The sequence below is a fragment of the Streptomyces sp. NPDC051567 genome (genome assembly GCF_044454165.1).
Lineage (GTDB): Bacteria > Actinomycetota > Actinomycetes > Streptomycetales > Streptomycetaceae > Streptomyces.
Genome location: NZ_JBITDK010000013.1, coordinates 112,774 through 170,444 on the forward strand (window position 1 = coordinate 112,774; position 57,671 = coordinate 170,444).

General features: G+C 72.3%; 47 protein-coding genes (2 of these 47 only partly in view). 27 read left to right on the forward strand and 20 right to left on the reverse strand.

Annotation, left to right across the window (positions count from 1 at the left end):
* Together ACIA5F_RS16965 and ACIA5F_RS16970 are read left to right on the forward strand one after the other, a co-directional pair.
* Positions 1-197: the end of an MFS transporter gene (locus ACIA5F_RS16965; protein WP_399353578.1), read on the forward strand. 1,003 nt of this gene lie to the left of the window's left edge; the window shows 197 of its 1,200 coding nt (coding positions 1,004-1,200); its start codon lies beyond the left edge, outside the window; the stop codon is at positions 195-197.
* Positions 198-291: 94 nt separating this feature from the next.
* Positions 292-1,014, forward strand: a complete 723-nt coding sequence (locus ACIA5F_RS16970; RefSeq protein WP_399353580.1) for a CDP-alcohol phosphatidyltransferase family protein — start codon at positions 292-294, stop codon at positions 1,012-1,014.
* Here ACIA5F_RS16970 and ACIA5F_RS16975 read toward each other — a convergent pair.
* Positions 995-1,492, reverse strand: coding sequence for an adenylyltransferase/cytidyltransferase family protein (locus tag ACIA5F_RS16975; RefSeq protein ID WP_399353582.1), 498 nt, complete (start codon positions 1,490-1,492; stop codon positions 995-997). The two genes, ACIA5F_RS16970 and ACIA5F_RS16975, sit on opposite strands and share 20 nt — an antisense overlap.
* Positions 1,493-1,663: 171 nt before the next feature.
* On the opposite strand from ACIA5F_RS16975, the gene ACIA5F_RS16980 reads away from it, so the two are divergent.
* Genes ACIA5F_RS16980 through ACIA5F_RS16990 form a run of 3 tightly spaced genes read left to right on the forward strand, consistent with a single transcriptional unit; the run spans position 1,664 to position 5,867 of the window.
* Positions 1,664-2,869: a glycosyltransferase gene (locus ACIA5F_RS16980; RefSeq protein ID WP_399353718.1), complete on the forward strand. Its 1,206-nt coding sequence runs from the start codon at positions 1,664-1,666 to the stop codon at positions 2,867-2,869.
* The gene (locus ACIA5F_RS16985; protein WP_399353584.1) at positions 2,866-4,608 is read left to right on the forward strand and encodes a lipopolysaccharide biosynthesis protein; all 1,743 of its coding nucleotides are present in this window, start codon (positions 2,866-2,868) and stop codon (positions 4,606-4,608) included. Before ACIA5F_RS16980 ends, ACIA5F_RS16985 begins: the two co-directional genes overlap by 4 nt.
* Complete coding sequence (locus tag ACIA5F_RS16990) at positions 4,605-5,867, forward strand: hypothetical protein (RefSeq protein ID WP_399353586.1); 1,263 nt, start codon at positions 4,605-4,607, stop codon at positions 5,865-5,867. Before ACIA5F_RS16985 ends, ACIA5F_RS16990 begins: the two co-directional genes overlap by 4 nt.
* Positions 5,868-5,903: 36 nt before the next feature.
* Here the strand turns inward: ACIA5F_RS16990 and ACIA5F_RS16995 are convergent, their stop codons facing one another.
* Positions 5,904-7,427, reverse strand: coding sequence for a hypothetical protein (locus ACIA5F_RS16995; RefSeq protein ID WP_399353587.1), 1,524 nt, complete (start codon positions 7,425-7,427; stop codon positions 5,904-5,906).
* A 124-nt stretch (positions 7,428-7,551) separates the two neighbouring features.
* On the opposite strand from ACIA5F_RS16995, the gene ACIA5F_RS17000 reads away from it, so the two are divergent.
* Together ACIA5F_RS17000 and ACIA5F_RS17005 are read left to right on the forward strand one after the other, a co-directional pair.
* The gene (locus ACIA5F_RS17000) at positions 7,552-8,091 is read left to right on the forward strand and encodes a WcaF family extracellular polysaccharide biosynthesis acetyltransferase (RefSeq protein ID WP_399353589.1); all 540 of its coding nucleotides are present in this window, start codon (positions 7,552-7,554) and stop codon (positions 8,089-8,091) included.
* On the forward strand, positions 8,088-9,209 hold the full coding sequence (locus ACIA5F_RS17005) for a glycosyltransferase (RefSeq protein ID WP_399353591.1): 1,122 nt from the start codon (positions 8,088-8,090) through the stop codon (positions 9,207-9,209). Before ACIA5F_RS17000 ends, ACIA5F_RS17005 begins: the two co-directional genes overlap by 4 nt.
* A gap of 48 nt (positions 9,210-9,257) precedes the next feature.
* Here the strand turns inward: ACIA5F_RS17005 and ACIA5F_RS17010 are convergent, their stop codons facing one another.
* Positions 9,258-10,586, reverse strand: a complete 1,329-nt coding sequence (locus ACIA5F_RS17010; RefSeq protein ID WP_399353593.1) for a tetratricopeptide repeat protein — start codon at positions 10,584-10,586, stop codon at positions 9,258-9,260.
* A 185-nt stretch (positions 10,587-10,771) separates the two neighbouring features.
* Between ACIA5F_RS17010 and ACIA5F_RS17015 the strand changes: the two genes are divergently transcribed.
* The gene (locus ACIA5F_RS17015; protein ID WP_399353595.1) at positions 10,772-10,954 is read left to right on the forward strand and encodes a hypothetical protein; all 183 of its coding nucleotides are present in this window, start codon (positions 10,772-10,774) and stop codon (positions 10,952-10,954) included.
* A 417-nt stretch (positions 10,955-11,371) separates the two neighbouring features.
* Here the strand turns inward: ACIA5F_RS17015 and ACIA5F_RS17020 are convergent, their stop codons facing one another.
* From ACIA5F_RS17020 to gmd, 3 genes are all read right to left on the reverse strand, one after another.
* Positions 11,372-12,061, reverse strand: a complete 690-nt coding sequence (locus tag ACIA5F_RS17020) for a hypothetical protein (protein WP_399353597.1) — start codon at positions 12,059-12,061, stop codon at positions 11,372-11,374.
* 149 nt (positions 12,062-12,210) lie between these two features.
* Complete coding sequence (locus ACIA5F_RS17025; RefSeq protein ID WP_399353599.1) at positions 12,211-14,991, reverse strand: DNRLRE domain-containing protein; 2,781 nt, start codon at positions 14,989-14,991, stop codon at positions 12,211-12,213.
* A 246-nt stretch (positions 14,992-15,237) separates the two neighbouring features.
* The gene (gene gmd, locus ACIA5F_RS17030) at positions 15,238-16,251 is read right to left on the reverse strand and encodes a GDP-mannose 4,6-dehydratase (protein WP_399353601.1); all 1,014 of its coding nucleotides are present in this window, start codon (positions 16,249-16,251) and stop codon (positions 15,238-15,240) included.
* Positions 16,252-16,529: 278 nt separating this feature from the next.
* Between gmd and ACIA5F_RS17035 the strand changes: the two genes are divergently transcribed.
* The gene (locus tag ACIA5F_RS17035; protein ID WP_399353603.1) at positions 16,530-17,471 is read left to right on the forward strand and encodes a GDP-L-fucose synthase family protein; all 942 of its coding nucleotides are present in this window, start codon (positions 16,530-16,532) and stop codon (positions 17,469-17,471) included.
* A gap of 16 nt (positions 17,472-17,487) precedes the next feature.
* On the opposite strand, the gene ACIA5F_RS17040 is transcribed toward ACIA5F_RS17035, so the two are convergent.
* Positions 17,488-18,963, reverse strand: coding sequence for a sugar transferase (locus tag ACIA5F_RS17040; RefSeq protein ID WP_399353605.1), 1,476 nt, complete (start codon positions 18,961-18,963; stop codon positions 17,488-17,490).
* A gap of 384 nt (positions 18,964-19,347) precedes the next feature.
* Here ACIA5F_RS17040 and ACIA5F_RS17045 point away from each other — a divergent pair, with 384 nt between their 5' ends.
* On the forward strand, positions 19,348-21,618 hold the full coding sequence (locus tag ACIA5F_RS17045; protein ID WP_399353607.1) for a M4 family metallopeptidase: 2,271 nt from the start codon (positions 19,348-19,350) through the stop codon (positions 21,616-21,618).
* Positions 21,619-21,891: 273 nt separating this feature from the next.
* Here ACIA5F_RS17045 and glgP read toward each other — a convergent pair whose 3' ends face one another.
* On the reverse strand, positions 21,892-24,534 hold the full coding sequence (gene glgP / locus ACIA5F_RS17050; RefSeq protein WP_399353609.1) for an alpha-glucan family phosphorylase: 2,643 nt from the start codon (positions 24,532-24,534) through the stop codon (positions 21,892-21,894).
* A gap of 546 nt (positions 24,535-25,080) precedes the next feature.
* Between glgP and ACIA5F_RS17055 the strand changes: the two genes are divergently transcribed.
* The 5 genes from ACIA5F_RS17055 (at position 25,081) to ACIA5F_RS17075 (ending at position 33,950) form a co-directional block, all read left to right on the forward strand.
* A complete protein-coding gene (locus ACIA5F_RS17055; RefSeq protein ID WP_399353611.1) occupies positions 25,081-27,075 on the forward strand; it encodes an alpha-1,4-glucan--maltose-1-phosphate maltosyltransferase in 1,995 nt (664 codons plus the stop codon).
* Positions 27,072-28,766: a maltose alpha-D-glucosyltransferase gene (gene treS, locus ACIA5F_RS17060; protein WP_399353613.1), complete on the forward strand. Its 1,695-nt coding sequence runs from the start codon at positions 27,072-27,074 to the stop codon at positions 28,764-28,766. The genes ACIA5F_RS17055 and treS overlap by 4 nt, the downstream gene beginning before the upstream one ends.
* A 473-nt stretch (positions 28,767-29,239) precedes the next feature.
* Positions 29,240-30,697: a phosphotransferase gene (locus tag ACIA5F_RS17065; protein ID WP_399353615.1), complete on the forward strand. Its 1,458-nt coding sequence runs from the start codon at positions 29,240-29,242 to the stop codon at positions 30,695-30,697.
* Positions 30,694-32,985 (forward strand): 1,4-alpha-glucan branching enzyme, encoded by a 2,292-nt coding sequence (gene glgB / locus ACIA5F_RS17070; RefSeq protein ID WP_399353617.1) that lies wholly within the window; start codon positions 30,694-30,696, stop codon positions 32,983-32,985. The genes ACIA5F_RS17065 and glgB overlap by 4 nt, the downstream gene beginning before the upstream one ends.
* 293 nt (positions 32,986-33,278) lie before the next feature.
* Positions 33,279-33,950 carry a helix-turn-helix domain-containing protein gene (locus ACIA5F_RS17075; protein WP_399353619.1) on the forward strand — a complete coding sequence of 224 codons (672 nt, stop codon included), beginning with the start codon at positions 33,279-33,281 and terminating at the stop codon, positions 33,948-33,950.
* Between the two features lie 200 nt (positions 33,951-34,150).
* Here the strand turns inward: ACIA5F_RS17075 and ACIA5F_RS17080 are convergent, their stop codons facing one another.
* Positions 34,151-35,176 carry an ATP-dependent 6-phosphofructokinase gene (locus ACIA5F_RS17080; protein WP_399353621.1) on the reverse strand — a complete coding sequence of 342 codons (1,026 nt, stop codon included), beginning with the start codon at positions 35,174-35,176 and terminating at the stop codon, positions 34,151-34,153.
* A gap of 311 nt (positions 35,177-35,487) precedes the next feature.
* Here ACIA5F_RS17080 and pta point away from each other — a divergent pair, with 311 nt between their 5' ends.
* The 3 genes from pta to pyk all read left to right on the forward strand — a co-directional run bounded on the left by pta (position 35,488) and on the right by pyk (position 40,351).
* Positions 35,488-37,572: a phosphate acetyltransferase gene (gene pta, locus ACIA5F_RS17085; protein WP_399353623.1), complete on the forward strand. Its 2,085-nt coding sequence runs from the start codon at positions 35,488-35,490 to the stop codon at positions 37,570-37,572.
* A 70-nt stretch (positions 37,573-37,642) separates the two neighbouring features.
* Positions 37,643-38,857 carry an acetate kinase gene (locus ACIA5F_RS17090; RefSeq protein ID WP_399353625.1) on the forward strand — a complete coding sequence of 405 codons (1,215 nt, stop codon included), beginning with the start codon at positions 37,643-37,645 and terminating at the stop codon, positions 38,855-38,857.
* Between the two features lie 63 nt (positions 38,858-38,920).
* Positions 38,921-40,351: a pyruvate kinase gene (gene pyk, locus ACIA5F_RS17095; protein ID WP_399353627.1), complete on the forward strand. Its 1,431-nt coding sequence runs from the start codon at positions 38,921-38,923 to the stop codon at positions 40,349-40,351.
* A 123-nt stretch (positions 40,352-40,474) separates the two neighbouring features.
* Here the strand turns inward: pyk and ACIA5F_RS17100 are convergent, their stop codons facing one another.
* From ACIA5F_RS17100 to ACIA5F_RS17115, 4 genes are all read right to left on the reverse strand, one after another.
* Positions 40,475-41,932 carry a hypothetical protein gene (locus ACIA5F_RS17100; RefSeq protein WP_399353629.1) on the reverse strand — a complete coding sequence of 486 codons (1,458 nt, stop codon included), beginning with the start codon at positions 41,930-41,932 and terminating at the stop codon, positions 40,475-40,477.
* Positions 41,922-42,476 carry a DUF6114 domain-containing protein gene (locus tag ACIA5F_RS17105; RefSeq protein ID WP_399353631.1) on the reverse strand — a complete coding sequence of 185 codons (555 nt, stop codon included), beginning with the start codon at positions 42,474-42,476 and terminating at the stop codon, positions 41,922-41,924. The genes ACIA5F_RS17100 and ACIA5F_RS17105 overlap by 11 nt, the downstream gene beginning before the upstream one ends.
* Before the next feature lie 249 nt (positions 42,477-42,725).
* Positions 42,726-43,364, reverse strand: coding sequence for a DUF6230 family protein (locus ACIA5F_RS17110; RefSeq protein WP_399353633.1), 639 nt, complete (start codon positions 43,362-43,364; stop codon positions 42,726-42,728).
* Positions 43,365-43,947: 583 nt separating this feature from the next.
* The gene (locus tag ACIA5F_RS17115; RefSeq protein ID WP_399353635.1) at positions 43,948-44,961 is read right to left on the reverse strand and encodes a tetratricopeptide repeat protein; all 1,014 of its coding nucleotides are present in this window, start codon (positions 44,959-44,961) and stop codon (positions 43,948-43,950) included.
* A gap of 254 nt (positions 44,962-45,215) precedes the next feature.
* Here ACIA5F_RS17115 and ACIA5F_RS17120 point away from each other — a divergent pair, with 254 nt between their 5' ends.
* Positions 45,216-45,845, forward strand: a complete 630-nt coding sequence (locus ACIA5F_RS17120; protein ID WP_399353637.1) for a TetR/AcrR family transcriptional regulator — start codon at positions 45,216-45,218, stop codon at positions 45,843-45,845.
* A gap of 171 nt (positions 45,846-46,016) precedes the next feature.
* On the opposite strand, the gene ACIA5F_RS17125 is transcribed toward ACIA5F_RS17120, so the two are convergent.
* The 3 genes from ACIA5F_RS17125 to ACIA5F_RS17135 form a co-directional block, all read right to left on the reverse strand.
* Positions 46,017-47,729, reverse strand: coding sequence for a methylmalonyl-CoA mutase (locus ACIA5F_RS17125; protein ID WP_399353639.1), 1,713 nt, complete (start codon positions 47,727-47,729; stop codon positions 46,017-46,019).
* 121 nt (positions 47,730-47,850) lie between these two features.
* On the reverse strand, positions 47,851-48,180 hold the full coding sequence (locus ACIA5F_RS17130) for a DUF3817 domain-containing protein (RefSeq protein ID WP_399353641.1): 330 nt from the start codon (positions 48,178-48,180) through the stop codon (positions 47,851-47,853).
* Between the two features lie 125 nt (positions 48,181-48,305).
* The gene (locus ACIA5F_RS17135; RefSeq protein WP_399353642.1) at positions 48,306-48,815 is read right to left on the reverse strand and encodes a MarR family winged helix-turn-helix transcriptional regulator; all 510 of its coding nucleotides are present in this window, start codon (positions 48,813-48,815) and stop codon (positions 48,306-48,308) included.
* Between the two features lie 235 nt (positions 48,816-49,050).
* On the opposite strand from ACIA5F_RS17135, the gene ACIA5F_RS17140 reads away from it, so the two are divergent.
* The 4 genes from ACIA5F_RS17140 (at position 49,051) to ACIA5F_RS17155 (ending at position 52,138) form a co-directional block, all read left to right on the forward strand.
* Complete coding sequence (locus ACIA5F_RS17140) at positions 49,051-50,082, forward strand: alpha/beta hydrolase (protein ID WP_399353644.1); 1,032 nt, start codon at positions 49,051-49,053, stop codon at positions 50,080-50,082.
* Positions 50,083-50,277: 195 nt separating this feature from the next.
* Positions 50,278-51,492 (forward strand): helix-turn-helix domain-containing protein, encoded by a 1,215-nt coding sequence (locus ACIA5F_RS17145; protein ID WP_399353646.1) that lies wholly within the window; start codon positions 50,278-50,280, stop codon positions 51,490-51,492.
* 62 nt (positions 51,493-51,554) lie between these two features.
* Positions 51,555-51,764, forward strand: a complete 210-nt coding sequence (locus ACIA5F_RS17150; RefSeq protein ID WP_399353648.1) for a hypothetical protein — start codon at positions 51,555-51,557, stop codon at positions 51,762-51,764.
* Complete coding sequence (locus ACIA5F_RS17155; RefSeq protein WP_399353650.1) at positions 51,761-52,138, forward strand: hypothetical protein; 378 nt, start codon at positions 51,761-51,763, stop codon at positions 52,136-52,138. The genes ACIA5F_RS17150 and ACIA5F_RS17155 overlap by 4 nt, the downstream gene beginning before the upstream one ends.
* Positions 52,139-52,240: 102 nt before the next feature.
* Here the strand turns inward: ACIA5F_RS17155 and ACIA5F_RS17160 are convergent, their stop codons facing one another.
* Together ACIA5F_RS17160 and ACIA5F_RS17165 are read right to left on the reverse strand one after the other, a co-directional pair.
* Complete coding sequence (locus ACIA5F_RS17160) at positions 52,241-52,537, reverse strand: MTH1187 family thiamine-binding protein (protein WP_399353652.1); 297 nt, start codon at positions 52,535-52,537, stop codon at positions 52,241-52,243.
* Positions 52,534-52,878 carry a DUF3817 domain-containing protein gene (locus ACIA5F_RS17165; protein ID WP_399353654.1) on the reverse strand — a complete coding sequence of 115 codons (345 nt, stop codon included), beginning with the start codon at positions 52,876-52,878 and terminating at the stop codon, positions 52,534-52,536. Before ACIA5F_RS17165 ends, ACIA5F_RS17160 begins: the two co-directional genes overlap by 4 nt.
* Before the next feature lie 229 nt (positions 52,879-53,107).
* Between ACIA5F_RS17165 and ACIA5F_RS17170 the strand changes: the two genes are divergently transcribed.
* From ACIA5F_RS17170 to ACIA5F_RS17185, 4 genes are all read left to right on the forward strand, one after another.
* On the forward strand, positions 53,108-53,746 hold the full coding sequence (locus tag ACIA5F_RS17170) for an AIM24 family protein (RefSeq protein WP_399353656.1): 639 nt from the start codon (positions 53,108-53,110) through the stop codon (positions 53,744-53,746).
* Complete coding sequence (locus tag ACIA5F_RS17175) at positions 53,746-54,396, forward strand: AIM24 family protein (RefSeq protein WP_399353658.1); 651 nt, start codon at positions 53,746-53,748, stop codon at positions 54,394-54,396. The genes ACIA5F_RS17170 and ACIA5F_RS17175 overlap by 1 nt, the downstream gene beginning before the upstream one ends.
* The gene (locus ACIA5F_RS17180; protein ID WP_399353660.1) at positions 54,393-55,220 is read left to right on the forward strand and encodes an AIM24 family protein; all 828 of its coding nucleotides are present in this window, start codon (positions 54,393-54,395) and stop codon (positions 55,218-55,220) included. The genes ACIA5F_RS17175 and ACIA5F_RS17180 overlap by 4 nt, the downstream gene beginning before the upstream one ends.
* 107 nt (positions 55,221-55,327) lie before the next feature.
* Positions 55,328-55,831: a MarR family winged helix-turn-helix transcriptional regulator gene (locus ACIA5F_RS17185; RefSeq protein WP_399353719.1), complete on the forward strand. Its 504-nt coding sequence runs from the start codon at positions 55,328-55,330 to the stop codon at positions 55,829-55,831.
* Positions 55,832-55,928: 97 nt separating this feature from the next.
* Here ACIA5F_RS17185 and meaB read toward each other — a convergent pair whose 3' ends face one another.
* Entirely contained in the window at positions 55,929-56,891 is a 963-nt protein-coding gene (gene meaB / locus ACIA5F_RS17190) for a methylmalonyl Co-A mutase-associated GTPase MeaB (protein WP_399353662.1), read from the reverse strand.
* Positions 56,892-56,927: 36 nt separating this feature from the next.
* Positions 56,928-57,671, reverse strand: partial view of an acetyl-CoA C-acetyltransferase gene (locus tag ACIA5F_RS17195; protein WP_399353664.1) — the 3' portion only. The gene runs 453 nt beyond the window's last position; the window shows 744 of its 1,197 coding nt (coding positions 454-1,197); its start codon lies beyond the right edge, outside the window; the stop codon is at positions 56,928-56,930.

A 57,671-nucleotide genomic window follows, 5' to 3' on the forward strand; every position in this document is an offset into this window, starting at 1 on the left:
GCTCCTTCGACACCCTGATCTCCTTCGCCGCCCGCCCGCTGGGCCTGGTGGCCGCGGCCCCGCTCGCCGCCCTCACCGGGACCGCCGTCCCGCTGCTGGCCGCCGCGGTGCTCGTGGCCGTCGCGAACCTGGCCGTCCTGCTGGTCGCGGACGTACGGGCGCATCCGGAGCGGGAGCCCTCGTACGCCCTGCGATGATGTGCCCTTCGTACGGATCGTACGAACATGCGGCCGATCGGGTGGCCCGGGCCACCGGGTCGGTCCAGGTGTTTCCAAGGTGGGGGTTGTACGGATGGCGAGTGTCGGAGCCGCGCTGCGGGAGTTGCGCGGGGCGCAGAAGTCGGCCAAGGGGGTGTCGCTCTACTCACGGTTCGTCAACCGGCCCGCCGGGCGGTACCTGGCCGCCGGGTCGTACGTGATCGGGCTCACCCCGAACCAGGTGACCCTGATCAGCGCCGCCTTCAGCTTCGCGGCCGTCGCGTCCGTCGCGCTGGTGGCGCCCTCGTGGGGGCTGGGGCCGGCCGTGTGGGCCGCGCTCGCCGTCGGGTTCGCCTTCGACTCCGCCGACGGGCAGCTCGCCCGGTTGCGCGGGGGCGGCAGCGCGGCGGGCGAGTGGCTCGACCACGTCGTGGACTGCGCCAAGATCACGGCGTTGCACAGCTGTGTGCTGATCGCCTTCTACCGCTTCCCCGAGGAGTACGGGACGGGCCCGGACGGCTGGCTGCTGGTGCCGCTGGCCTTCCAGTTCGCCTCGGTCGTCACCTTCTTCGGCGGACTCCTGACGGAGAAGCTGAAGCCGAAGGCGGCGCCGGGAACCCCCGCCGCCGCGCCCTCGACGCTGCGCGCGGTAGCGCTGCTGCCCGTGGACTACGGGGTGTTCGCCCTGGTCTTCCTGCTGCTCGGCGGCGGCGAGGTGTTCCGCTGGGCGTACACCGGGTTCGGCGTGGTCGCCGGGCTGTTCCTGCTGGCGTTCCTCGCGAAGTGGTTCCGGGAGCTCAGCGCGGTTCGGCGGTGAGCGGGGCCTGCTGAGCCCGGTCGGCCGAGGGCTGGGCGAGCACGTCCAGCGCCCGGCGCAGCTGGGTGCTGGACGTGTGCACGGTGTAGGGGAAGTAGACGACGTCGACCCCGTGCTCCGCGAAGTCCTTCTCCAGCCGGTCGCCCTTGGGCGTCCCCCGCCAGTCGTCGCCCTTGAAGATGACGTCGAAGCGGACCTGCTTCCAGGTCTCGACCTTCTCGGGGACGGTCTCGACGAAGGCGGCGTCCACGTACTTGACGCTGCGGACGATCTCCAGCCGTTCGACGAGCGGGATCATCGGGCGGCGGCCCTTGGCGAGTTCGGCCATCTCGTCGGAGACCACTCCGGCCACCAGGTAGTCGCACTGGCTCCGCGCGTGGCGAAGGATATTGAGATGTCCGATATGGAACAGATCGTAGGCGCCCGGCGCGTAGCCGACCCGGTACGGTCTGCGCGCGGGCGCGCCAAGTCCGGTCATGTCCCGCTCCGTCATCTGTACCCCCAGAAGCCACACCCCCCGGTGTGGCGGATGAGCTGACAATAGCGTGCACGTTCTACGTCACGTCGGTGAACGCATAGGGTGACGAGCGCATCATTCAGGGGAGAAGGGGACGTTACAGTGTCCAGATCCGGTCACCGGCGCCTGCTGCTGGTTTCCACCAATTACGCCCCCGAGCACGCGGGGATAGGCCCGTACGCCACTCAGATCGCGGAACACTGGGCGGATCTCGGCCACGAGACGCATGTCCTCGCCGGCATGCCGCACTATCCGTCGTGGTCGCTCGAACCGGAGTACAAGGGGGCGCTCAGGCGCACGGAACAGCGCGCGGGAGTGACGGTGCACCGGCGTGCGCACACCGTCCCGGAGCGCCAGACCGCCGTGAAGCGGGCCCTGTTCGAAGGGTCGATCCTGCTGCACGGCGCCGTGGCCCCGCCCCGGATGGCGAAGCCGGACGCGGTACTGGCCCAGATGCCCAGCCTGGCCGGCGGGGTGCTGGCCGCCCGGCTCGCGGCGCGGTGGAAGGTCCCGTACGTCCCGGTCGTCCAGGACCTGATGGGGGCCGCCGCCGCGCAGAGCGGGATCAGCGGCGGCGACAAGGCCGCCGCGCTCGCGGGCCGCGCCGAGGCGTACGCCCTGACCCGGGGCACCCTCGTCGGGGTCATCCACGAGACCTTCGTGGACCGGGTCGTCGCCATGGGCGTGGACCCGCGCCGCATCCGTCTGGTGCCCAACTGGTCGCACGTGCCGGTGCCCACCGCCGAGCGCTCCGGGACCCGTGCGCGCCTCGGCTGGGCGCCCGGCCGCACCGTCGTCCTGCACTCCGGGAACATGGGCCTCAAGCAGGGGCTGGAAGTCCTCGTCGACGCCGCCCGGATCGACCCCGACGTCCTCTTCGTCCTGATGGGCGACGGCAGTCAGCGCGCGGCCCTCGCCGCGCTCGCGGCGGACGTACCCAACCTGGTCATCATCCCCCCTGCCGCCGACGGCGAGTTCCCGGATATCCTCGCGGCGGCGGACATCCTCGTGGTCACGCAGCACGCCGCCGTGCTGGACATGAGCGTGCCGTCGAAGCTCACCTCCTACTTCCAGGCCGGCCGGCCCGTCCTCGCCTCCGTGGCGGCGGGCGGCGGCACCGCCCAGGAGGTGGAACGTTCCGGCGCGGGGGTGCTCGTACCGCCGGAGGACCCCGGCGCCCTGCTGAAGGCCGTCCAGGCCCTCACGGAGGACCCCGCGGGCGCGGACGCGCTGGGCGCGGCCGGGCCCCGCCACGTGGCGGCTCACCTGAGCCGCGAAGCGGGCCTCGCCCGTATCGACGCACTGATCGACGAAGCACTCGGGGGCATCCAGTCGTGATCGAGACGAACCGCCCGGCGGCGGCCCCTGCCGAGGACGAGCCGGATCTCCTCAGGGACCAGTTCCGGCAGCTGCTGCGCTACCGCCGGCTCATCGGCGCGGGCATCGGGATCGGTCTGCTGGGCGGCGTCTACCTGGGCATATCCACGGCGGACACCTATGTCGCGACCGCGGACGTCGTGCTGCGCGCGCCCACCGACGACCCGTTCAACCCGAGCCTCGCCCCCGACAAGGCGATCAACATCGGCTCCGAGCGGCAGGTGGCGCTCAGCTCCTCCATCGCCGCCGAGGCCGCGAAGAAGCTCAAGGTCTCCGCCGCCGCCTTCCCCGCGCTGCGCGCCGGTCTCCAGGTGACCAACCCGCCGCAGTCGATGGTGCTCCGCTTCACCTACACCGCCTCCTCGCCCAAGGAGGCCGCCACCCGCGCCAACGCGATGACCGAGGCCTACCTGTTCAAGCGGCAGGAGGCCCTGGACGTGACCCGCGACCAGATGGTCAAGGGGTACAAGGACCAGCGCGACCCGGTGAGCAAGCAGCTCGACGAGCTGGTCAAGGAGATCAACCGGATGCCCGCGGGCTCCGCACGCGACGCCGCGACCTCCGCCAAGACCGACCTCCAGAGCGAGGTCGGCCGCTACAACGGCAACATCACCAAGCTCGAAGCCCTCGACATGACCCCGGGCCGGGTCACCAGCGTCGCCGTCCCGCCCACCGGGCCGGACGGCCCGGGGCTGCCCATGTCGCTCGCGCTCGGCGCCGCCGTGGGCCTGGCCCTCGGCCTGCTGGCCGCCTGGGTCCGGCTCGTCTTCGACCCGGCGCCGCGCTCCGAGGGCGACGTCGCCCGCGCCCTGCGCGCCCCCGTACTGGGCTCCCTGCCCCGGGACAAGACCGGCGGCGGGCCGCTGCTGGCCGCCGGGGAGGCCGACCCGCGGCTCGCCGAGGAGTACCGTTCGGTGGCCTTCCGGCTCGCCTACGACTCCCGGTTCGCCGACCGGCGCCGGCTGCTCGTCGTCGCCCCGCGCGGCTCCAGCGAGACCGCCGCCGCGGTGGCCGTGAACCTCGCCGCCTCCTTCGCGGAGACCGGCAAGGACGTGCTGCTGATCGAGGCCGACCTGCGCACCCCCGTCCTGGCCAGCCAGCTGCCGACCGACGCGGGCGGCCGGCCGCGCTGGAGCCAGATGCCGGGCGGCCCGGCCGCGGGCGGGCACCCCGGTCAGCCCGGGGACTCCGACTGGCCCGACGGACGCCAGCTCGTCGTGGACGCCGGGGAGTCCGGCGCCTTCGACCTGATCCCGGGCGAGCGGGTCCGCAACGTGGCCCGCGCGCTGACCTCCCCGCGCGCCACCCGGCTGGTCTCCGAGGCCGACTCCCCCAACTCCACCGTCGTCGTCCTCGCCCCGCCGGTGCTCTCGTACGCCGACGCCCTCGCCCTCGTCGACCGCGTCGACGGCGTCCTGGTCGTCTGCGACCCGCGCGCCGTCCACCGCAGCGACCTGTCCCGCATCCGCGAGCTGATCAGCGGCGCGGGCGGCACCGTCCTCGGGGCCGTGCTGCACGCGCCGGTCCCCGTCGACAAGCGCGCCGCCAAGCAGAAGCCGCGGGCCGGTCGCGGGTCCGCCGCCGGGGCGCCGCCCGCCCCGCGTCCGGACGCGCGGCAGACGGCCGGGCCGGAGCAGCACGTCCCCGGCGACGGCAGCGACACCGTCGCCCTGCGTACGGTCCGCACGGGCCGCAGATGAGCCGGCGCGGCCTCGCGGCGGTCGCCTCGGTCCTGGACCAGGCGGCCTCCAGCGCCACCAACATCCTGGTGCTGGTGCTGGCCGCCCGGCTCTCCTCGGCCTCCGGCTTCGCCGACTTCTCGATGGTGTACGTGACGTTCAGCGTGCTCCTCGGGCTGAACATGGCCTACGTCGGCCAGAGCGTCGTCCTGGAGAAGGGCGAGCGGCTGGCCCCGGTGTGCCGCTCGGCCGTGGGCTTCACGGGGGTGGCCTCGACGGCCGTGGGCGCGGTGCTCGCGGTGACGGGGCTGCTGCTGCCCGGGGCCGCCGGGGACGCCTTCCTCGCGCTGGGCCTGGTCCTGCCGCTGGTCCTGCTCCAGGACGGGCTGCGGTACTGCTTCTCCGCGCTGCGCGCCCCCGGGCGGGCGCTGGCCGCCGACACGCTGCGGCTGGTGTGCGTGACCGGGGCCCTCGCCGTCCAGCCCGAAGGGGCCACGGCGCAGCGGCTGGTGCTGGTGTGGGGGCTGTCGGCGCTGCCCGCGCTGGCCCTCGGGCTCTGGCTGCTGCGGCCGTCGGTGCGCGGGGCCCGCGCCGATCTGCGCCCGTACCTGCGCCGGGGCCACCTGGGGCAGCGGTTCGTGGTCGAGTTCGCCGTGGGCAACGGCTCCAGCCAGCTCGCGGTGCTCGGTCTCGGCGTCTTCGCGACGCCGCTGGCCGTGGGCGCGCTGCGCGGGGCGACCACGCTCTTCGGGCCGCTGAACGTGCTGTTCAACTCCGCCGGTGCCTTCGGGCCGCCGGTGGTGGGCCGGGCCTCCGGCAAGCGCGGCGTGGTCCGGCTGACCGCCCTGCTGGGCGGGGCCCTGGCCCTGCTGGGCGCCGGGTGGGCGGCCGTGCTGTACGCGCTCCCGGACCGGGTGGGCCGTGAGCTGCTCGGGGACACCTGGGCCGCCGCCTCCGCGCTGCTGCCCGCCACGGGCGCCCAGTACGCGGTCATGGGCCTGGGCACCTGTGCGCTGCTGACCCTGCGGGTGCTCAACCCGAGGGCGACGCTCTCCCTCCAGGTCGTCTTCTCGCTGCTCTCGGTGGGGCTGTTGCTCGGCGGGTACGCGCTCTGGGGCGTGGCGGGGGCCGCGTGGGGTCTGGCGGTGGGTTCCGCCGCGAAGGCCGGGGCGGGCTGGCTGCGGGTGGCCCGGCTGGAGGTTCCGGCTCCGGCCGGGGCGGAGCCCGCCGCGGCTCCGGCCGGTGCGGCAGGCCAGGGCCCCTCGTCGCCCGCCGCCTGAACGCCCCCGCGCGCCGGCCCGGGGCCGGGCCCCGGGTCAGCGCAGGGTGGTGTCCTTGTCCTGGCGGTAGGTGGCCACCAGCGCCAGGCACAGGGCCGCGATGGCGACCCGGCCGGACGCCTGGAGCAGCGGCCCGCGCAGCAGGATGAAGGAGTACCCCGCGACCAGCGGGACCACCACCGAGATCAGGCTCCCCGGCGGTGCGCTGCGGGTGGCGCGCTTGGCGTAGCGGCGGTCGACGCGGGCAGCCGCGTACCCCATGGTCAGCAGCCCGCCGCACATGCCCAGCGGGCCGAAGTCGATCCACAGCTCCGCCCAGATCGGGGAGGAGAGGTTGGTGTTGACGGTGCCCATCCACTGGCCGACCATCACGCCCGTGTCGCGCGGCTTGCCGGGCCAGAGCGCGCGCGGCACCGCGAAGAAGACCGACCCGGCGAGCTGGCGCCCGTAGAAATGGCCGGGGCCGGACTCCGAGAAGGTGATGGTGTTCGCGAACATGCCGATCTGGTCGTAGTCCTTGAGGGCCATCGGCTCCAGGAACGAGGTCGTCTCGACCGGCTTGTAGTTCTTCTCGTCGTAGCGGAAGCGGTCCGCGAACGGGAAGACGAGCAGGGCGATGACCACGGCCATCGACAGGGCCACCCGGTACATCGCCGCGCTCACCGGGAACACCGTGAAGAGCAGCGCGAACATGACGGTGAGGAACCAGTACCGGGGGTTGGAGATCGGGTTGTTGACCACCAGGTTCAGCGCGGCCAGCGCCGCCCAGGTGACGATGACGGAGACCTTGCGGCGGGCGAACTTCGAGGTGATCAGCCAGCGCGTGTAGAGGAGCAGCGCGAGGAGCGCGGGGACCGTGCCGAAGCCGCGCAGCAGGGCCTGGCCGGCCTGGCCGTCGCCGTTGGAGACGCCCGCCTCCTCGATGCCCGCGATGATCTCCTGGCGGCTGGAGAAGAAGACGGCCGGGCCGCCGAGCTTCATGACGAAGGCCGCGCTGCACCCGAAGGCGAGGACCGTCAGGAGCTGGAGCCTGCGCCGGTGGGCCATGACCGGGCGGGCCTCCTTCTGGGAGCCTCCCGCGCGGCCCGCCGGCCGGTGCCGGGCGAGCAGGACGCCGACGTCGAAGGCGGTGCAGCCGAGCAGCACCAGGCCGATCGCGAGGGTGAGGTCCGAGCGGGGTCCGACGACGGGGGTCGGCACCTGGCCCAGGACGGCCTGGGCGAGCGGGGCCACGCCCATCGCCATGTAGACGAAGAGCCAGAACGAGCCCTGGAGGAGCTTGCGGCGGCTGGTGAGCACCATCGCGGAGAGCCGGGCGCCCGCGTACATGGTGAGCAGCAACTGCACCCAGAAGACCGCGTCGTGGGCGCCCGCGCCGGACTGGACGGCGACGAAGAGCGGCAGGAAGACGGTGAACCCGAGGGCCAGGGGGACCGACAGCGCCCGGGAGAGCAGGGTGCGCGGGGTGGTGACCCGGCCCCACCGGCTCTCGTCCTCGGGGGGCCTTCTCCCCGGTGGTCTGCGGGGGGTGGCGGAGGGTTTGCGTATGTCCGTTGCCACTGCTGCCCCCACCCCATGTGCCTGGTCCGGGCGCAGTCTAGTCTGAGCGGGCGGCGCCCGGGGAGGCGCCTGCGGGAGGGGGTCCTCCGGGCCCGGCCCGGGGGGAGACGAGGGGGAGGTTTCGGTGCGTGATCTTCCTGCCTTCACGCTGGCCGGATACGACAAGGGGCGCGGGCTGCTGACGCAGGCGCTCTGGTTCGCCGTGATGAACACGCTGTTCATGGCCTGGTTCTGCCCGGCACGGCTGCGGGTCGCGCTGCTGCGGGCGTTCGGGGCGAAGATCGGCGAAGGGGTGCTGATCCGGCACAGGGTGCGGGTGCTGTGGCCGTGGAAGCTGACGGTCGGGGACCACACCTGGATCGGTGAGGGGGCCTGGCTGCTGAACCTGGAGCCGGTGACCATCGGCGCGCAGGTGTGCGTCTCGCAGGAGGCGCTGCTGTGCACCGGCTCGCACGACCACCGGGCCGCCGACTTCCGTTACCGCAACGCGCCGATCGTGGTCGAGGACGGCGCGTGGGTGGCGGTACGGGCCACCGTGCTGGCCGGGGTGACCGTGGGCCGCTGCGCGGTCGCGGGCGCGGGCTCGGTCGTCCACAAGGACCTGCCCGCCCTGACCCTGCAGACCCAGGACGGGCGCAGGCGCCCGGTCGAGGAGCCCAAGTGAGAGTCCTGCACGCCGTCACCCTGCACTCCCCCTCGCACGCCTTCGGCGGGCCGGTCCGGGTCGCGCTCAACCTGGCGAAGGGGCTCGGGGCGCGGGGCCACGAGGCGCGGCTGCTGGCCCTCGGCGAGGGTTTCCCCGAACCGTGGCCGACCTCCGTGGAGGGGGTCGCGGCGCGGCTGTTCCCGGCGCGGCGACTGCTCCCGCTGGGCTTCAGCGGGATGACCTCGCCCGCCCTGCTGGCCTCGGCGGGCGCTCTGGTGCGGGACGCGGACGTGGTCCACGTCCACCTGGCGCGGGACCTGGTGACGCTGCCCGTGGCCCTGGCGGCGCTGCGGGCCGGCAAGCCGCTGGTGCTCCAGACCCACGGGATGGTCGACCCGAGCGAGAAGCTGCTGGCCAAGGTGCTCGACGCGGTGGCGGTGCGGCGGCTGCTGCGCGGCGCGGACGCGGTGCTGTACCTGACCCCGCACGAGCGCGAGGGCCTGGACGCGGTGGTGGGCGGTCCGCTGGCGCGGGCGGTCCGGCTGGTCAACGGCACCCCGGCGCAGGAGGAGCGGCCCGCCCTGTCCGGGCCGCCGCGCATCCTGTACTCGGCGCGCCTACAGGCCCGCAAGCGGCCGGTGGACTTCGTGGACGCGGCCCCGGCGGTCCTGGCGGCGCACCCGGACGCGGAGTTCGTGGTGGCGGGCCCCGACGAGGGCGAGCTGGCCGCGGTCCGCGCCCGGATCGGCGCGCTGGGCCTGTCGGACCGGTTCACGGTCCCGGGGGCCCTCTCCAGCGCGGAGGTCCTGACGGAGCTGCGCCGGGCCCACGTCTACGTGCTGCCCTCGGTGGACGAGCCGTTCCCGATGTCGGTGCTGGAGGCGCTCTCGGTGGGCGTCCCCACGGTGGTGACCCACTCCAACGGCCTGGCCCGCGACATCGCCGCGGCGGGTGCGGGCCGGGCGGTCGACCCCGGTCCGGCGGGCGTCTCGGCGGCGGTCCTGGCCCTGCTGGACCCCACGGCCAACGCCGGGGCCGCACGGGCGGCCCGTACGCTCGCCGCGGACTCCTTCTCGATGGACGCGGTCCTGGACACCCTCCTCCCGGTCTACACCTCCGCCCTGACCCGCCGCTGACCGGCGGGGGCGGGTGCGTTCCGGTGCGGGGAGGCAGGTCCCAGGGGTTCAGGCCGCCCGGATACCCGCCTTCACCCGCTCATGCACCAGCCGTGCGTACGCGTTCGCACGGTAGGGGGTGAGGAGGGAACCGACCTTCCTCACCTGCTGGTCGACATATCCGGAATGGACGTGGGGATACGCGTCCAGCGCCTTGCCCCAGGTGTCGCAGGCGGCTTCGAGGTGTCCCATCCCGAGCTGCCTCTCAGCCAGCAGGAAGGTGAACTTGATTCCCGACCTCCGGCTGTCGCTCGCGTCACGCAAGCGGAAGTGATCCTGGAGTGATTCCACGCTCCCTTTCGCGTCGCCGAAAGCGTGCCTGACTTCGGAGAGCATGAACGCCAGCGTGGCGGAGGTGAATCCACCGAAAGTGCCGATCTGGCTTTCCGCTTGATCTACGGCACGTTCTGTCTCACGGATGCTGCGCAATGCGTTTGCACGCTCTCCCGCCAGCGCGTAAGCATGAGCCTGCTGCCCTGCGAGAAATGCGCGCATGCGAGGACTCGACTCGGTGGAGACTTCCGCCGCAGAATTCGCCAGGCGGACCGCCGGAACACCGTGACCGAGATGGGCAGCTTGCACAGACATCCCTCGCAGGATGTGACAGTACGTCGGCTTGTCCGCTCCAGCCGCCGCCAGCTCCAACCCCTTGACGTAGTACTGCTGAGCAAGACCGTGGTTCCCTTCATCCACCGCCATCCAGCCCGTCAGATAGCAGAGCATCGCGGCGGCAGAAAGCATCGATTTCCTGGTTTCGGCCGACGCGTCTGCTTTCAAATAGGGAGCCACCGTATGGCTCAAGAAAGCCGCAGCCATGGGGCGGGCGTAACGACCACCGAACTTTCCGTCCAGGCCGCTCAGATGTTCGGTCATCGCCGAGACGGCGGCGACTTCCTCAGGCCCGACCCTCAGGTGCGGGTCGGCTTTCACGGCCTGCATGCGCTCGGTGAGGTCCTCCCACCCCGGGATGGTCAGCGCGGCGGAGAAGAGCCCGGCACCTAATACGCCTCTGCGCGAGGGGTCAGACAATTCGATCAGCCCTTCCACGATGTGACGGAAATCGGTGCTGGACGGTGACGTCTCGGAGGGGAAACCCACCTCCGCGACAGTGACCGGACGGCGCAGGCGGCGGGACAGCGCTTCGGCGATGAAGTGCCGCACGCGCTCCCGCTGGGGCACCGTCCCGCCGAGCCAGTGGTTCACCGACGCGCGGCCGTACCGGAGGGGGGTCCCGTTCTCGGCGCCGACCCGGTTCACCGCCCGCGCCAACCGGTCCTGACTCCAGCCGCTCTCCGCCAGCAGGGCGGCCAGTGCGGTGTTGGGTGCGCGTACAGCCATAGTGGTCAACTCCCGATGTCCTGACGGCCATTAAACGTTCTCAACACAGCAGCGTGTCACAACGGTACCGCGCAGAGTCACAGGACGGTTTGGTTACCGCTGGAAGGAAGACGAGGCAGAACACGGGAGGTCTGATGGACGAGTACAGGCGCGGGTACGGGCACAGGCGCGGACGGAGCGGGGCGGTGCTGTTGACACCCCGGTCCCCGGAGAACCAGTCGGCGGACGCCCTGCTGGCACGTCTCGCGGTGCTCTTCTCCTCCGGGCACCGGCGGGCCGTCGGTGTCTTCGGCGAGGGGTACGAGGCACGGTTGCCCATCCTCACCGGGCCGGTGCCGGAGGGCGGTGTGCCGGATGGGATTCGGTAGGAGCACCCCGAACTCGCGCCCCGGCTGCGCGGCCTGCCGTGAGCACCGGTGGAAGGTACAGAGGGCACGGGCCGGCCGGGACCCCGAGCGGTACGCGTCCGCCGCGGGCGACCACCGCGCGCACATCCGGGCGGCGCACCACCCCTCCGGGGAGCCGACCGGGGAATCGGCCGACCGCCGGGCCGCCGGATGACCGGCACCGAGCACCGGGACCGCGCATGCACCAGCAGGGCCAGTGCCGTCGCGGTGACCCTCGGGGCGGTCGCGTGGATCGCCTGGCCGGCGAGCCACATCAAGAAGGCTTCGGCATCACGGTCTCACCCGCCCGCCAGCGCGTATGGATCGGCACCGAGGACGGGCCGGGCTGGAACCTGCCGGTCTGACCCCCGTCTCCAAGACCGCTCCCCCGGCCGGGGGTCAGGCCGGAATCCAGGCGTAGCAGCCCGTCGAGGTGAACTCGGTCGTGCCCGGGGGGACGGTGGCCTTCGTCTTGTCGGGCTGGGCGGGGCGGGTCTCGGGGCCCGAGGCGAGGACGGAGCCGTCCTTGGCCCTGGCCTCCCAGGAGCAGGTGGTGCTCACGGTCAGGGAGCGGTAGGCGCCCGGCGCGGGCGAGGTGCGGGGGCCGTCGCCGAAGCCCTTCTCCGCCGCGGCCAGGATCGGCTTCTGCTCGGGGCACAGGAGGGTGATCGCGTCCTTCGCGCCCGGGATCTCCCCGGCGATGACGGCCGCGGTCGCCGCGTCCTTGTCGCGCTTGGCGGTGCGTTCCACGCGCTGGCAGGACTCCTGGCCGGTCTGGAGGACGGCCGCCGGGTCCATCTTCTCGGGGACCCGCCCGCTCAGGTACGTCTTCTCCTTCTCCGTGAAGCTGCCCGTCCTGGGGACGAGCTTCGCGTCGGGAAGGACGGGTCCGGTCGGCTTGGCCTCGGGCGGGACGGCGGCGGACGGCGCGGTGGGCGGGGCGTCCGCCGGGTCGGGGGCGGCCGAGGCGGCCGGAGGCTTCGCCTGCGCCGGCGCGCCGGCCGCGGCCTTCTCCCCGCCCGCACCGCAGGCGGTCAGGGTCAGGGCGGCGGCCAGCAGAGCGGCGGCCACCGCGGGGCGTCGGTACATCGGGGCTCCTGTGCTCACGGGGTCGGACAAGGGTACGGGGGCCCGGCTTCGTGGCCGGGCCCCCGTACTCCTGTGATCACTGCGGGTGCGGTGGCCCTGGGGTCACCGCGGCGTTCCATTCACGGCCGGTTACGGCCGCTTACTGCTGGTTACGGCCGGCCGAAGGTGAGGACCAGCTGCGGGGTGGACTCGGCCGCCGTGGACTCCGAGGACCAGAGCCACAGCGGGTCGGTGCCCGCGCTCGTCAGGGCCAGGCTGTAGCTGGTGCCCAGGACCTGGGAGAGCGCGGCGGTGTCCAGCTCGACGTTGTGGATCGCCGAGCCGTCCGGCACGCCGCCCGCGATCGAGCCGAGCGGGGTGGTGCCGAGGGCGGGCTTGGTGTTGAAGGTGGTGTCCGTACCGTTCCAGGTGCCGGTGACCGGGACCACGGAGATGGTGTCGGTGGTGCCGGCGCCCGCCTGGGTGCCGGTCTTGACCTGGAGCGAGGCGGCCTTGAGGACCTGGCCCGCCGGGGCGGCCGGGAGGGTGAACCGCAGGTAGCTCTCGTACGCCGAGGTGCCGCGCACCGCGAGCGAGGAGGACGTGCCGTAGGCGGCGCTCGGGGCGCCCTGGTTGATGTAGGTGTCCTCGGTCGCGTTGACCTCGGCGACCGTGTCGGTGGGGGCCTTGGCCAGGTCGAAGTGGTTGCGGACCTGGGCCTGGGTCAGCACCTTCGGGTAGACGGCCGTCTCGTCGATCTGGCCGGCGAAGAAGTTGCTGCTGGGGCGGGTCGGCCAGCTGGCGAGGCTGTCGCCGCCGATGTGCCAGTAACCCGCGTAGGGGGTGGAGCTCCAGGTGTTCAGCGTGCCCTTGTTCTGGCCGTCGACGTAGAGGGCCATGCCGTTCGGGCCCTGGGTGGCGACCACGTGGTGCCACTGGTTGTCGTTGAAGGTGTCGAAGAAACCGGTGGAGATGGTGCGGGTCGAGCCGTTGTAGACGCCGAAGACCAGCCGGCCGCTGTTGGTCAGGTAGACCTGCTTGTCGTACGTGGTGCTGCTGCTGCTCGTGTTGTTGCCGAAGCCGATGAGCTTGCCGCCGCGGCTGCTGCCCGTCTTGAACCAGGTCTCGATGGTGTACGAGGTCCCGACGGACTGGCGGTGGTCGCTGTGGATCTTCTGGCTGGTGCCGTTGAAGCCCATCGCGGTGCTGGTGCCGGAGACGGCGGCCGGGCTCTGGCGCAGGGCCGGGGCGTTGACCTGGACGCCGCTGGTGTTGCCGCCGTTGGAGGAGTCGGCGACGTAGGGGCCGACGGTGTCGTCGTAGCGCCAGTACAGCTCGGCGCCGTCCGCGCGGACCTGGTCCGGGTAGGCCTGGACCGAGGCCGGGACCGTCACCTGGGCGGTGGCGGACAGGGCGCTGGTGTTGCCCGCTCCGTCGGTCGCGCTCACGCGGTAGGTGTACGCCTGGCCGGCCTTGACGGTGGTGTCGGTCCAGGACGCCTGGGGCCGCTCGAACTCCAGGGAGTCGGCGGTCATGGTGTGGACCGGGGTGGCCGCGCCGTTGCGGTAGATCCGGTAGGTCAGGGCGCTGTCGTCCGTGTCGTAGCTGGTGCGCCAGCGGACCTGGGCCTCGCCGGGCCTGACGGCGGCGGCGCTGGCCACCGGCGTGGTGGGCGCGCCGGTGTCCCCGGTGGAGGAGAAGCGGGTCAGGGCCTGCTGCGGGGCGCCGTTGACGGTGGTGAACTCACCGCCGACCCACATGTACGTGGCGGCGGCCTTGTCCGCGACGGTCATGACGCGCGGGCCGATGCCCTCGCCGAGGCCGTCGTTGGTGTCGGGGAACCAGCCGAGCTTGCGCGGGCCGCGCACGAAGCCGTCCACGGGCGCGGGGGCGGCGCCGGTGTGGTTCGTGGGCTGGGCCAGCAGGTGGCGGCGGCGGCCGTCGGGGAACTCCTGCTCCAGCGAGCAGTCGTGCGCGTGCGAGGCGCTGTAGAGCACGCCGTCGTAGGGCAGGACGTACTGGGTGGCGCCGAGGCAGCGGTCGCGCCACTTCTCGCTGAAGTCCGGGTTCAGACCGAGGCGGCCGTCGAAGACGCCGCCGCCGGAGCCCTCGTTGGCGGTGTAGTAGCCGGTCGCGTCGGCGGAGATGTGCTTGACGACGGAGTTCGACGGGATGTTGGTGTAGCGCTTGACGACGGCGCCCGTGGTGGCGTCCACGACGGCCAGCGCGTGGCTGTTGGTCCCGTTGACGGAGAAGAAGTCGCCGCCGAGCAGGACGTTCTTGCCGTCGCTGCTCATCTCCACGGCGCGGCCGGGCTCGTCGGCGTTGGCGACGAAGGGCTTGAGCGCACCGGAGGTGGCGTCGACCGCGGCGAACCGCTCGCGGATCTCGCCCTCGACGGTGTTGAAGTCGCCGGCCGCGTAGAGGGTGTCGTCGGTGACGGTGAGCGCGCGCACGGTGGCGGTGAAGCCGGGGTGGAAGGCCGCCCTGGGCTTGCAGGTCGCGATGTCGATGGCCGCGAGGCTGGAGACCGGGGTGCCGTTGACGGCGCCGAAGTAGCCGCCCGCGTAGAGGGTCTTCTTGTCCTTCGAGACCGTCAGGGCCCGCACGGTGGCGGTGCCGTCGCCGACGGTGAAGGAGAGCGTGCAGGCGGTGGGTTCGCCCGTCGCGGCGTCGAGGGCCACGAAGTTCACGGCCTCCTGCTCGCTGCCGCTGCCCGCGCTCTCGGGCGGGCGGACGGTGGAGAAGGTGCCGCCCGCGAAGACGGTGCCCTCGCTCTGGGCGAGTGCCCAGACGATGCCGTTCGGCTGCCAGGTGGGCAGTTCGTCGGCGGTGAAGTTCACGGGCGCGGTGAGCGCCGACGCCGACGGCGTCAGCACCAGGCCCAGACCGGTGCCGGTACCGGCCAGTGACAGGACGAGGGCAGCAGTCAGCCCTCTGGATCTACGCATGAGCCCCCCAGGGCAATCGCCCGGTTTGATGGCTGAAAATATCCGAACAGCCGTATGTACTGGCGCAGACTAGGGCTCGTGCGAGGCCCGGTCACCTCACTTGACCCATTCCATACCAACGTGGAATCAGCGGGGTTCAGCATCGAGGGCACGCTACGGACATACGACAGATTTGCCCCGGTCACGCCCGCGCAGAGCGGCGGGACATGACCGGGACACGGCGAATCGTAGGCGAAATATAGACGCTCAGCGGTCGATGCGGACCGTTGCGCCCGCCAGTTGGTCCTCGACCTGCCGGATGTCGGCGTCGACCATGATCTTGGCCAGTTCCGATACCAGGACCGTCGGCTTCCAGCCGAGCAGGTCATGGGCCTTGGAGGCGTCGCCGATGAGGGCGTCGACCTCGCTGGGGCGCTCGTACTTGGGGTCGTAACGGACGTAGTCGTTCCAGTCGAGACCCGCGTGCCCGAAGGACGACTCGACGAACTCGCGGACCGTCGCGGCGACGCCGGTGGCCACCACGTAGTCGGTCGCCTCGTCCTGCTGGAGCATCCGCCACATGGCGTCCACGTACTCCGGGGCGTAGCCCCAGTCGCGGACGGCGCCCAGGTTGCCGAGGTAGAGCTTCTCCTGGAGCCCGGCCTTGATCCGGGCGACCGCGCGGGTGATCTTGCGGGTCACGAAGGTCTCGCCGCGGCGCGGGGACTCGTGGTTGAAGAGGATGCCGTTGACCGCGAACATCCCGTAGGCCTCGCGGTAGTTCACCGTGGTCCAGTACGCGAAGACCTTGGCGGCGCCGTACGGGCTGCGCGGGTGGAAGGGGGTCCCCTCGTTCTGCGGGGGCGGGGTGGCCCCGTACATCTCGGAGGACGACGCCTGGTAGATCCGGGTCTCGACACCGCTGGCCCGGATGGCCTCCAGCAGCCGCAGCGCGCCGAGGCCGGTCACGTCACCGGTGTAGAGGGGGGCGTCGAAGGAGACGCGGACATGGGACTGGGCGCCGAGGTTGTAGACCTCGTCGGGCCGTATGTCGCGCAGCAGGTTCACCAGGGCCACGCCGTCGGAGAGGTCGGCGTGGTGCAGGACGAAGGAGCGTTCGGGCGCCTGCGGGTCCTGGTAGATGTGGTCGATCCGCTCCGTGTTGAAGCTGGAGGACCGTCGCACGAGCCCGTGCACCGTGTAGCCCTTGGAGAGCAGGAGCTCGGCGAGGTACGAGCCGTCCTGCCCGGTGACGCCGGTGATCAGCGCGGTCTTGCCCATGTGGGGTCCCCCTGGGATTCGTTGTGGTTCGTGGTGGTGAAAGAGGTGGGCCCCGCCCGGCCCGAGCCGGGGCCGAAGCCGTGGTCCGAGCCGTCGCCGGAGCCCTGGCCGGGGCCTTCGCCCGAGCCGTGGCCGGGGCGGCGGGCGCGTCCCGCGGGCCGGTCGCGGCCCGGGACCCGGGGGCCGGATGCGTACCGTACACGCCCGGTCCGGACTGCTTTGCGCGGGATTCGGGGCCGCGCCGCGTCCGGTGTCGGCAAACTGGCATCATCGGCGGTATGACAAGTTCGCCGCTCCTGCCCCCGAACGCCCGCGTCTTCGTCGCGGGCCACCGCGGCCTCGTCGGGTCCGCCGTGGCCCGGCGGCTCACCGCCGACGGCCACCAGGTGCTCACCCGGGGCCGCGCCGACCTCGATCTGTGCGATGCCGCCGCGACCGGGGCGTACCTGAAGGACGTCCGCCCCGACGCCGTGGTCCTGGCCGCCGCCAAGGTCGGCGGGATCATGGCCAACAGCACCTACCCGGTGCAGTTCCTGGAGGACAACCTCAAGATCCAGCTCAGCGTGATCGCCGGCGCGCACACCGCCGGCGTGGGCCGCCTGCTGTTCCTCGGCTCCTCCTGCATCTACCCCAAGCTGGCCCCGCAGCCGATCCACGAGGACGCGCTGCTGACCGGCCCGCTGGAGCCGACCAACGAGGCGTACGCCCTCGCGAAGATTGCCGGCATCGTCCAGGTCCAGTCGTACCGCAAGCAGTACGGGGCCTCGTACATCTCGGCCATGCCGACCAATCTGTACGGGCCGGGCGACAACTTCGACCTGGAGTCCTCGCACGTGCTGCCCGCCCTGATCCGGCGCTTCCACGAGGCCGCGGCCGAGGGGAAGGACGAGGTCACCCTGTGGGGCTCCGGCACCCCGCGCCGGGAGTTCCTGCACGTGGACGACCTGGCGGCGGCCTGCGCGGTGCTGCTGGAGCGCTACGACGGCGACGAGCCCGTCAACATCGGCTGCGGCGAGGACCTGACGATCAGGGAGCTGGCGGAGACCGTCGCCGAGGTGACCGGCTTCACGGGCCGGCTCGCCTGGGACACCTCCAAGCCGGACGGGACCCCGCGCAAGCTGCTGGACGTCGGCCGCCTGACGGGGCTCGGCTGGAAGCCGGGCATCGGGCTGCGGGACGGCATCGCCTCCACCTACCGGTGGTGGCGCGAGCAGAGCTGACCTCACCCACGGCCTCTCAGTACGCTCCGCGACCGTCGACGACGGCGCGGAGTGTGCGGCCCATCACGTCGACGTCACTGGTGAAGGACCAGTTGTCGACGTACTGGAGGTCGAGCTGGACCGTCTCGTCCCAGGACAGGTCGGACCTGCCGCTTATCTGCCACAGCCCGGTCATCCCCGGCCGCACGGTGAGCCGGCGCAGCTCGACCTCGTCGTAGCGCGCCACCTCCTCCGGCAGCGGCGGGCGCGGGCCGACCAGCGACATGTGGCCGGTCAGGACGTTGAAGAGCTGCGGCAGCTCGTCCATCGAGGTGCGGCGCAGCAGCCGTCCTATCCGGGTCACCCGCGGGTCGCGGCGCATCTTGAACATGAGGCCGTCGTTCTCGTTGGCCCCGGACAGCTCGGCCTTGCGGGCGTCGGCGTCCACGACCATCGTGCGGAACTTCCACATCACGAACGGCGCCCCGTCACGGCCCACGCGCCGCTGCCGGTAGAAGGCCGGGCCGCGCGAGCCGAAGCGGATCATCAGGACGATGCCGAGGAAGAACGGCGCGAGCAGCAGCAGTCCGAACCCGGCCCCGATCCGGTCCAGCACCGACTTGAGCAGGGTCTGCACGCCCCGGCTCACCGGCGGCACGACCCGCAGCACGGCGAGCCCGCCCGCGGAGAGGGTCTCCAGCCGCTTGACGGAGACCTCCACGATCCCGGGGAAGACGGCGAGTTCCAGCCCGGCGTCGTGCAGGGCCCAGGCGACCTTGCGCAGCCGGTCCCCGGCGAACCGCGCGCCCGGCGCGACCAGCACCAGGTCGGCGTGGTGGCTGCGGACGGCGCCGAGCACGGCGTCGGAGTCGTCGTTCGGGGCCTGCGCGGCCTCGGCGTCGAGCCGGGACGCGATCGGGACGCCGCTGCCCGGCGCCCCGGCGCCGACCGGCACCACGCCGACGACGACATAGGGGTGGTCGGTGCGCGCGGCGAGGTGGTCGATGACGGCCTCGGCCGCCTCGGCCTCGCCCACGACGAGGACCCGGCTGACGGCGTGGGCCTCGCGCCGGGCGGCGAAGAGGTGGCGGTAGGTCAGTTTGTGGCAGGCGACGGTGACGAGCAGGGCGGGCAGCAGGGCGCCGAGCGCGGAGAGCCGCGGGGTGCTCTCCTCGGTCACCACGCGGGCGACGGCGAGGACCCCGATGAGAATCAGCCAGTCGTGCACGACGGGCAGCACACCGCGGGACTCCCCGAGCGCGCGGGCCGCGTACCGGCGCCGCACCGCCTGCACCCCGGTCCAGGCCAGCGCGGCGCCCAGAGCGCAGTACACGGGCCGGACCTGCTGCGCGGCCTCGAAGACGAGTCCTACGGGAACGGCGGCGCCGAGGAAGTCGGCGGTGACGGCCGCCGGCAGGTACCAACCGGCCTTGTCGCCGAGTCGGCGGGCCGGAGCGGCTGGTTCGGCTCCCGTCCTTGCCACTCTTTGCGCAGGAAAATGGACATGCCTCATGGGCCCCCCTGGCACGTGGTCATATGACAGTGGCGCGTGTCCACGGCTTCCCCTCACAGCGGACAACTCACGCACCGGGAAACAGTACGACAAACACCCGTACGTTAAATGCCGTTCTTCCGAACAGGGCCTCTTGTTGTCCAAGCGTTAGCAACCGGTAGATCCGACTCCGGTTCCTGGGCCCCTCTTCCCTGCCACACAAAGGCGAATGGTCCGGATACCGGATGCGCCTCTTCGGACAACGGACCGTTTCCGGCCAACCTTTTGACGCGGCCCTGACAGCAAGCTCCACAGGTGGCACTGTTCGACCGTTCATCGCACCAGCCCTGATCTGCCCGGAGGCCCACCCAGCCGTCCGGAACCCCCTTGCAGAAGGAGTATGCGTTGAGTCCCACCCCCCAGCGGCGCGCCACCGCGGCCGGCGCGCTCGTCGCCGCGGCGGCCCTGCTCGCCGTAGGTATACCGGCCACCACCGCGACCGCCGACGCCACCGCGTCACAGGCCCGCACGGCCGCCCAGCCCGACCCCGGCGCGGCCAACCGTGTACTCAGCGCCTCGGAGCGGGCCACGCTCCTCGCCGACGCCAACTCGACCACCGTTCAGGCGGCGCGGGCGCTCGGTCTCGGCGGCCAGGAGAAGCTGGTCGTCCGCGACGTGGTCAAGGACGCGGACGGCACCACGCACACCACGTACGAACGGACCTACGCCGGCCTGCCCGTGCTCGGCGGCGACCTCACGGTCCACGCCAAGGGCGGTGTCACCAAGAGCGTCACCAAGGCCACCCACCACGAGATCAAGGTCGCGGACACCACCGCGACGGTCACCCCGGCCGCGGCCGAGGGCCAGGCGGTCTCCGCCGCCGGGGAGCAGGGCTCCAAGGAGGCCAAGGCCTCCAAGAACGCCCGCAAGGTGATCTGGGCGGCCGAGGGCGCTCCCGTCCTCGCCTTCGAGACCGTCGTCGGGGGCCTGCAGCACGACGGCACCCCCAACGAGCTGCACGTGGTCACCGACGCCAGGACCGGCGCGAAGATCACCGAGTGGCAGGCCATCGAGACCGGCACCGGCAACACCCAGTACAGCGGCCAGGTCACCATCGGCACCGCGCCCTCGGGCAGCAACTTCACGCTGGCCGACCCCACCCGCGGCAACCACCGGACCTACAACCTGAACCGGGGCACCTCCGGCACCGGCACCCTGTTCTCCGGCCCGGACGACATCTGGGGCAACGGCCTCGCCTCCAACCTGGAGACGGCCGGCGCGGACGCCCACTACGGCGCCCAGGTGACCTGGGACTACTTCAAGAACGTGCACGGCCGCAACGGCCTGCGCAACGACGGCGTGGCCCCCTACAGCCGGGTCCACTACGGCAACGCGTACATCAACGCGTTCTGGGACGACTCCTGCTTCTGCATGACCTACGGCGACGGCGCCGGCAACAACAAGCCGCTGACCTCGCTCGACGTGGCCGCGCACGAGATGACCCACGGCCTGACCTCGGTCACCGGCAACATGACCTACTCCGGTGAGCCCGGCGGTCTGAACGAGGCCACCTCCGACATCATGGCCGCGAACGTCGAGTTCTACGGCAACAACCCGCAGGACCCGGGCGACTACCTGGTCGGCGAGAAGATCGACATCAACGGGAACGGCACCCCGCTGCGCTACATGGACAAGCCGAGCAAGGACGGCTCGTCCAAGGACTCCTGGTACGCGGGCATCGGCTCCATCGACGTCCACTACTCCTCGGGCCCGGCCAACCACCTCTACTACCTGTGGTCCGAGGGCTCCGGCGCCAAGGTCGTCAACGGCGTCAGCTACGACTCGCCGACCGCCGACGGCCTCCCGGTCACCGCGATCGGCCGCGCCGCCGCCGAGAAGATCTGGTTCCGCGCGCTGACGGTGGGCTACTTCAAGTCGAACACCAACTACGCCGCCGCCCGTACGGCCACCCTCCAGGCCGCCGCAGACCTGTACGGCCAGGGCTCGGTCACGTACAACAACGCGGCCAACGCGTGGGCCGGCATCGGTGTCGGCGCCCGCATCCCGGTCGGTGTCTCGGTCATCAACCCGGGCAACCAGACCACCGTCACCGGCAGCGCGGTGAGCCTGCAGGTCCAGGCCAGCAGCAGCAACGCCGGTGCGCTGAGCTACGCGGCGACCGGCCTGCCGGCCGGGCTGTCGATCAACTCCGCCAACGGCCTGATCTCGGGCACGGCCTCCACCGCGGGCACGTCCAACGTGACCGTCACGGTGACCGACTCCGCGAACCAGACCGGTACCGCGGCGTTCACCTGGACCGTCGGCGCCACCCAGCCGAACGTCTTCGAGAACACCACGGACTACCAGATCGCGGACAACTCGACCGTCGAGTCCCCGATCACGGTGAGCCGTTCCGGCAACGCGCCGAGCACCCTGTCGGTGAACGTGAACATCGTCCACACCTACCGCGGTGACCTGGCGATCAACCTGATCGCCCCGGACGGCACGGCCTACCTCCTGAAGAGCTCCAGCGGGACGGACTCGGCGGACAACGTCATCGCCACCTACACGGTGAACGCCTCCTCCGAGCCGGCCCAGGGCGTCTGGAAGCTGCGCGTCCAGGACGTCGCCAGCGCCGACACCGGCTACATCAACAGCTGGAAGCTCACCTTCTGACCCCACCGGGGTCCGGACGGGGCGGACGCCTCCCGGCCGGACGGCGGAGCTGAAGGCGGAGCCGCGCCACAGCCCCGCTGAACGGCCGGAAGGCCCGGCCACCGCACCGCAACAGCACGCGAACACCGCACCACACGCACCGCACGCACCACGCACGACGGGCACCACCGCACCGCACGCACCACGGGCCGCCCCGGGAGCCGCGCTCCCCGGGCGGCCCTGTCGTGCCGCCCGGCCGCCCGGCCCCGCCGCCCGGAGCACGCCCGCGCCCCCTCAGCGCAGGTGGACGCCTCCCGTCGCGGCCGTGTCGGTCTCCGGCGGGCCCGCGACCAGGCCCAGTTCGGCCGGGGTCGCCAGCAGCGGGTGCGCGGGCAGGATGCGGACCGTGTAGCCGAAGGGCCCCGTACGGTCGAGGGCGAGCGGGCCCTCGTACACCCAGCGGCCCTCCAGGTCGGGTCCGCCGGCCGGTTTGAGCGGGAAGGGCCGCCCGTCCCGGATCACGTCCTGGGCGTCCACCCGGCCCGCGACGGCCTGGACCTCCACGTCCTCGGGGGCCAGCGCGTCCAGCGCGACCTTGACCCGCAGGGTGAGGGTGGCCCCCAGCTCGGCGGTGCCGTTGACCGGGGCCGCCGCCAGGGCCTCCACGTGCTCGACGGTGACCCGGGGCCAGGCCGCCCGGACCCGCCCCTTCCACCAGGCCAGGTCGCGCGCCGCGTCGGCGGTGAGGGCGCGGTGGGCGAGCGCGGCCGGGGTGTAGAGCCGCTCCACGTACTCCCGTACCATCCGCCCCGCCAGCACCTTGGGCCCCAGGGCGGCAAGGGTGCGGCGGACCATCTCGATCCAGCGGACCGGCAGCGCGCTGCGGCCGGTGCGGTCGTAGAACCGGGGGGCGACCCGGCCCTCGATCAGCTCGTAGAGGGCGTTGGCCTCCAGGTGGTCGCGCCGGTCCTCGTCCGTCCCGATCCCGTCGGCGGTCGGGATGGCCCAGCCGAAGTCGGGCTCGAACCACTCGTCCCACCACCCGTCCAGCACGGACAGGTTGAGGCAGCCGTTCAGCGCGGCCTTCATCCCGCTGGTCCCGCACGCCTCCAGGGGCCGCAGCGGGTTGTTGAGCCAGACGTCGCAGCCCGGGTAGAGCTTCTGGGCCATGGCCATGCCGTAGTCGGGCAGGAAGACGATCCGGTGCCGCACCCGGGGGTCGTCCGCGAACCGCACCAGTTCCTGCACGAGGCGCTTCCCGCCGTCGTCGGCCGGGTGCGCCTTGCCCGCGACGACGATCTGCACCGGCCGGTCCGGGTCCAGCAGCAGCCTGCGCAGCCGCTCGGGGTCGCGCAGCATCAGCGTGAGGCGCTTGTACGAGGGCACGCGCCGGGCGAAGCCGATGGTGAGGACCTCCGGGTCGAGCACCGAGTCCACCCAGCCCAGTTCCGCCTCGGCGGCGCCGCGCTGGCGCCACGAGGCCCGCACCCGGTCGCGGACCTCCTGGACCAGTTGTTCCCGCAGCGCCCGGCGCAGGTCCCAGACGTCCTGGTCGGCGATGTCCGCGACGGCGTCCCACCGGGCGGAGCCGCCGACCGAGAGGGCGTCCTCGGTGCGGCCGGCGCCGATCTGGCGGGCGCCGAGCCGGATCACCTCGGGGGCGACCCAGGTCGGGGCGTGGACGCCGTTGGTGACGGAGGTGATGGGGACGTCGGCCGGGTCGAAGCCGGGCCAGAGCCCGGCGAACATCTCCCGGCTGACGGCGCCGTGCAGGGTGGAGACCCCGTTGGCCCGCTGGGCCAGGCGCAGTCCCATGACGGCCATGTTGAAGACCCCGGGGTCGCCGCCGGGGTACGACTCGGCGCCCAGTTCCAGGACGCGGTCGACCGGGACGCCCTCCAGCTCCCCGCCCTCGCCGAAGTGCCGGGCCACCAGGGACCGTTCGAAGCGGTCGATGCCGGCCGGGACGGGGGTGTGCGTGGTGAACACGGTCCCGGCGCGGACGGCTTCGACGGCGGCGTCGAAGCCGAGCCCCTGCTCGATCTCCAGTTCCCTTATCCGTTCCAGTCCGAGGAAACCGGCATGGCCCTCGTTGGTGTGGAAGACCTCCGGGTCGGGGTGGCCGGTCAGTCCGCAGTAGAGCCGGACCGCGCGGACCCCGCCGATGCCGAGGAGCATCTCCTGGAGGAGCCGGTGGTCGCTGCCGCCGCCGTAGAGGCGGTCGGTCACCTCGCGGGCGGCGGTGTCGTTGTCCTCGACGTCGGAGTCCAGGAGGAGCAGCGGGACCCGGCCGACGCGGGCCTGCCAGATGTGGGCGTGCAGGGACCGGCCGCCGGGCAGGGCCAGCGAGACCCGGGCCGGGGCCCCGTCCTCGTGGCGGACCAGGCCGACGGGCAGCTCGTTGGGGTCCAGTACGGGGTAGTGCTCCTGCTGCCAGCCGTCGCGCGAGAGCGACTGGCGGAAGTAGCCGTGGCGGTAGAGGAGTCCCACGCCGATGAGCGGAACTCCGAGGTCGCTGGCGGCCTTCAGGTGGTCTCCGGCGAGGATGCCGAGGCCGCCGGAGTACTGCGGCAGGGCGGCGGTGATCCCGAACTCGGGTGAGAAGTAGGCGATCGCGGCGGGCGGTTCGACGCCGTTCTCCTGGCTCTGGTACCACCTCCCGCCGTGGACGTAGTCGTCGAGGTCGGCCGCGACGACGGCGAGCCGGCGCAGGAACCGCCGGTCTGCGGCCAGTTCCTCCAGCCGGGCGGCGGAGACGGCGCCGAGCAGCCGGACGGGGTCGCCGCCGGCGGCCTGCCAGCCCTCGGGGTCGACGGATTGGAAGAGGTCCCGGGTCTCGGCGTGCCACGACCAGCGCAGGTTGCGCGCGAGGGCGGTGAGCGGCAGCAGGGGTTCCGGGAGGACGGGGCGCACGGTGAACCGACGGATAGCCTTCACGGTTTCCACCTTCGCAGGGGAATACGGATCGGAGCGGGCGCACCACGCTGTGTGCGCGCGCATCACCCCCGGAAGGCTATCCGCGCCCCCGCCGCCGGGCCATGGCGCCTCGTACGACCGCCGCCCGCGAGCCCTGCCCCGGGCCGGGGCGCGCTCCTCGCGGCGCCTGCGGCTTCCCTCGGCCGGGGCCTGCGGGGCAAGGGGTGGCGGGTGGGGCGTCCAGCAGTCCTTCCCGGTCCGGCGGAGCCCCGGTGGGCGTCGGCCAGGGCTCTTGGGACAAGCGTGCCCTTGCGTACGAACAGTTGGCCGAAAGCGCAGATTGTGCGGGACGAGAGTGGGAAGGGCTCCCCGGGTACGCGCACGGAGCACCCGCCATCCCCTCTCCCCGCCACCCGGGTGAACGCGGACAGGAGCGGCCATGCCCGCAGGCCAGCCGTCCACCGAGCGGCTAGAAACAGAGCGAACAGAGCGTGCACGACCAGCCGGTCCCGTTCCGGCTGGGCTGTTGTCACCGAGCCCTGCGAACTGCCCCCAGGTGATCCCATCATGATCGGTCGCATTCCCGTGCTGGACGTCCGCCCCGCCGTCGACTGCGGCGTCAGACCCGCGAAGGCGGTCGTGGACGAGGTCTTCGAGATCTCCGCCACCGTGTTCCGTGAAGGACACGACGCCGTGGCCGCCCATGTCGTCCTGCGAGATCCGAGCGGACGGCTGCGCCCTCCCGTGCCGCTGCGCGAGCTGGCCCCCGGTACCGACCGGTGGGGGGCCCGGGTCAGCGCCGACGTCGAGGGGAGGTGGACGTACACCGTCGAGGCGTGGAGCGATCCGGTGGCCACCTGGCGGGCCCATGCCGCCGTCAAGATCCCGGCGGGGCTGGACACCGGGCTCACCCTGCTCGAAGGCGCGGAGCTCTACGAGCGGGCCGCCGCGCGGATTCCCAAGCGCGACGGCCGCGAGGCCGTGCTGGCCGCCGCCGACGTGATGCGGGACGAGGACCGGGCGGCCGGCGTGCGCCACGCGGCCGCCCTCGCCCCCCCGGTGGACGCCGCCCTCGCGAGGCGCCCGTACCGGGAGCTGGTCACCGCCTCGAAGGCCCTGCCGCTGCTGGTCGAACGCAAGCGGGCCCTCTTCGGTTCCTGGTACGAGATGTTCCCCCGCTCCGAGGGAGCGGGGGTGGAGCCGGGCTCGGCTCCTGTCAGCGGGACCTTCCGGACGGCCGCCGAGCGGTTGCCGGCGATCGCCGCGATGGGTTTCGACGTGGTCTACCTGCCGCCCGTCCACCCCATCGGCACCACCCACCGCAAGGGCCCCGGCAACACGCTCTCGGCCGGGGCGTGGGACCCGGGCGTGCCCTGGGCGATCGGCTCCACCGAGGGCGGCCACGACGCCGTCCACCCCGATCTGGGCACCGTCGAGGACTTCGACGCCTTCGTCGCGCGGGCCCGTGAGCTCCGGCTGGAGATCGCGCTCGACTTCGCCCTCCAGTGCTCTCCCGACCATCCGTGGGTGGAGAAGCACCCCGAGTGGTTCCGCCACCGGGCCGACGGGACGATCGCGTACGCCGAGAACCCGCCGAAGAAGTACCAGGACATCTACCCGGTGCACTTCGACACCGACATGCCCGGCATCGTCGCGGAGACCGTCCGGGTGCTGCGGTTCTGGATGGAGCACGGGGTCCGCATCTTCCGGGTCGACAACCCGCACACCAAACCTGTCGTGTTCTGGCAGAAAGTGATCGCCGAGATCAACAAGTCGGACCCTGATGTGATCTTTCTTGCCGAGGCTTTTACCCGACCGGCCATGATGCGCGCACTCGCCTCCATCGGTTTCCAGCAGTCGTACACGTACTTCACCTGGCGCACCACCAAGGCCGAGCTGACCGCTTACCTGACCGAACTCTCCGGTACCCGTTCGGCCTCCGTCATGCGGCCGAATTTCTTCGTCAACACGCCCGACATCCTGCACGCGTACCTTCAGCACGGCGGCCGTCCCGCCTTCGAGGTACGGGCCGTCCTCGCCGCCACCCTCTCCCCCACCTGGGGGATCTACGCCGGTTACGAACTCTGCGAGAACACCCCTGCCACGGAGGGCGGCGAGGAGTACCTGGACTCCGAGAAATACGAGTTCCGGCCACGCGACTGGGCCGGTGCCGAGCGCGAGGGCCGCACCATCGCCCCGCTGATCACGACGCTCAACCGGCTCCGCAGGCGCAACCCCGCCCTCCAGCAGCTGCGCGACATCCACTTCCATTCGACCGACAACGAACAGGTGATCGCCTATTCGAAGCACGGTGGAGCCAATTCCGTACTGGTGGTCGTCAACCTCGATCCGCACCACACCCAGGAAGCGACCGTCTCGTTGGACATGCCGGTACTCGGCCTCGACTGGCACGGGTCCCTCGCGGTGCGCGACGAGCTCACCGGCGAGACCTATCACTGGGGCAGAGCGAACTACGTGCGCCTGGAACCGGGCCGTACGCCCGCGCACGTGCTGGCCGCTCTGCGACCGTCCCCGCCCACCGGAGGGTCACCCACCACATGATGATCAACAACCCTGTCCACGACACCTTCGAGGACACCCCCGCCAAGGACCGCGACCCCGACTGGTTCAAACGGGCCGTCTTCTACGAGGTCCTCGTCCGCGCCTTCCACGACAGCAACGGCGACGGCGTGGGGGACCTCAGAGGCCTCACCGCCAAACTGGACTACCTCCAGTGGCTCGGCGTCGACTGCCTCTGGCTGCCGCCGTTCTTCGCCTCACCCCTGCGCGACGGGGGCTACGACGTCTCCGACTACACCTCCGTACTGCCCGAGTTCGGCGACCTCGCCGACTTCGTGGAGTTCGTGGACGCCGCGCACCAGCGCGGCATGCGGGTGATCATCGACTTCGTCATGAACCACACGAGCGACCAGCACGAGTGGTTCCAGCAGTCGCGCAAGGACCCGCAGGGCCCGTACGGCGACTACTACATGTGGGCCGACAACGACAAGCAGTACCAGGAAGCCCGCATCATCTTCGTCGACACCGAGTCCTCGAACTGGACGTACGATCCGGTCCGCAAGCAGTACTACTGGCACCGGTTCTTCTCCCACCAGCCGGACCTCAACTACGAGAACCCGGCCGTGGTCGAGGAGATCGTCTCGGCGCTGCGGTTCTGGCTGGACCTCGGCATCGACGGCTTCCGCCTCGACGCCGTGCCCTACCTGTACGCCGAGGAGGGCACCAACTGCGAGAACCTCCCGCGCACCCACACCCTCCTCAAGCGGGTCCGCGCCGAGATCGACACGCACTACCCCGACACCGTCCTGCTCGCCGAGGCCAACCAGTGGCCGGAGGACGTCGTCGACTACTTCGGGGACTTCGCCAAGGGCGGGGACGAGTGCCACATGGCCTTCCACTTCCCCGTCATGCCGCGCATCTTCATGGCCGTCCGCCGGGAGTCCCGCTACCCGGTCTCCGAGATCCTGGCCAAGACCCCGGCCATCCCGGACGGCTGCCAGTGGGGCATCTTCCTGCGCAACCACGACGAGCTGACCCTGGAGATGGTCACCGACGAGGAGCGCGACTACATGTACGCCGAGTACGCCAAGGACCCGCGGATGCGGGCCAACATCGGCATCCGGCGCCGTCTCGCCCCGCTCCTGGACAACGACCGCAACCAGATGGAGCTGTTCACCGCGCTGCTGCTCTCGCTGCCCGGTTCGCCGGTGCTGTACTACGGCGACGAGATCGGCATGGGCGACAACATCTGGCTGGGCGACCGCGACGGTGTGCGCACGCCCATGCAGTGGACCCCGGACCGCAACGCCGGTTTCTCCTCGTGCGATCCGGGCAGGCTGAACCTGCCGGTCATCATGGACCCGGTCCACGGGTACCAGGTCACCAATGTCGAGGCCGCGATGGCCTCACCCTCCTCACTGCTGCACTGGACCCGCCGGCTGATCGAGGTCCGCAAGGCGAACCCCGCCTTCGGCCTCGGCTCGTACACCGAACTGCCGTCGACCAACCCGGCGGTGCTCGCGTTCCTCCGTGAACTCGGGGACGACCTCGTGCTGTGCGTGCACAACTTCTCGCGCTTCGCGCAGCCGACCGAGCTGGACCTGAGGTCGTTCATCGGGCACATCCCCGTGGAACTCACGGGCGACGTCCGCTTCCCCCCGGTCGGCGAATGGCCGTACCTGCTCACCCTGGCGGGCCACGGCTTCTACTGGTTCCGCCTCCGCACCGAGTAACCCCCACCGGGGCAGGCGCGCCGGGGGGGCCGCCCGAGGACAAGACCGACCACGCGAAGAAAGGCCCGGCCCCGCCCTCGGGCGAGTGAACCGAAGGCGGGCCGCCCGAGGACCAGCGCCACCACGCGAAGAAAGGCCCGGCCTTCGGGCGAGTGAGCCGAAGGGGCGCGCCTGGGCGGGGGTCCCCCCGGACGGAGTCTGGGCGGGGGTCCCCCCGGACGGAGTCTGGGGGCGGGTCCGAGCGCGCGGAGGAAACCCGAGGTACGAGGGTTTCTGAGCGCGTACGGACCCGTGAGTCAGGCTCCGAGCGCCCCGGAGGCGAACCGAGCCCCCACAAAATACCGCGAATGGGTCAATCGCCCTACCTGTACGGACCATCCTGACCCGACACCTGCCCATGCCGGAGAAGCAATTGCCGCACATCCGGGACACTCTGCGCATTCTGTGACGGCCCGGGGAAAGGACGCGACGCCATGTCGGAGGCTGCATCCGCCCGGAGTCGGCTCACCGCCGACCGGACCACCGGGCCGGGCCCGCTGGAGCCCATGCTGCGGACCTGGCTGCCCACGCAGCGGTGGTTCGCCGGGAAGGGCCGTACGATCGGGCGGCTGAGGACGGTCTCGGCGGCCGAGCTGCTGCCGCCGGGTTCCACGCCCGGTCTGCTCCATCTCCTCCTCGACGTGGACGGGGACTGCTACCAGTTGCTGCTGGGCATCCGCCCGGCCCTGTCGCCCGCGCTCGCGCCCGCGCTGATCGGGCACGCCGAGAGCGGTCCGTACGCGGGCCGGGCGGTCTACGAGGCGCTGGGCGATCCCCGGCTCGCGGCGATGCTGCTGGAGCGGCTGCGGACGCCCGGCGCGCTGGGTCCGCTGCGCTTCGACCGTGATCCGGGGGTGCTGATCCCGGCGGGGCTGGCGCCCCGGCCGTTGTCGGGGGAGCAGACCAACTCCTCGCTGATCTACGGGGACGCGTACATCCTGAAGGTGTTCCGCCGGGTCGGTCCGGGGGTCAATCCGGATCTGGAGCTGCCGAGGGCGCTGGCCGCCGCGGGCTGTGCGCGGGTGCCGGCGCCCGTCGCCTGGTACGAGGCGGAGCTGCCCGGTACGGAGCCGCTGACCCTGGGGGTGCTCCAGCCGTACCTGCGCGGGTGCGACGACGGCTGGCAGCTCGCGCTGCGCAGACTGGACTGCGGGGCGGACTTCACGGCCGAGGCGCACGCGCTGGGCCGGGCCACGGCCGAGGTGCACAGCGCGCTGGCCGGGGCGTTGCCCACCGTCGCCCTGGGGCCGGAGCAGACGGCGCGGCTGGCCGCCGGGATGACCGCGCGGCTGGCGGCGACCGCCCGTGAGGTGTCGGGGCTGCGGCCCTTCGAGGCGGGGCTGCGCGGGGCCTTCGACGCGCTGGCCGCTTCCCGGGGGGCGGGGGTGCCCGCCCAGCGCATCCACGGTGACCTGCATCTGGGCCAGACCCTGCGGGGGCGGGACGGAAGCTGGTCGCTGATCGACTTCGAGGGCGAGCCGGCCCGGCCGCTGGCCGACCGGCGGCGCCCCGAGCCGGCGGTGCGGGACATCGCCGGGATACTGCGCTCCTTCGACTACGCGGCCCGTTCGCACCGTCCGTTCGCGCCCGCCTGGGCGGACGACTGCCGGGCCGCCTTCTGCGAGGGCTACGCCCGGACCACCGGCCTCGATCCGCGGGAGGACCCGGTCCTGCTGCGCGCGTACGAGACCGACAAGGCCGTGTACGAGGCCCGTTACGAGGCCCGGCACCGGCCGGACTGGCTGCACGTGCCGATGGCGGCGATCCGGCGGCTCTCCGAGCCGCAGCGTCCTGCCCACCGGCTGCCGCCGCCCGTCCCCGGCGCCGTTCCCCCTCCCGTCGCCACCCCTTCCCATCCCCGCCCGAAGTCCCCGAGGAGGCCGCTCGCGTGAGCGCCGCACGTCAGTCGTCACGGACCGCCGGCGACGAAGCCGTCAGCCCGGTCCCGGAGTCCGCGCGTCCGCCCCGGCCGCCCCGCGCCCGCCGCTCCGCCCCGCCGCACGGGGTCCGGCGGGCGCCCGCGCTCGGGGCGGCGGAGCGGACCCGGCTGCTGGAGGGCCGTCACCACGATCCGCACGCGGTGCTGGGCGCCCGTACCCAGCGGGGCGGGGTCGCGTTCCGGGTGCTGCGCCCGTACGCGAAGGCGGTGACCGTCGTCGCGAAGGGGCTGCGGGCCGCGCTCCACGACGACGGCGACGGGCTGTTCTCGGGGCTGCTGCCGCTGACCGGTGTGCCGGAGTACCGGCTGCTGGTGGCGTACGAGAGCGACGAGATCGAGATCCACGACCCGTACCGGTTCCTGCCCTCCCTCGGTGAGCTGGACCTGCACCTGATCGGGGAGGGCCGGCACGAGGAGCTGTGGAAGGCGCTGGGCTCCGAGCCGATGGAGCACCAGGGGGTGGCCGGGACCCGGTTCACGGTGTGGGCGCCCGACGCGCAGGGGGTCCGGGTGACCGGGGACTTCTCGTACTGGGACTCCGTCGCGTACCCGATGCGTTCGCTCGGCGCGACCGGGGTGTGGGAGCTGTTCCTGCCGGGGGTGGGCGCGGGCACCCTGTACAAGTACGACATCACGCGCCCGGACGGCAGTCACACCCTGCGCGCCGATCCGATGGCGCGTTCCGCGGAGGTGCCCCCGGCCACCGCCTCGGTGGTGACCTCTTCGCGGTACGTGTGGCAGGACGCGCAGTGGATGGCCCGGCGCGGTGACCTTCCGGCGCACCGGGCGCCCTTCTCGGTGTACGAGCTGCATCTGGCCTCGTGGCGGCCGGGGCTCTCGTACCGTCAGCTCGCCGAGCAGCTTCCCGGGTACGTGAAGGAGCTGGGTTTCACGCATGTGGAGCTGATGCCGGTCGCCGAGCACCCCTTCGGGGGGTCGTGGGGGTACCAGGTCACCGGTTTCTACGCGCCGACCTCACGGATGGGGACCCCGGACGACTTCCGTTTCCTGGTGGACGCGTTGCACCGGGCCGGGATCGGGGTGATCGTCGACTGGGTGCCCGCGCACTTCCCGCGTGACGACTGGGCGCTGGCGGAGTTCGACGGCCGGCCGCTGTACGAGCACCCGGACCCGCGGCGGGCGGCGCACCCGGACTGGGGGACGCTGGAGTTCGACTACGGCCGCAAGGAGGTCCGCAACTTCCTCGTCGCCAATGCCGTGTACTGGTGCGAGGAGTTCCACGTGGACGGGCTGCGGGTGGACGCGGTGGCCTCGATGCTCTACCTGGACTACTCGCGGGGCGAGGGCGAGTGGGAGCCGAACGAGCACGGCGGCCGGGAGAACCCGGACGCGGTGTCGATGCTCCAGGAGATGAACGCCACGGTGTACCGGCGCTGCCCGGGGGTGGTGACGATCGCGGAGGAGTCCACGGCCTGGGAGGGCGTGACGCGGCCGACGGACGCGGGCGGGCTGGGCTTCGGGCTGAAGTGGAACATGGGCTGGATGAACGACACGCTGCGCTACATGGCGAAGGAGCCGGTGCACCGCAAGTACCACCACCACGACATGACCTTCGGGATGGTGTACGCGTACAGCGAGAACTACGTGCTGCCGATCTCTCATGACGAGGTGGTGCACGGCAAGCGTTCGCTGGTGTCGAAGATGCCCGGGGACGACTGGTGGCAGAAGCGGGCCGCGCACCGGGCGTACCTGGGGTTCATGTGGGCGCATCCGGGCAAGCAACTGCTCTTCATGGGGCAGGAGTTCGCCCAGGGGTCGGAGTGGTCGGAGACGTACGGGCCCGACTGGTGGGTGCTGGACTCCTCCTATCCGGCGGCGGACGACCACAAGGGCGTACGGAGTCTGGTGCGCGACCTGAACCGCACGTACGCGGTGACGCCGGCGCTGTGGGAGCGCGACAGCGTGCCGGAGGGCTTCGCGTGGGTGGAGGCGGACGCGGCGGAGGACAACGTCCTCGCGTTCCTGCGGTTCGCCGGGGACGGGTCGCCGCTGCTGGCGGTGTCGAACTTCTCCCCGGTGGTGCGGCACGGGTACCGGATCGGGGTGCCCGAGGAGGTTCCGCTGTGGCGGGAGGTCCTCAACACCGACCAGCGGCTCTACGGCGGCAGCGGGGTCCATCACACCCAGCCGCTGCGACCCGAGCCGGTCCCCGCACAGGGACGTCCGACGAGCCTGCGGCTGACGCTCCCACCACTGGCGACGATCTGGTTCAGACCCTGAGCCCCGGCCCCGGCCCCGGCCCTGACCCGGGGCCGGGGTCCTGGGGGCCCTGGTGCGGGGTTTCGGTGTCCGGAATCCGGTGGGTGCGCCGGGTTGTGGGGCCGGTGCGGGGGCGGTCATCCCAGTTGGCCGAAACTTTACCCAGGGAGGCAAGGTTGCCGGTGGTCCGACTACCGGACACTTGCCGGGAAACCTGGCGAAAGCACCGAACTACCTCGGATGTTCCTACGAGTTCTCAGCTTGTTTGACTGGTTTGTAGTCGCCACCCCCCGGCCACTCCTACGGTGTGCCCTGTGCACTCCAGCCCCCCTTTCAATGCCCCCGCCGCGCGACGCCTGCGCACGGCCCTGGGCATGGCGCCCGGTCATGTCGCCTACGGCCTGCGCGCCCAGTACGGCCTGCTCGTCCCGCCCGAGACCGTGACGGCCTGGGAGCAGGGCGAGATACCGCCCACCGCCACCGAGATCACGGCCCTCGCCGGGGTGCTCTGGTGCGCCCCCGCCGATCTGCTCTCCGAGCCCGTCACCCTGCGGGAGCACCGGATCGCGCGCGGGCTGGACGCGGCGGAGCTGGCCCGGCGGATCGGGCTGGACGCGGGCGCCTACCAGAAGATGGAGGACAGCGGGCGCTGGAAGGGCAACGACCGGCAGTCCACCATCCTCACCGCGGTGCTGGGGCTCTCCCCGGCCCAGTTCGTCGTGGCGGGCGGACGGCAGGAGGAGCTGGCCGCCCTCCTGCGGAGCGCGGTGACCACCCGCTGGCAGCCGCAGGTGAAACCGCTGGCCAAGCTGGTGCCGGTGACCAAGGGGCAGCTGGAGCGGGTCCTGGAGCAGTTGCACGCCGAGTACCGCGCGCGGGCGGCGTCGGCCCTGAGCTGGGGCGAGGGCGCGGCCGGGGACCCGGGCCAGGAGTTCCTGGCGGAGGTCGTGGACCGGTTCTGGTCCCTGGCGTCCGGTGCGGCGTAGGACACACCGGCGCGGACGGCGACAGCCCGGCGGGCGGGGCGGTTCGGGGACGGGGCCGTCCGGGGCGGGGGCGGTCCGGGGGCGGCGAACGGCCCCGGTCGCGTCCGGCGGAGGACGCGACCGGGGCCGTTCGGCCCGGCAGGTCGGGACGGAAGTCCCGCCCGGGACCGGGCCCCAGGGGCGGGCCGGGCCGGGGTGGGTCAGAAGACCGACTCGGCCTCGTACATGCGGGCCTCGGGGACGGTCTTCAGCTCGGTGACGGCCTCGGCCAGCGGGGCCATGACGATGTCGGTGCCGCGCAGGGCGGTCATGTTGCCGAAGTCGCCGCGGTGGACGGCCTCCACGGCGTGCCAGCCGAAGCGGGTGGCCAGGACGCGGTCGTACGCGGTGGGCGTGCCGCCGCGCTGGACGTGGCCGAGGATGACCGGGCGGGCCTCCTTGCCCAGGCGGCGCTCCAGCTCGACGGCGAGACGGTTGCCGATGCCGGCGAAGCGCTCGTGGCCGTACTGGTCGATGGCGCCCTTCTCGTACGGCATCGAGCCCTCGGCCGGGTGCGCGCCCTCGGCGACGCAGACGACGGCGAACTTCTTGCCGCGGGCGAAGCGCTCCTCGACCATCTTGACCAGGGCGTCCACCTCGAAGGGGCGCTCCGGCAGGCAGATCCCGTGGGCGCCGCCGGCCATGCCGGACTCCAGGGCGATCCAGCCCGCGTGGCGGCCCATGACCTCGACGACCATCACGCGCTGGTGCGACTCGGCGGTGGTCTTCAGCCGGTCGATGGCCTCGGTGGCGACGCCGACGGCGGTGTCGAAACCGAAGGTGCGGTCGGTGGAGGAGATGTCGTTGTCGATGGTCTTGGGCACGCCCACGACCGGCAGCCCGGCGTCCGACAGCATCCGGGCGGCGGTCAGGGTGCCCTCGCCGCCGATCGGGATGAGGGCGTCGATGCCGTAGCGCTTCGCCAGTTCGTGCGCGTTGTCGGCCGCCTCGTGGAGACGGGCGCGCTCCATGCGGGCTGAACCGAGAATCGTGCCGCCGCGGGCCAGAATGCCACTGACGGCGTTGATGTCGAGGGGGCGGTAGTTGCCGTCGAGGAGGCCCTTGAAGCCGTCCTCGAACCCGATGACCTCGTCCCCGTGTCCGACCACGGCACGGTGTACGACCGACCGGATGACAGCGTTGAGGCCCGGACAGTCGCCGCCTGCGGTGAGAACTCCGATACGCATCGTGCTGTGTCTCCTGCTCCTGGTCGTACCTGGCCCTCCGCGTGCGGGCGGAGAGACGTACATATGAAGGGCGTATTGATGAAGCCTGTCCGATTGTTCCACGATCCGGGGGCGGGGCGCGCTCCGTACGGTCCGGTCCCCAGGGTCTTTCGACCCTCCCGGAAGGGCCTTTTTCCCGGCGGGCGCCCTATCCATCCGCGGAGGTATTGTCAAGAGGGCAAGCCCACACCAACCGGGTCAATCGACTCGTAGATCGGCCCGCCACCCGGCAGGGCGACACCGACATCCACACCATGGGACGGAGAGCACGCGTGACGCGCAGCGTGTACGTGACCGGCATCGAGCGGGGGGACGGCCGGCAGGTCGTCGAGCTGGGGATCATGGAGCTCCTGACCCGCCAGACGGGCCGGGTGGGCGTCTACCGTCCGCTGCTGCACGACGGGCCCGACCGGCTCTTCGACCTGCTCAAGGCCCGCTACCGGATCGACCAGGACGCCGCGACGGCCTTCGGCATGGAGTACCACGAGGCGTCCGCGATCCTCGCCGAGAAGGGCACCGACGAGCTGGTCTCGCAGCTCGTCGACGGCTACCACCGGGCGGCCCGTGACTACGAGGTCATGCTCGTCCTGGGCACCGACTACGCCGACACCAACCTCCCCGACGAGCTCGCGCTCAACGCCCGCCTCGCGAACGAGCTGGGGGCGGTCGTCGTCCCCGTCGTGGGCGCCGGCAAGCAGCCCGCCGAGGCCGTGCGCGCCGAGGCCCGCAACGCCTACCGCGCGTACGAGAACCTGGGCTGCCACGTCGTCGCGATGGTCGTCAACCGGGTGTCCGCCGAGGACCGCGAGGTGATAGCCGACCGGCTGGCCGCCCGGCTGCCCGTCCCCTGCTACGTGCTGCCGGACGACAAGTCGCTCTCCGCCCCGACCGTCGCCCAGATCACCCGGGCCCTCGGCGGCGAGGTCCTCCTCGGTGACGACGCCGGGCTCGCCCGCGACGCCCTGGACTTCGTCTTCGGCGGCGCCATGCTGCCCAACTTCCTGAACGCCCTGACCCCCGGCTGCCTGGTGGTCACCCCCGGCGACCGCTCCGACCTGGTCGTCGGCGCGCTGGCCGCGCACGCCTCGGGGACCCCGCCGATCGCGGGCGTGCTGCTGACCCTCAACGAGCGCCCGGGCGCCGACATCCTGACGCTGGCCTCGAAGCTGGCGCCGGGGACCCCGGTCGTCTCGGTGCCCGGCAACAGCTTCCCGACCGCCACCGAGCTGTTCTCGCTCCAGAGCCGGCTGAACTCGGCGACCCCACGCAAGCTGGAGACCGCGCTCGGCCTGTTCGAACGGCACGTGGACACCGCCGAACTGCGCGACCTGCTGTCGGTGGCCCGCTCCGAGCGGGTCACGCCGATGATGTTCGAGCACGAGCTGCTGGAGCAGGCCCGGTCGGAGCGGCGCCGCGTCGTGCTGCCCGAGGGCACCGAGGAGCGGGTGCTGCGCGCCGCCGACGTGGTGCTGCGCCGCGGGGTCTGCGACCTGACCCTGCTGGGCGACGAGCACGCGATCCTGAAGAAGGCCGCCGACCTCGGCATCGACATCTCGGCCGCGCAGCTCGTCGACCCGGCGACCTCGCCGATGCGGGAACGTTTCGCCGAGTACTACGCCGCGGCCCGCGCCCACAAGGGCATGACCGTCGAGCTGGCCTCCGATGTCGTCACCGACGTCAACTACTTCGGCACCCTGATGGTCCAGCAGGGGCTGGCCGACGGCATGGTCTCCGGCTCGGTGCACTCCACCGCCGCCACCATCCGGCCCGCCTTCGAGATCATCAAGACCAAGCCGGAGGCGTCCATCGTCTCCTCGGTCTTCTTCATGTGCCTGGCCGACAAGGTCCTCGTCTACGGCGACTGCGCGGTCAACCCCGACCCGAACGCCGAGCAGCTCGCCGACATCGCCGTCCAGTCGGCCGCCACCGCCGCGGCCTTCGGTGTGGAGCCGCGGATCGCGATGCTCTCGTACTCGACCGGCACCTCCGGCTCGGGCGCCGACGTGGAGAAGGTCCGCAAGGCCACCGAGATCGTCCGCGCGTCCCGCCCCGACCTGCTGATCGAGGGGCCGATCCAGTACGACGCGGCCGTGGAGCCCTCGGTCGCCGCGACCAAGCTGCCCGGGTCCGAGGTGGCCGGGCGCGCCACCGTGCTGATCTTCCCCGACCTCAACACGGGCAACAACACGTACAAGGCCGTCCAGCGTTCCGCGGGCGCCGTCGCGGTCGGCCCGGTCCTCCAGGGGCTGCGCAAGCCGGTCAACGACCTCTCGCGCGGCGCGCTCGTCCAGGACATCGTCACCACCGTGGCGATCACCGCGATCCAGGCGCAGGGCGCTCCGGCCCCCACCGTCTGACCCGCCCACCGTGTCCTCCCCCCGCCCTTCCCGCCCTCCGTACCCTCCGCGACAAGGAAAGACCCCCCTCGTGACCGCAACCCGTGTCCTCGTCCTCAACTCCGGCTCCTCGTCGGTCAAGTACCAGCTGCTCGACATGGCGGACTCGTCCCGGCTCGCCGTGGGCCTGGTCGAGCGCATCGGCGAGGACACCTCCCGGCTGGTGCACGAGCCGCTCACCGGCGCCGGCGCGGCGGGCGGCAAGCGGGAGCGGCTGGGGCCGATCGCGGACCACGAGGCCGCGCTCCAGGCCGTCGCGGCGGAGCTCGCCGCCGACGGGCTGGGCCTGGACTCCCCCGACCTGGCGGCCGTGGGCCACCGGGTGGTGCACGGCGGGACCCGGTTCACCCGGCCCACCGTGATCGAAGACGAGGTGCTCGCCGAGATCCGCAGCCTGGTCCCGCTGGCCCCGCTGCACAACCCGGCGAACGTGACGGGCATCGAGGTGGCGCGCGGGCTGCGCGCGGACATCCCGCAGGTCGCCGTCTTCGACACCGCCTTCCACGCGACGATGCCGGAGTACGCGGCGCGGTACGCGATCGACGCCGCGACGGCCGAGAAGTACGCGATCAGGCGGTACGGCTTCCACGGCACCTCCCACGCCTACGTCTCGCGGGCCACGGCCGAGCTGCTCGGCAAGCCGGTCCAGGACGTCAACGTGATCGTGCTGCACCTGGGCAACGGGGCCTCCGCCTCCGCCGTCCGGGGCGGGGTCTGCGTGGACACCTCGATGGGGCTGACCCCGCTGGAGGGCCTGGTCATGGGTACCCGTTCGGGGGACCTGGACCCGGCGGTCGTCTTCCACCTGGCCCGGGTGGGCGGCCTCTCGGTGGACGAGATCGACTCGCTCCTGAACAAGAAGAGCGGTCTGCTGGGCATGTGCGGGGACAACGACATGCGCGAGGTCATGCGCCGGGCGGGCGAGGGCGACGAAGCCGCCGCGACCGCCTTCGCGACGTACGTCCACCGCCTGAAGAAGTACATCGGCGCCTACTCGGCCGTGCTCGGCCGGGTGGACGCCGTGGCCTTCACCGCGGGGGTCGGGGAGAACGCCCACCAGGTCCGCGCGGCGGCCGTGGACGGTCTGGCCGAGCTGGGTCTCGCGCTGGACCAGGAGGCCAACGCCCTGCGCTCGCAGCGGCCGCGGCTGATCTCGGCGGAGTACGCGCGGGTGGCCGTCGCCGTGGTCCCGACGGACGAGGAACTGGAGATCGCCACCCAGGTGTACGAGCTGGTCGCCCCGTAGCTCAGTTGGACTTTCCACCAGACGGAATATTCCGCTTCGAAACAAACCGATAGGATCAGCTTCATGCGCCGTTCCAAAATCGTCTGCACCCTGGGCCCCGCCGTCGACTCGTATGAGCAGCTGAAAGCGCTCATCGAGGCAGGTATGAACGTGGCCCGCTTCAACTTCAGCCACGGTTCCCAGGCAGAACACCAGGAGCGGTACGACCGCGTCCGGAAGGTCTCCGAGGACACCGGGCGCGCGGTCGGCGTCCTCGCCGACCTCCAGGGCCCGAAGATCCGTCTGGAGACCTTCGCCGAGGGTCCCGTCGAGCTGGTGCGCGGTGACGAGTTCACCATCACCACCGAGGACGTCCCCGGTGACAAGTCCGTCTGCGGCACCACGTACAAGGGTCTGCCGGGCGACGTCTCCAAGGGCGACCAGATCCTGATCAACGACGGCAACGTCGAGCTCCGGGTGACCGCGGTCGAGGGCCCCCGGGTCCGGACCATCGTCATCGAGGGCGGTGTCATCTCGGACCACAAGGGCATCAACCTGCCGGGTGCGGCCGTCAACGTCCCCGCCCTGTCGGAGAAGGACATCGACGACCTGCGGTTCGCGCTGCGGATGGGCTGCGACATGGTCGCGCTGTCCTTCGTCCGTGACGCCGACGACGTCAAGGACGTCCACAAGGTCATGGACGAGGAGGGCCGCCGGGTCCCCGTCATCGCCAAGGTCGAGAAGCCGCAGGCCGTCGCCAACATGGAGGCCGTCGTCGACGCCTTCGACGCGGTGATGGTGGCCCGTGGTGACCTGGCCGTCGAGTACCCGCTCGAAAAGGTCCCGATGGTCCAGAAGCGGCTCATCGAGATGTGCCGCCGCAACGCCAAGCCGGTGATCGTCGCGACCCAGATGATGGAGTCGATGATCACCAACTCCCGCCCGACGCGCGCGGAGGCGTCCGACGTCGCCAACGCGATCCTCGACGGCGCGGACGCGGTCATGCTGTCGGCCGAGTCCTCGGTGGGCGCCTACCCGATCGAGACCGTCAAGACGATGTCGAAGATCGTCACGGCGGCCGAGGAGGAGCTTCTCTCCAAGGGCCTCCAGCCGCTGGTCCCGGGCAAGAAGCCGCGGACCCAGGGCGGTTCCGTCGCCCGCGCGGCGTGCGAGATCGCGGACTTCCTGGACGCGAAGTCCCTGGTCGCCTTCACCCAGTCCGGTGACACGGCCCGCCGCCTGTCGCGCTACCGCGCGTGCCAGCCGATCCTGGCCTTCACCACCGACGCGGGCACCCGCAACCAGCTCACCCTGAGCTGGGGCGTCGAGTCGTACGTCGTCCCGCACGTGGACAACACCGACTCGATGGTCGACCTCGTGGACGCGGAGCTGCTCAAGCTCAAGCGCTACAACGAGGGCGACACCATGATCATCACGGCGGGCTCGCCCCCCGGCGTCCCGGGCACGACCAACATGGTCCGCGTCCACCACCTGGGCGGCGAACCCCGCGCCTGACCCCGCTCCACCCCCGCCGCACCGCCGAGGGCGGCACCCCGACCGACCGGGGTGCCGCCCTCGGCACATCCTGACCCGGCCGGACCGGACGGCGCCGTGGGCGTGCCGCACCGCGGGGCCGGGCTACTCCGGGGGGCCGATGTAGTTCTTCAGGCCCGGGACGGTCAGGGTGCCGCCGAGCTGGCCCGCCTGGACGACCCGGACGTCGGTGAAGAACACGTACGGGACGTTGAGCGGGGGCGGACTGTACGGGGTGAACTCGATCGGGAGCACGCCGAGGAGGTTGCCCTTGAGGCTCTCGGTGTACATCGTCACCGTGGCGTCCTGGATCGTGGAGGTGGAGCCCGGACGCGACCTCAGGTGGGCGGTGTTCCGGCCCTGGCCGACCGTCTGGTGGAGGTCGTCGATGTCCAGCGCGTCCGCCGTGAACTTCAGCACCTTCTTGATCCTGCCGCTCGCCGTCCGCACCTCCACGATGCCCTGGTAGTCCAGGTTGTGGAGGACCAGCCGGGAGCTTTCGAGGTACCAGGGCTCGTCCGGCAGGAGCGGGATGCCCTGCTCCTGCCGGGCGTCCGCGAGGGCCTTCGCGTCGTAGGTCGGGCAGGGGTAGGGCTGTTTGCCGCCCGCGCCGGGCGTGGCCCCCGGTGTCGCGCCGGGCGTGGCCCCGGGAGCCGTACCGTTGCCGGGCCCGTCGTCCGCCGGGTCCTGCCCGGGCGGGTCGCCGCTCTCCTCGCCCTCGGGGGCGTTGCCGTCGGGGGCGTCCGGGTCCGGGGGGTCCCCGTCGTCCTCCCCGGGGCCGTCGTCCGCCGCGCCGCCCGTCCCGTCCTTCGGGACCGTCGCCGTACGCCTGACCTCGTCGGACAGTTCCCCGACCGCGACGCCCGCCCCGCGCGCCGCCTCGCGGATCGCGTCCGCCACCGGGTCCGCCACCGGGTCCGGGTCCGGGTCCGGTGTCCGCGGGGGCGTGGCGGCGGGTGTCGTCCGGCCGCCGCGCAGCGGCCTGCCGAGCGCGTCGAAGAGACCCCTGAGCGCCTCGCCGGCCCCCAGCGGGTCCCGCGGGTCCGCGGACCCGGACGCCGGCGGTGAGGTGCCCGGCGGGGAACCGGGGCCCGGTCCGCCCGCCCCCGGGCCGGTGGTGGCCGGTACGGGTTTCCCGGCGGGCGGTCGCGTCGCGGACGGGCTCGCCCCCGGCCTCGGCAGCACCACCGCCCCCGGTGAAGTGGCCGCGCCGGGCGGCCCGCTCGGCGACGGCTGCTTCGCCGCGCCCGGGGAAGGCCCGCCCGAGGGGGAGGCCGCCGGGGAGGACCCGGCCGGGGAAGGGGAGTGCGCGGGCTCGTCGGACCGCGTCACGCACGGCCCGGGGGCGAAGGGGAGCTCCTGGTCGTCCGCGACGGCGGGCCTCGGCGTCATGCTCATCCCGACGAACACGGCCGTCGGCATCGCGGCCAGCGCCATCGTCTTGCCGACCGGTATGCGGACCTTGCTCAGCAGCGATTTCCTGGGCGCCGCGTGCTGCGGCCCCCTGCTCTCACGGGACTCCGCGCCCGGGTCCGTCCCGGGCCGCGTCTCGTCACCCCGCACTGTTCCTCCCGCCGTCGGCGTGGGCAGTCGTTTCGCTCGCGTGTGCCGTTTCCGTTTCCGTCGTACGGGGAGCCGGGACGTCCCCGGGACCCGCCGTCGCGGCCGTCGCCCCCGCCGGGCCCGCCGTGACCTCCTCCGCCGGCCTGCCCGGGACCCAGGCCAGCGCCAGTCCGCCGCCGATCATGGAGAGGAAGAAGCCCATGAAGAAGCCGCCGAGGTTGGAGACCGGCAGGGAGACCAGCGCCAGCAGGATCGCGGCGACGCCCGCGAAGATCCGGATGGTCTGCTGGAACCAGAGGGCGAGGCCGAGGGTGATCAGCAGCACCCCGATGATCAGCGCGCCCGCGCCGCCCGTCGTGGCCATCGCGAGGCTGATGTTGCCCAGCCGGATGTCGGCGTAGGGGAAGTAGGCGATCGGGAAACCGCCCAGCAGGGTGAACAGCCCTGCCCAGAAGGGCCGCTCGCCGCTCCAGGCGTGGAAGCGGTAGTACACCCGGGTGAGCCAAGCGTCACGGGCGGCGTCGACCGGGGCCTGGGGGTTCATGGACAACAGCTCCCTGGGAACGGTGGTACGGAGAACCGGTGCCGTGACCGGAAAGGCCCGCGGACCCGCGGACCCGCGAACCTGTGGACCCGCAGACCCCCAGGTCAGAAGGTCTGCAAGCCCGAAGGACCACAGGGCCACAGGCCCGAAGGCCTGCCGGTCACGGCACCGGGTGGGCGCCCGGACGGGCGGCTGCCGCGGACCGAACCGCCCGCCCGCCTCCCCGTCCGGGCACCGCACGGGGACGAACTACTTCTCGTCCTCGTAGCACGGCTGGTCGCCGCTGAGCAGACGGAGCTTGAGGTCCGGCAGGGTGAAGGTACCCGCCGTCGTCGCCCACGCCTTCTGCCGGACCTTCGTCAGCACCGCGCGCTCGGCGCGCTGCGAGAAGGCGTACCGGTTCTCCACCGTGTGGGGCTGCGGTTTCGTCTTGTGGCTCTCGTCGCCGACCGCGACACCGATGTCCAGGTTGGTGAACTCGGCGTCGGCGTCGAGCTCGGCGACGTCCAGGTAGATGTTCTTCGCCACGGCCGGCTCGCCCTTGTGGCCGGTGCGGAGCTGGAGGGTGATGTCACCGAGCGGCGTCGGGGTCACCAGCGACTGGCACATGTTGGTGATCTCGGCGCGGCTGAACCCGGAGATGGTGACCGGGTGCTGGGCCGGGTCGCCCTTGAGGTCGTGCCCCTTGGCGATACCGCCGTACTGGATCAGGTTCTCGCCGTCGAGCTTGTCGGCCGAGACCTTGAAGTCCTGGCCGGAGACGCTGAAGGAGGCCGCGAGGGCTCCTTGCGCCAGACCTACACCGACCGCGGCGGACGCCGCGATGCTCGGCACCATGACGAGCGCGAAGCGCTTCCATCTGGTCCCGCCACGCATCTGAGAACTCATGTCGTTCCTCCGTCTCGGACGTACATCTCCGGTCCGGGCCCTGCCCGTCCTGGGATGGGGAGAAGTTCCACGTCCTCGGGAAGGAGCGCAGGGCCGGGGAGCGGCCGTGCCGCGTCCGGTACACCGGCGATCACCCCCGAGCGACAACCACTGGGCCGCGCGTCGGCGCGGCATGGAGGACAGGCCCCGCCGGCGCGGCGGGGACCCCCCTGTCCACGGCCGGTGCCACTGCCACCGGCCGGCCCGGTGGGGACCCCGCACCGCGGCTCCGGATGAGCGGCTCCGTGGGAAGGACCGAGCGTCGCCGATCGTGGTGCATTCCCGGCCGGGACACAAGGGGGTTCGTTACCGGCGGGTAACGCCGGGCTGATCCGGGCCCGTTCGGCCGTCACCGGGCGGCGACTCAGGGTGCCACCGCCGGCCACGACAGAACGGCGGAAGTCCCCGCACAGCAGACAGTTCACAGGGGTCGACTTACTCCGAGTAACAGCGGCCGCGATTACCAAGTTTTGGCAAAGCGCGGCCGCTGTTTATCTACGTGTCAACAAAACACCGGTGGGCGACGCCACGCCGGGGACGCTCCCTAGAACAGCACCCGCGCGAGGGCCGTACGGGCCGCCGTCACACGGGGATCGTCCGCCCCGATGACCTCGAACAGCTCCAGCAGGCGCAGCCGTACCGCGTTGCGGTCCTCGCCGAACGTCACCCGTACGGTGTCGACCAGACGCCCGAAGGCGTCCTCCACGTGACCGCCGACCAGGTCCAGGTCGGCCGCGGCGATCTGCGCCGCCGGGTCGGCCGGCTTCCCGGCCGCCGCCGCGCGCACCGCCTGCGGGTCCATCCCCTGTACGCGGACCAGCAGTTCGGCCTGGGCGAGGCCGAGCTTGGCCTCGGTGTTGCCCGGGTCGTCGGAGAGGACGTTCTTGTACGCCTGCACCGCGCCGCCCAGGTCACCGGCGTCCAGCGCGACGACGGCCGCCTCCAGCAGCGCGTCGTACGGGCCGGCCGGAACCTCGGCCGGGGCCGGGGCCGAGCCCCCCGGGGCGGTCGCCCCGGCGTCGGGGTCCACCTCGATCCCGATGATCCCGAACCGCTCCTCGGCGACCTGGACGAGCTGGGCGAGGGTCTCGCGGATCTGCTGCTCGGGGGCGACGCCCTGGAACAGCGGCAGCACCTGGCCCGCGACCACGGCGAAGACGGCCGGGATGCCCTGGATGCCGAACTGCTGCATCAGCATCTGGTTGGCGTCGACGTCGACCTTGGCCAGGACGAGACGGCCGTTGGCCTCGACGGTCAGGCGCTCCAGCAGCGGGCTGAGCTGCTTGCACGGCTCGCACCACTCGGCCCAGAAGTCGAGGACGACCGGAACCTCGGCGGAGAGCTGGAGGACATCGCTTTCAAAGCCCGCCTCGTCTACGTCGATGACGAGCGCGGACGGCGGCACACCGGCGGCGGACCCCGGGGCGGTCGCGCCCCCCTGGCCCGCCTGCCGGGCCTGTTCGGCACGGGCCTGCTCGGCCTTGGCCTTGGCCTCGCCGGCCGCCTTCACCGCGGCGAGGTCGACGACGCCACTCATGGACATGTTTCTGGGCTGCATGCGTACATCCTCCCCCGTGGGCGCGCGCCGACGAAAAAGACCGCCTGAATCACCCTGCTGGTGCGTGACCGGTGGTACGTGACGGCGCCGGGTCCCCACCTGGCGCCAGCAGCATTTCGCGTGGTTGTCGCTCTTACGCTACGGGCCGTAGCGTAACTCCTCCCGGACTTCTCCCGGCCGCGGACCGTGGCGTGATCTGAACCACAGTGACGTGACCCCCGGCGCCCCGGCTACCGGCCGGTAAGGTCACCGCCATGCGCAACCCCAGCCCCGCCGCCGGCCCCCCGACCGGTCGCACCGGCCGTCCCCGCAGCGCCGCCGCGGACGCCGCGATCCTCGCCGCGACCCGGGCCGCGCTGGTCGAACTGGGCTGGTCGAAGCTGACGATGGGCGACGTCTCGGCGCGGGCCGGGGTCGCGAAGACCACCCTCTACCGGCGCTGGGCGGGCAAGAACGAGCTGGTCGTGGACGCGGTGGCGGAGCTCTTCGACACGCTCGAACTCCCCGACCGCGGTTCCCTCGAAGCGGATGTCGCGTACGTGGTCCTGCGGTTCGCGGAGCTGCTGCGGCGCCCGGAGGCCCGTACGGCCCTGATGGCGGTGGTCGCCGAGGCCACCCGGGACGAGGCCCTGCGCGACCGCATCCGCTCGGCGATCGTGGACCGGCAGAAACGTCTCGTCGTCCTGGGGCGCGAGCGGGCCCGGCTGCGCGGGGAGCTGCCGCAGGAGACGGACGCCTCGCACGCGGGCCGCGCCACGGACCTGATCTTCGACGTGATCGCGGGCACGGTGGTGCACCGCGCCCTGGTCAGCTCCGAGCCGGTGGACGAGGTGTGGGTGGCCGCCTTCACCACCCTCCTGATGCACGGCCTCCGGGGCCGGTGACGGCCCGACGGACCTGCCCGCCGGACCTGCCCGCCGGGGCGCGGGCCCGCGCCACCGGGCCCGAAGCCCGGGGCCAGGCACCGGCAACGCGCGCGTGAGGCCGGTCATGGCGCCACCGCACAGGGCGCCATGACCGGCCTCGCGGCGGCGGGGACGGGGCCGGGGACGGGCTCAGAAGCCGGGCGGCTCCGTGTAGGTGCCCCACTCGTCCCGCAGCACGTTGCAGATCTCGCCCAGCGTGGCCTCCGCGCGCACCGCGTCCAGCATGGCCGGGATCATGTTCGACCCGTCCCGGGCGGCGGTCAGCATCGCGGCCAGCCCGGCCGCCACCTTCGCGTCGTCGCGCCGCTCCTTGCGCGCGGCCAGCTCGCGCACCTGGACCTGCTCGACCTCGTGGCTGACCCGCAGGATCTCCAGGTCCCCGGTGACCGACCCGTGGTGGACGTTGACGCCGACGACCCGCTTGTCGCCCTTCTCCAGCGACCGCTGGTACTGGAAGGCCGACTCCGCGATCTCCCCGGTGAACCAGCCGTCCTCGATGCCGCGCAGGATGCCCGAGGTGATCGGCCCGATGGGGTGGCGGCCGTCCGGGTGGGCGCGCGTCCCGCGCTCCTTGATCTGGTCGAAGATCTTCTCGGCCTCGGCCTCGATGCGGTCGGTGAGCTGCTCGACGTACCAGGAGCCGCCCAGCGGGTCGGCCACGTTGGCGACCCCGGTCTCCTCCATCAGCACCTGCTGGGTGCGCAGGGCGATCTCGGCCGCCTGTTCGCTCGGCAGGGCGAGGGTCTCGTCGAGGGCGTTGGTGTGCAGGGAGTTGGTGCCGCCCAGGACGGCCGCGAGGGCCTCCACGGCGGTGCGGACGACGTTGTTGTACGGCTGCTGCGCGGTCAGGGAGACCCCGGCGGTCTGGGTGTGGAAGCGCAGCCACATCGTCTTGTCGGCCTCGGCCCCGTACACCTCCTTCATCCAGCGCGCCCAGATCCGGCGGGCGGCGCGGAACTTGGCGATCTCCTCGAAGAAGTCGAGGTGCGCGTCGAAGAAGAAGGAGAGGCCGGGCGCGAAGACGTCCACGTCCATCCCGCGCGAGAGTCCGAGCTCCACGTACCCGAAGCCGTCGGCGAGGGTGTACGCGAGTTCCTGCGCGGCCGTCGCCCCGGCCTCGCGGATGTGGTAGCCGGAGACGGACAGCGGCTTGTACGCCGGGATGCCCTGCGCGCAGTACTCCATCAGGTCGCCGATGAGGCGCAGGTGCGGCTCGGGCTCGAAGAGCCACTCCTTCTGGGCGATGTACTCCTTGAAGATGTCGGTCTGGAGCGTGCCGTTGAGCACGGCGGTGTCGACGCCCTGCCGTTCGGCGGCGACCAGGTACATGCAGAAGGCGGGTACGGCGGGCCCGCTGATGGTCATCGAGGTCGTGACGTCACCGAGCGGGATGTCCCGGAAGAGGATCTCCATGTCGGCGGCGGAGTCGATGGCGACCCCGCAGTGCCCGACCTCGCCGAGCGCGCGGGGGTCGTCGGAGTCCCGTCCCATCAGGGTCGGCATGTCGAAGGCGACGGAGAGGCCGCCGCCGCCCGCGGCCAGGATCATCTTGTACCGCTCGTTGGTCTGCTCGGCGTTGCCGAACCCGGCGAACTGGCGGATCGTCCAGGTCCGCCCCCGGTAGCCGGTGGCGTGCAGGCCGCGGGTGTACGGGTACTCCCCCGGCCAGCCGATGCGCTCGAAGCCCTCGTACGCGTCCCCGGGCCGGGGCCCGTAGACCGGATCGACGGCATCGCCGGAGAGCGTGGTTCGTGTCCATTCCCTGGCGGCCTCGCGCTTGCGGGCCTTGTCGTACCGGGCCTGCCAGCGACGGCGGCCCTCCTCGATGGCGTCAGCTTCCATACCCATGAATTTACTAGGACGTCCTAGTAAATGTCGATGGCAAACCCCCGGGGACTCGCCCCGGGGGTGTCCGGCTCCAGCGCCGCGCGAGTACGGGAGCCGGAATCCGGCTCCGGTCCGGTCAGGCCCGCACGGTGACCGGGGAGCCCTCGATGAGGGGTTCGACATCGGCGCGGACGGTGCGCTCGACGAAGAAGGCGGCCAGCGGGATCGTCCCGGAGACCAGGACCCACAGCAGCTTGCCGAAGGACCACTTGGCCTTGGAGCCCAGGTCGAAGGCGAAGACCAGGTAGATCATGAAGAGGACGCCGTGCGTCTGCGAGACCGCGAAGGTCAGGCCGGCGCCGGTGTCGAAGCCGTACTTCGCCACCATGCAGGCACAGAGGATCAGGAGCATGACCGCGGTCACGTAGGCCATGACGCGGTAGCGGGTCAGCACGCTTCGTTTCATGCGTACGAGCCTAACCGCCCGGAATGTCCCCGCTGACCCGGGGAGCGGAGCGAGCCCGTCCGGCGCCCGCGCCCCACCCCCGGAGCCCCGCGGCCCCGGCCTGGAGCCCACCGCTCCTACCGCTCCTACCGCTCGTCGAAGTCCGCTGCGGCGACCCGCAGGGGCCGCAGCAGCGCGAAGATCTCCTCGCACTCCTCGGCGTCGTAGGCGCCGAGGCCGAAGTCGACCTCCATCAGGGCCTTGGTAGCGCACTCCACGACCTCGCGGCCCTTCTCGGTGATGGAGGCGAGGGTGCCGCGGCCGTCGTTCGGGTTGGGGCGCCGGGCGACGAGCCCGGACCGCACCAGGCGGTCCACCGTGTTCGTCACCGAGGTCGGGTGCACCATCAGCCGCTCGCCGATCTTCGACATCGGCAGCTCCCCCGCCTTGGAGAAGGTGAGCAGCACCAGCGCCTCGTACCGGGCGAAGGTCAGCCCGTACGGCTTGACCACCGCGTCGACCTCGCCCAGCAGGATCTGGTGCGCCCGCATGATCGAGGTGATGGCGGCCATCGAGGGCACCGGCCCCCAGCGCTGCTGCCAGAGCTGGTCGGCGCGGGCGATGGGGTCGAAGGGCAGGCTGAGCGGCTTGGGCACGGAGCAGACCCTACCGGGCGCCCGTCGGGCGCCGGGACCCGTCTCACACCTCGGCCCCCGGCCCCGTACGGGCGGGCCGTGCCGGGGTGACAGCCTGCGGGCCCGCGCCCCTGACCGGGGGCCGCGGGTCGGCCGCGGAGGGGCCGCGGAGGGGCTGCGGCCCGTGCCCGGCCGGTGGTTGACTGCCCCGCATGGACTTCGCGCACGCGTTCCCCGCCCGGCGGGACGGCCGGTCATGAGCACGGGCGCCGGCGGCCCGTCCTCGGAGCCCGGCCCCGCCCCGGCGGCCCGGCAGGCGCCCCCGTTCGACCCCGAGCTGCGGGCGGCGCTGGCGGCCTCGGGCGGCCGGGCCGGGGGGCCGCTCACCCCGGAGAACCTCGCGGCCCGGCAGGAGCGGGACGCCGCGGCCCGGCCCAGGCCGACGGTCCGCGACCTCCGGGCCGACGGCCGCTTCGAGGTGGACGAGGTCCGCGTGCCGGGAGCGCCGGGCGGGCCGGACGTCACGCTCGTGAGCGCCCGGCCCGCCGGGGTCACCGGGCCGCTGCCGCTGCTGTACTACCTGCACGGTGGCGGGATGGTCACGGGCAACGCGTGGTCCGTGCTCCCGCGGCTGCTCCGCGGATGGGCGCTCCCGCTGGGGCTGGCCGTCGTCTCCGTCGCGTACCGGCCGGCCCCGCGGACGCGGTACCCCGGAGCGGTGGAGGACTGCTGGGCCGGACTCGTCTGGGCGGCCGGGCACGCGGCCGACCTGGGCATCGACGCGGACCGCGTCGTCGTCGGGGGGAAGAGCGCGGGCGGCGGACTCGCCGCGGCGCTCGCCCTGCTCACCCGCGACCGGGGCGGCCCCGTACCGGTCGGGCAACTGCTCCTGTCCCCGATGCTCGACGACCGCGGCGCCACGTTCTCCAGCCACCAGATGGACGGCGCCGACACCTGGGACCGGACCTCCGGCGCGACCGCCTGGCAGGCCCTGCTGGGTGACCGGTACGGCGCGGCGGACCTGCCGCCCTACGCGGCCCCCGCCCGCGCCACGGACCTGTCCGGGCTGCCCCCGGCCTACATCGAGGTCGGGTCGGCCGAGACCCTCAGGGACGAGGCCGTGGCCTACGCCGACGCGATCTGGCGGGCGGGCGGCCGGGCCGAACTCCACGTATGGCCCGGCGCCTTCCACGGCTTCGACACCCTCGCCCCCGGGGCCGCCCTCAGCCGGGCCGCCCACCACACCCGCACCCACTGGCTCCACCGCCTCCTCACCCCCACCCACTGAGCCGGGCCGGGGAGGCCGGAGACGGGGCGGCCGGCCCGGCCGGTGGCAGGGCCGGCCGGATGTGCGCCGACGACGCGCTGTGCCTGACGTCGGACGAGCCGTCTCCCGAACCGCGCTGAAACTGTACGTGTGAGGTGGCGTGCGCGAAGCGGGGATCGCTGACGCCCCCGTACCGATCAGGCGTAGTTTCGGGGCATGGCTACTGAGCACCTGGGCGACCGCGTGGCCAGGCTGCGGCGCTTTGCTGACCTCACTCAAGAGGGACTCTCCGAACGGTCCGGCGTGTCCGTGGACGTGATCCGGAAGCTTGAGCAGCACCGGAAGCACAGCGCGCGCCTACCGACGCTGCATTCACTCGCCAAGGGGCTCGGTGTGGAGCTGACGGCCCTTCTGGGGGACCCGCCGGGAGTCCCGTCCAGTGGTGCGGCCGACCCGCCGCAGCTCGTCGCCGTCCGGCGCGCGATCATGCCGCCGTTGTTCGCTCCGCCCGTTGAACCGGCGGGGGCGGAACGGCTGTCCCTGTCCCTTCTGCGGGCCGAGCTGGCGGACGGCTGGACGCTCTACCACGCGGCGGAGTTCGGCCGCCTCATGGACGTGCTGCCGGGCATCATCGCGGACGCGCGCCTGTTCGCCGCGGCAGGGAACCCGGACCAGCGGGCGGCCGGACAGGCGGCGCTCGGCAAGGCTCTGCAACTCGGCGGACACCTGGCCATCCGTCTCGGTAAGACCGACCTCGCACTCTCGGCCCTGGAGCGGGCCTACGCCGCCGCCGGGGACTCGTCGGACCCGTTGCTCGCCCCGATGGTGTCGAACTCGGTCGCGTGGGCCTACCAGCGCCAAGCCCGGTTGGACGACGCCCGGAGCCTGGCCGTTCACGCCGCGGACGGGGTGGAGCGGGAGTACACGGGTACGTCGGAGGGTGTCCGCGTGTGGGGGGGGCTGCTGATGTCTGCGGCCACCTCGTACGCGCGGAGCGACGACTACGCGACCGCCAACGACATGATGGTGACGGCCGAGAAGGCGGCGGGCCGCCTGGCGGCGCTCCCGCCCCCGGTCGACGGCAAGCTGGTGTCGGTGTTCAGCCGGTCGTCGGTGCGCATCGAACGGGTCCGCCTGGCCGTGCAGCACGAGCGGCCCGAGGAAGCCTTGACACTGGCCAAGGACATACGGCTGAGCAAGGACATCCCTCCCTCGTGGCGGACATGGCTGCTGCTGGACGTGGCACGCGCGCACGCCGACACGGGGGACGCCGCCGGGGCCGTGGGAGCACTTGAGAGGCTACGGCGGGTGGCCCCCGGGTGGATGCGTCACCACACGCTGGCCGTCGCCGTCGTCAGCGACTTGTGGAACGGACCCGCACGACCGCCGGGCCTGCGCAGGCTCGCCGAGTTCCTCGGAGTCGCCGAGTAGCGTCGCGAGAGTAGGACGTTCCGTCCCTGTGGACCTACGTCGCCCGGCGCCACGATCAACGTATGACGGAGCCGACGCGGTACAGCACCGCACCCATCGAACTGCCGCTGCGCATGGAGCCGGAGCCGACCCCCGCCGAGGGCTGTGCGGGCTGTGCCGAGCTCGCGAGCGTACGGGACCGGGCGCGGGCCGGGGGCGACATGACGACCGTGACCGACTGCAACGTCTTCATGCGGCGGCACCCCGAGGGGCACCCCGAGGGGCACCAGTGATCACACGGGCGGACATCGGCGCGCGGGTCGAGGACGCGTACGGGCGGGTGGGAATCCTGGTCGATCTGATCCCCGACCACGAGGACCCCGCCGAGCGCATCAGGCAGCACGCCGAGCGGGCCGGCCTGGGCGTCTCGGCCTACCTCGTGCACGCCGCCACGCGGCAGATCGCGGAGACCGAGACCGTAGAGGCACAGTTCGCGGGCGTGGACGCCTTGATCGCGGCGTCGGAAGCCGAGGCCACGAGGGCGCCTTCGGAGGCGGACGCGGCGACCGGGGAGCTGACGGAGCAGGAGCGGCAGGAGATCGAAGCCGCCCTCGGCCTCGTCCACGGACCGGATCGGACAGGTACACGTCCAGGACACACCGCGTGAGCACCGCAATCCCGGTCCACGACAGCGGGATGCTCACCGCTCTCACCGCTCTCACCGACCGCAAGGCCAGGCCGTCCACCCGCGTGAAGCCCCGCAGGCTGGTCAGTCCGTGGCGAGGTGGCGTTCCACCGTCTCCACCTTGGAGGTGATGCCGTCGGTGACACCGGGGCGGATGTCGGCCTTGAGGACGAAGGAGACCCGGGGGGCGCGGGCCTCCACCGCGGCCACCGCGCGCCGGACCACGTCCATCACTTCGTCCCAGTCGCCCTCGACGGTGGTGAACATCGCGTCGGTGCGGTGGGGCAGCCCGGACTCGCGCACGACCCGGACGGCGTCGGCGACGTACTCGCCGACCTCCTCGCCGACCCCCAGCGGGGTCACCGAGAACGCGACGATCACGCGTCGGCCGCCTCTCGGGCGCGGGCCGCGATCACGCTGTCGGCCTCGTCGCGCTTGAGGATCTTGTCGCCGTAGAGACCGCCGAAGGGGACCACCGCGAGCACGAAGAACAGGAGGGCCTTCGTGAACGGCCACTTCGCCCGGTACCAGACGTCCAGCAGGAAGACCGCGTAGATGACGAAGAGGATGCCGTGGATGATGCCGAGCGGCATCATCAGGTAGTCGATGTCCGAGACCCGGCTCAGCAGCGAGCCGAAGATCAGCAGGGCCGGGAAGGAGAGCGCCTCCGGTACGGAGATGAGGCGCAGCCGGTGCAGGGCGGAGGCGGTCTTGATGTCCACGTGGAACCTTCGGGGGGTGGCGGCCGGGGGGCGGTCCCAGTGTCTCAGCCGCTTTGCGCGATCTTGACCCGGGCCCCCGGACCCACGACGCGCCCGGCCACCGCGCGCCGCCCACCGCACCCGGCGACCGCGTCCGGCCCGCGCCCCGGCCGTCCGGGTGTGACGGGATGGGCGGGATATCGGCCACAGGGCCCTGTTCGTACCCGCCCGCTGCCGATACCGTCTTCCCGTGGCTCAGTTCCGACTCCAAGGCAGCAAGGTGCTCGCCGTCGACCTGACCGGGGACGCCGTCAAAGCGAAGAACGGCTCCATGGTCGCGTACGACGGCCGGATGACCTTCAAGAAGATGACCGGCGGCGGTGAGGGGCTCCGGGGGATGGTGACCCGGCGGCTGACCGGCGAGCAGATGACCGTGATGGAGGTCGAGGGACACGGCACCTGCTTCTTCGCCGACCGCGCGAGCGAGATCAACCTGGTCGGCCTGGACGGCGAGAAGCTGTACGTCGAGTCCAGCAACCTGCTGTGCGCCGACGCCGGCCTGCGCACCGGGACGGCCTTCACCGGCCTGCGCGGGGCCTCCCACGGCGGGGGCCTGTTCACCACGACCGTCGAGGGCTCGGGCCGGGCGGCGATCCTGTCCGACGGCCCGGCGGTGGTGCTGCGCGTCAGCGCCGCGTACCCGCTCTCCGTGGACCCGGGCGCGTACATCGCGCACACCGGCGGCCTGCGGCAGTCCTTCCAGTCCGGTGTGAACTTCCGCACGCTGATCGGCGAGGGTTCCGGCGAGGCGTTCCAGATCCGTTTCGAGGGCGAGGGGCTCGTGTACGTGCAGCCCAGCGAGCGCAACACCGTCGGGGGCGAGATCTGATGCCGTTCCGTGAGATCAACCCGAAGGTGGTCGAGGCCCAGCTCGTCCCGGGGCAGCGGATGTACAGCCAGCGCGGCGCGATGCTCGCCTACCGCGGCGAGGTCTCCTTCACCCCGAGCCTGACCGGCGGCCAGGGCGGGGTCATGAGCATGATCGGGCGCCGGGTGGCGAACGAGCAGACGCCGCTGATGACGGTCGAGGGCAACGGCACGGTGCTCTTCGGCCACGGCGGTCACCACATCCAGGTGATCAACCTGGCCGGGGACACCCTGCACGTCGAGGCCGACCGGCTCCTCGCCTTCGACGGCGCCCTCCAGCAGGGCACCGTGTTCCTGGGCGCGCAGGGCGGGGTCATGGGCGTGGTGCGCGGCCAGGTGACCGGCCAGGGCCTGTTCACCACGACGCTCAAGGGCCACGGCTCGGTCGCCGTGATGGCCCACGGCGGGGTCGTCGAACTCCCCGTCACCCCGCAGCGCCCGGTCCACGTGGACCCGCAGGCGTACGTCGCCCACCACGGCGAACTCCGCAACCGGCTCTCCACCGCGCTCGGCTGGCGGGACATGGTGGGGCGCGGCTCGGGCGAGGCGTTCCAGCTGGAACTGTCGGGTCAGGGTGCGGTGTTCGTCCAGGCATCGGAGGAGAAGCTGTGATCCACGCTCCCGCGCCGGGCGGCGCCGGTGGTCCGGAGGTCTTCGATCCGTACACCCTGCCCCGCGACGACAACGTGAACCCGTACACCTTCTGCGTGGAGCTCAAGGGGAACCAGTGGTTCCTGCAGAAGGGCAAGATGATCGCGTACTACGGGAACATCGAGTTCAACGGCATCGGCCACGGCCGGTTCGACCGGCTGCTGCGCACGAGCTTCCATTCGCCGGTGCACGCGGGCGACTGGGTGGTGGCCGAGGGGCAGGGCAAGATGCTCCTGGCCGACCGGGCCTTCGACGTGAACTCGTACGACCTGGAGAACGGGAACCTGACGATCAGGTCGGGCAACCTGCTCGCGTACCAGCCCTCGCTGGCGCTGAAGCAGTCGATCGTCCCGGGGTTCCTGACGCTGATCGGGACGGGCACGTTCGTGGCGGCGTCCAACGGGCCGGTGGTCTTCATGGAGCCGCCGCTGCGGGTGGACCCGCAGGCGCTGGTGGGCTGGGCGGACTGCCCTTCGCCGTGCCACCACTACGACCACGGCTACCTGTCCGGCGTCATGGGCGGCCTGCGCGCGCTGACCGGCGCCGGCGGCGCCTCGGGCGAGGAGCACCAGTTCGAGTTCGTGGGGGCGGGGACGGTGCTGCTCCAGTCGTCGGAGATGCTGATGCCGGAGCGTGCGGTGGGCGTGATCGACGCGGAGCCGGGCGTCCCGGGCGGCGGCCACGGTGGTCACGGCGGCCCCGGGTCACAGGGCTCCGCAGGTCAGCTGGGCGTGCCCCGGATGCCGGGGCAGCTGGGTGATCTCCAGCGCCGTTTCGGGCTCTGAGCCCCTTGGCAGCCCTTTCGCGGTCCCTCCCCGATCTTCCTTCCCGATCTTCCTCCCATTTTTTGTACGTAATTCAACTTCTTAGGTAGAATTCATTCATGGAGACCATCGAGACCGAGACGGCCACCTTCCCCCGGACCCCGTCCGGGGAAACCCCCTGGCTGACCGATGCCGAACAGTGCGTCTGGCGCACCCACCTGGACGTCAGCAGACTGCTGATGCACCAGCTGGAGAAGGATCTCCAGCCCTTCGGGCTCACCAACAACGACTACGAGATCCTCGTGAACCTCTCGGAGTCGCCGGACCACAGGATGCGGATGAGCGACCTCGCCACCGCCACCCTGCAGTCCAAGAGCCGGCTGTCCCACCAGATCACCCGTATGGAGGCGGCCGGGCTGGTCCGCCGGGTGAACTGCGAGTCCGACCGCCGCGGCCTGTACGCGGTGCTCACGGACGAGGGCATGGAGACGATGCGGAAGGTCGCCCCGCACCACGTGGCGTCCGTCCGCCGCCACTTCATCGACCTGCTGCCGCCGGAGGCGCTGGCGGCGCTCCGGACCTCGCTGGGCCCGGTCGCCGACCACCTCCGGGAGAACCGCGGCAAGGCCTGACCCGGGCCGGACCGGATCTGATCGGGCCGGGCCTGACCGGTGGGGGCGGGCCGCACCCCGCCCCCACCGGAACCTGACCCCACCAGGCCCGGCGGGGTCAGGTTTCGGCCAGGCTGTCCAGCAGCGCGTCCGCCGCCGTGTACGGGTCCAGCTCGCCGGTCGCGACCCTGGCCGCCAGCGCGTCCAGCCGGGCGTCACCGTGCAGGTCCGCCAGCCGCGCCCGCAGCGAGGTGATGGCGATGGTCTCCACCTCCCGCGCCGCCCGAGCCGTCCGCCGCTCGGCCAGCACCCCGCGCTCCCGCGTCCACGCCCGGTGCTTCTCCAGCGCCTCGACCAGCTCCTCGATGCCCTGGCCACGGGCGGCGACGGTCTTGACGATCGGCGGACGCCAGTCCCCCGGGCCCCGGGACTCCCCCAGGCCCAGCATGTGGTGGAGCTCCCGGGCGGCGGCGTCCGCGCCGTCCCGGTCCGCCTTGTTCACCACGTAGACGTCGCCGATCTCCAGGATGCCCGCCTTCGCGGCCTGGATGCCGTCGCCCATCCCGGGGGCCAGCAGCACCACCGAGGTGTCGGCCTGCGAGGCGATCTCCACCTCCGACTGCCCGACCCCGACCGTCTCGACGAGGATCACCTCGCACCCGGCCGCGTCCAGCACCCGGATCGCCTGCGGGGCGGCCCAGGCCAGGCCGCCCAGGTGGCCCCGGGTGGCCATGGAGCGGATGTAGACCCCCGGATCGGAGGCGTGGTCCGACATCCGCACCCGGTCGCCCAGGAGCGCGCCCCCGCTGAAGGGCGAGGAGGGGTCGACCGCGAGCACGCCGACCCGCCTGCCCGCCTTGCGGTACGCGGAGACCAGGGCCGAGGTGGTCGTGGACTTGCCCACGCCCGGGGACCCCGTCAGGCCCACCACGTACGCCCCGCCGGTCAGCGGGGCCAGGGCCGCCATCACCTCCCGCAGCTGCGGGGACGCCCCCTCGACCAGGGAGATCAGCCGGGCCACGGCGCGCGGCCGGCCCTCCCGGGCCTGGGCCACCAGCAGGGGGACGTCCACCGTCGTCATCGCGCTACCACCCGCGCCTCTCCTCCCGCACCGTGTTCATCGCGGGACGCGCACGATCAGCGCGTCGCCCTGCCCGCCGCCGCCGCAGAGCGCCGCGGCGCCGGTTCCGCCGCCCCGGCGCCGCAGCTCCAGCGCCAGGTGCAGGACCAGGCGGGCGCCGGACATGCCGATCGGGTGCCCGAGGGCGATCGCGCCGCCGTTGACGTTCACCTTCTCCGAGGTCACGCCGAGGTCCTTCATCGACTGCACGGCGACCGCCGCGAACGCCTCGTTGATCTCGATGAGGTCCAGGTCGGCGACGTCCAGGCCCTCCTTCGCCAGGGCGTGCAGGATCGCGTTCGACGGCTGCGACTGGAGCGAGTTGTCCGGGCCCGCCACATTGCCGTGGGCGCCGATCTCGGCGAGCCACTCCAGGCCCAGTTCCTCGGCCTTGGCCCGGCTCATCACGACCACGGCGGCGGCGCCGTCGCTGATCGGGGAGGAGGAGCCGGCGGTGATGGTGCCGTCCGCCGCGAAGGCCGGACGCAGCCCGGCGAGGGTCTCCACCGTGGTCCCCGGGCGGATGCCCTCGTCCTCGGAGACGACGATCGGCTCGCCCTTGCCCTGGACGGCCACCGGGGTGATCTCGGCCGCGAAGAGGCCGTTCTTGCGCGCGGCGGCGGCCCGCTGGTGCGAGGCGGCGGCGAAGGCGTCCTGCGGGGCGCGGCCGATGCCGAGGCGGGCGTTGTGCTTCTCGGTGGACGCGCCCATCGCGATGTTCTCGTAGGCGTCGGTGAGGCC

Coding starts and splice junctions, on each gene's coding strand:
- ACIA5F_RS16970 (WP_399353580.1), top strand. CDS start 292: ATGGCGAGTGTCGGAGCCGCGCTGCGGGAGTTGCGCGGGGCGCAGAAG.
- ACIA5F_RS16975 (WP_399353582.1), bottom strand. CDS start 1,492: ATGACCGGACTTGGCGCGCCCGCGCGCAGACCGTACCGGGTCGGCTAC.
- ACIA5F_RS16990 (WP_399353586.1), top strand. CDS start 4,605: ATGAGCCGGCGCGGCCTCGCGGCGGTCGCCTCGGTCCTGGACCAGGCG.
- ACIA5F_RS17010 (WP_399353593.1), bottom strand. CDS start 10,586: ATGGCTGTACGCGCACCCAACACCGCACTGGCCGCCCTGCTGGCGGAG.
- ACIA5F_RS17020 (WP_399353597.1), bottom strand. CDS start 12,061: ATGTACCGACGCCCCGCGGTGGCCGCCGCTCTGCTGGCCGCCGCCCTG.
- ACIA5F_RS17025 (WP_399353599.1), bottom strand. CDS start 14,991: ATGCGTAGATCCAGAGGGCTGACTGCTGCCCTCGTCCTGTCACTGGCC.
- gmd (WP_399353601.1), bottom strand. CDS start 16,251: ATGGGCAAGACCGCGCTGATCACCGGCGTCACCGGGCAGGACGGCTCG.
- ACIA5F_RS17035 (WP_399353603.1), top strand. CDS start 16,530: ATGACAAGTTCGCCGCTCCTGCCCCCGAACGCCCGCGTCTTCGTCGCG.
- ACIA5F_RS17040 (WP_399353605.1), bottom strand. CDS start 18,963: ATGAGGCATGTCCATTTTCCTGCGCAAAGAGTGGCAAGGACGGGAGCC.
- ACIA5F_RS17055 (WP_399353611.1), top strand. CDS start 25,081: ATGATCGGTCGCATTCCCGTGCTGGACGTCCGCCCCGCCGTCGACTGC.
- treS (WP_399353613.1), top strand. CDS start 27,072: ATGATGATCAACAACCCTGTCCACGACACCTTCGAGGACACCCCCGCC.
- ACIA5F_RS17065 (WP_399353615.1), top strand. CDS start 29,240: ATGTCGGAGGCTGCATCCGCCCGGAGTCGGCTCACCGCCGACCGGACC.
- ACIA5F_RS17080 (WP_399353621.1), bottom strand. CDS start 35,176: ATGCGTATCGGAGTTCTCACCGCAGGCGGCGACTGTCCGGGCCTCAAC.
- pyk (WP_399353627.1), top strand. CDS start 38,921: ATGCGCCGTTCCAAAATCGTCTGCACCCTGGGCCCCGCCGTCGACTCG.
- ACIA5F_RS17105 (WP_399353631.1), bottom strand. CDS start 42,476: ATGAACCCCCAGGCCCCGGTCGACGCCGCCCGTGACGCTTGGCTCACC.
- ACIA5F_RS17110 (WP_399353633.1), bottom strand. CDS start 43,364: ATGAGTTCTCAGATGCGTGGCGGGACCAGATGGAAGCGCTTCGCGCTC.
- ACIA5F_RS17115 (WP_399353635.1), bottom strand. CDS start 44,961: ATGCAGCCCAGAAACATGTCCATGAGTGGCGTCGTCGACCTCGCCGCG.
- ACIA5F_RS17120 (WP_399353637.1), top strand. CDS start 45,216: ATGCGCAACCCCAGCCCCGCCGCCGGCCCCCCGACCGGTCGCACCGGC.
- ACIA5F_RS17125 (WP_399353639.1), bottom strand. CDS start 47,729: ATGGAAGCTGACGCCATCGAGGAGGGCCGCCGTCGCTGGCAGGCCCGG.
- ACIA5F_RS17130 (WP_399353641.1), bottom strand. CDS start 48,180: ATGAAACGAAGCGTGCTGACCCGCTACCGCGTCATGGCCTACGTGACC.
- ACIA5F_RS17140 (WP_399353644.1), top strand. CDS start 49,051: ATGAGCACGGGCGCCGGCGGCCCGTCCTCGGAGCCCGGCCCCGCCCCG.
- ACIA5F_RS17145 (WP_399353646.1), top strand. CDS start 50,278: ATGGCTACTGAGCACCTGGGCGACCGCGTGGCCAGGCTGCGGCGCTTT.
- ACIA5F_RS17150 (WP_399353648.1), top strand. CDS start 51,555: ATGACGGAGCCGACGCGGTACAGCACCGCACCCATCGAACTGCCGCTG.
- ACIA5F_RS17175 (WP_399353658.1), top strand. CDS start 53,746: ATGCCGTTCCGTGAGATCAACCCGAAGGTGGTCGAGGCCCAGCTCGTC.
- meaB (WP_399353662.1), bottom strand. CDS start 56,891: ATGACGACGGTGGACGTCCCCCTGCTGGTGGCCCAGGCCCGGGAGGGC.